At 55.5% G+C, this 57423-nt stretch carries 55 protein-coding genes and 1 pseudogene (2 of these 56 only partly in view); 40 read left to right on the plus strand and 16 right to left on the minus strand.

The features are described from left to right. The 9 genes from C4S74_RS16415 to C4S74_RS16455 form a co-directional block, all read left to right on the plus strand. A protein-coding gene (locus tag C4S74_RS16415) for an extracellular solute-binding protein (RefSeq protein WP_103996378.1) crosses the window boundary here: on the plus strand, positions 1-734 show its 3' portion. Its footprint begins 709 nt before the window's first position; only the last 734 of its 1443 coding nucleotides appear in the window; its start codon lies off the left edge, out of view; the stop codon is at positions 732-734. A 62-nt stretch (positions 735-796) separates the two neighbouring features. Next, on the plus strand, positions 797-1744 hold the full coding sequence (locus C4S74_RS16420; protein ID WP_103996379.1) for a carbohydrate ABC transporter permease: 948 nt from the start codon (positions 797-799) through the stop codon (positions 1742-1744). Positions 1745-1774: 30 nt separating this feature from the next. Continuing rightward, the gene (locus tag C4S74_RS16425; RefSeq protein ID WP_103996380.1) at positions 1775-2611 is read left to right on the plus strand and encodes a carbohydrate ABC transporter permease; all 837 of its coding nucleotides are present in this window, start codon (positions 1775-1777) and stop codon (positions 2609-2611) included. A 93-nt stretch (positions 2612-2704) separates the two neighbouring features. Beyond that, the gene (locus C4S74_RS16430; RefSeq protein WP_103996381.1) at positions 2705-3757 is read left to right on the plus strand and encodes a Gfo/Idh/MocA family protein; all 1053 of its coding nucleotides are present in this window, start codon (positions 2705-2707) and stop codon (positions 3755-3757) included. Next, positions 3744-4757: a Gfo/Idh/MocA family protein gene (locus C4S74_RS16435; RefSeq protein WP_103996382.1), complete on the plus strand. Its 1014-nt coding sequence runs from the start codon at positions 3744-3746 to the stop codon at positions 4755-4757. The genes C4S74_RS16430 and C4S74_RS16435 overlap by 14 nt, the downstream gene beginning before the upstream one ends. 12 nt (positions 4758-4769) lie before the next feature. Further along, positions 4770-5528 carry a Cof-type HAD-IIB family hydrolase gene (locus tag C4S74_RS16440; protein ID WP_103996383.1) on the plus strand — a complete coding sequence of 253 codons (759 nt, stop codon included), beginning with the start codon at positions 4770-4772 and terminating at the stop codon, positions 5526-5528. A 361-nt stretch (positions 5529-5889) separates the two neighbouring features. Then, a complete protein-coding gene (locus C4S74_RS16445; RefSeq protein WP_103996384.1) occupies positions 5890-6117 on the plus strand; it encodes a hypothetical protein in 228 nt (75 codons plus the stop codon). 29 nt (positions 6118-6146) lie between these two features. Beyond that, positions 6147-6638 carry a HEAT repeat domain-containing protein gene (locus tag C4S74_RS16450; protein ID WP_103996385.1) on the plus strand — a complete coding sequence of 164 codons (492 nt, stop codon included), beginning with the start codon at positions 6147-6149 and terminating at the stop codon, positions 6636-6638. 180 nt (positions 6639-6818) lie between these two features. Next, a complete protein-coding gene (locus C4S74_RS16455; RefSeq protein ID WP_103996386.1) occupies positions 6819-7679 on the plus strand; it encodes a DUF5643 domain-containing protein in 861 nt (286 codons plus the stop codon). A gap of 251 nt (positions 7680-7930) precedes the next feature. On the opposite strand, the gene C4S74_RS16460 is transcribed toward C4S74_RS16455, so the two are convergent. Continuing rightward, on the minus strand, positions 7931-8335 hold the full coding sequence (locus C4S74_RS16460) for a hypothetical protein (RefSeq protein WP_103996387.1): 405 nt from the start codon (positions 8333-8335) through the stop codon (positions 7931-7933). Positions 8336-8539: 204 nt separating this feature from the next. Between C4S74_RS16460 and C4S74_RS16465 the strand changes: the two genes are divergently transcribed. From C4S74_RS16465 to thrC, 8 genes are all read left to right on the plus strand, one after another. Continuing rightward, a complete protein-coding gene (locus C4S74_RS16465; RefSeq protein ID WP_103996388.1) occupies positions 8540-9313 on the plus strand; it encodes a hypothetical protein in 774 nt (257 codons plus the stop codon). A 4-nt stretch (positions 9314-9317) separates the two neighbouring features. Continuing rightward, complete coding sequence (locus C4S74_RS16470; protein WP_103996389.1) at positions 9318-9683, plus strand: GntR family transcriptional regulator; 366 nt, start codon at positions 9318-9320, stop codon at positions 9681-9683. A gap of 27 nt (positions 9684-9710) precedes the next feature. Further along, a complete protein-coding gene (locus tag C4S74_RS16475) occupies positions 9711-10430 on the plus strand; it encodes an ABC transporter ATP-binding protein (RefSeq protein WP_258042506.1) in 720 nt (239 codons plus the stop codon). A 69-nt stretch (positions 10431-10499) separates the two neighbouring features. After that, positions 10500-11174, plus strand: a complete 675-nt coding sequence (locus C4S74_RS16480; protein ID WP_103996521.1) for a GntR family transcriptional regulator — start codon at positions 10500-10502, stop codon at positions 11172-11174. A 6-nt stretch (positions 11175-11180) separates the two neighbouring features. Continuing rightward, on the plus strand, positions 11181-12158 hold the full coding sequence (locus tag C4S74_RS16485; protein WP_103996391.1) for a multidrug resistance efflux transporter family protein: 978 nt from the start codon (positions 11181-11183) through the stop codon (positions 12156-12158). Positions 12159-12483: 325 nt separating this feature from the next. Further along, positions 12484-12981, plus strand: coding sequence for a GNAT family N-acetyltransferase (locus tag C4S74_RS16490; protein WP_103996392.1), 498 nt, complete (start codon positions 12484-12486; stop codon positions 12979-12981). Between the two features lie 110 nt (positions 12982-13091). After that, entirely contained in the window at positions 13092-13727 is a 636-nt protein-coding gene (locus C4S74_RS16495; protein WP_103996393.1) for a histidine phosphatase family protein, read from the plus strand. Between the two features lie 186 nt (positions 13728-13913). Next, positions 13914-15167 carry a threonine synthase gene (gene thrC / locus C4S74_RS16500; RefSeq protein ID WP_103996394.1) on the plus strand — a complete coding sequence of 418 codons (1254 nt, stop codon included), beginning with the start codon at positions 13914-13916 and terminating at the stop codon, positions 15165-15167. Between the two features lie 140 nt (positions 15168-15307). On the opposite strand, the gene C4S74_RS16505 is transcribed toward thrC, so the two are convergent. From C4S74_RS16505 to C4S74_RS16525, 5 genes are all read right to left on the minus strand, one after another. Beyond that, positions 15308-15631, minus strand: coding sequence for a potassium channel family protein (locus C4S74_RS16505; protein WP_103996395.1), 324 nt, complete (start codon positions 15629-15631; stop codon positions 15308-15310). A gap of 176 nt (positions 15632-15807) precedes the next feature. After that, a complete protein-coding gene (locus tag C4S74_RS16510) occupies positions 15808-16428 on the minus strand; it encodes a GTP pyrophosphokinase family protein (RefSeq protein WP_181024459.1) in 621 nt (206 codons plus the stop codon). Between the two features lie 246 nt (positions 16429-16674). Then, the gene (locus tag C4S74_RS16515) at positions 16675-17292 is read right to left on the minus strand and encodes a nucleotidyltransferase domain-containing protein (RefSeq protein ID WP_103996397.1); all 618 of its coding nucleotides are present in this window, start codon (positions 17290-17292) and stop codon (positions 16675-16677) included. A gap of 225 nt (positions 17293-17517) precedes the next feature. Then, positions 17518-19260, minus strand: coding sequence for an ATP-binding protein (locus tag C4S74_RS16520; RefSeq protein WP_103996398.1), 1743 nt, complete (start codon positions 19258-19260; stop codon positions 17518-17520). Positions 19261-19293: 33 nt separating this feature from the next. Next, positions 19294-20376, minus strand: a complete 1083-nt coding sequence (locus C4S74_RS16525) for a B12-binding domain-containing protein (protein ID WP_103996399.1) — start codon at positions 20374-20376, stop codon at positions 19294-19296. Positions 20377-20596: 220 nt separating this feature from the next. Here C4S74_RS16525 and C4S74_RS16530 point away from each other — a divergent pair, with 220 nt between their 5' ends. From C4S74_RS16530 to C4S74_RS16605, 15 genes are all read left to right on the plus strand, one after another. Further along, a complete protein-coding gene (locus C4S74_RS16530) occupies positions 20597-22357 on the plus strand; it encodes a sensor histidine kinase (RefSeq protein WP_103996400.1) in 1761 nt (586 codons plus the stop codon). Next, positions 22354-23964 carry a response regulator gene (locus C4S74_RS16535; RefSeq protein ID WP_103996401.1) on the plus strand — a complete coding sequence of 537 codons (1611 nt, stop codon included), beginning with the start codon at positions 22354-22356 and terminating at the stop codon, positions 23962-23964. Before C4S74_RS16530 ends, C4S74_RS16535 begins: the two co-directional genes overlap by 4 nt. A gap of 347 nt (positions 23965-24311) precedes the next feature. Further along, positions 24312-25634, plus strand: a complete 1323-nt coding sequence (locus C4S74_RS16540) for an extracellular solute-binding protein (RefSeq protein ID WP_374755405.1) — start codon at positions 24312-24314, stop codon at positions 25632-25634. A 366-nt stretch (positions 25635-26000) separates the two neighbouring features. Then, positions 26001-26879 carry a carbohydrate ABC transporter permease gene (locus C4S74_RS16545; RefSeq protein WP_103996403.1) on the plus strand — a complete coding sequence of 293 codons (879 nt, stop codon included), beginning with the start codon at positions 26001-26003 and terminating at the stop codon, positions 26877-26879. A gap of 19 nt (positions 26880-26898) precedes the next feature. Next, positions 26899-27792: a carbohydrate ABC transporter permease gene (locus C4S74_RS16550; protein ID WP_103996404.1), complete on the plus strand. Its 894-nt coding sequence runs from the start codon at positions 26899-26901 to the stop codon at positions 27790-27792. A 1073-nt stretch (positions 27793-28865) separates the two neighbouring features. After that, a complete protein-coding gene (locus C4S74_RS16560) occupies positions 28866-29141 on the plus strand; it encodes an acyl carrier protein (RefSeq protein ID WP_103996406.1) in 276 nt (91 codons plus the stop codon). Between the two features lie 7 nt (positions 29142-29148). Beyond that, the gene (locus C4S74_RS16565; RefSeq protein ID WP_258042507.1) at positions 29149-30639 is read left to right on the plus strand and encodes a hypothetical protein; all 1491 of its coding nucleotides are present in this window, start codon (positions 29149-29151) and stop codon (positions 30637-30639) included. Between the two features lie 22 nt (positions 30640-30661). After that, positions 30662-31768 (plus strand): hypothetical protein, encoded by a 1107-nt coding sequence (locus C4S74_RS16570; RefSeq protein WP_103996408.1) that lies wholly within the window; start codon positions 30662-30664, stop codon positions 31766-31768. Then, a complete protein-coding gene (locus tag C4S74_RS16575) occupies positions 31740-32915 on the plus strand; it encodes a radical SAM protein (RefSeq protein ID WP_103996409.1) in 1176 nt (391 codons plus the stop codon). Before C4S74_RS16570 ends, C4S74_RS16575 begins: the two co-directional genes overlap by 29 nt. 60 nt (positions 32916-32975) lie before the next feature. Then, positions 32976-33959, plus strand: a complete 984-nt coding sequence (locus C4S74_RS16580; protein ID WP_103996410.1) for an ATP-binding cassette domain-containing protein — start codon at positions 32976-32978, stop codon at positions 33957-33959. Then, entirely contained in the window at positions 33956-34765 is an 810-nt protein-coding gene (locus C4S74_RS16585; protein ID WP_103996411.1) for an ABC-2 family transporter protein, read from the plus strand. The genes C4S74_RS16580 and C4S74_RS16585 overlap by 4 nt, the downstream gene beginning before the upstream one ends. A gap of 12 nt (positions 34766-34777) precedes the next feature. Continuing rightward, positions 34778-35581: an ABC transporter permease gene (locus C4S74_RS16590; RefSeq protein ID WP_103996412.1), complete on the plus strand. Its 804-nt coding sequence runs from the start codon at positions 34778-34780 to the stop codon at positions 35579-35581. Positions 35582-35905: 324 nt separating this feature from the next. Further along, positions 35906-36931: a zinc-binding alcohol dehydrogenase gene (locus tag C4S74_RS16595; RefSeq protein ID WP_103996413.1), complete on the plus strand. Its 1026-nt coding sequence runs from the start codon at positions 35906-35908 to the stop codon at positions 36929-36931. 19 nt (positions 36932-36950) lie between these two features. Next, positions 36951-38609, plus strand: coding sequence for a glycoside hydrolase family 3 protein (locus tag C4S74_RS16600; protein ID WP_103996414.1), 1659 nt, complete (start codon positions 36951-36953; stop codon positions 38607-38609). Further along, positions 38569-39612: a hypothetical protein gene (locus C4S74_RS16605; RefSeq protein ID WP_103996415.1), complete on the plus strand. Its 1044-nt coding sequence runs from the start codon at positions 38569-38571 to the stop codon at positions 39610-39612. Before C4S74_RS16600 ends, C4S74_RS16605 begins: the two co-directional genes overlap by 41 nt. A gap of 217 nt (positions 39613-39829) precedes the next feature. On the opposite strand, the gene C4S74_RS16610 is transcribed toward C4S74_RS16605, so the two are convergent. The 4 genes from C4S74_RS16610 to C4S74_RS16625 form a co-directional block, all read right to left on the minus strand. Continuing rightward, positions 39830-40393: a hypothetical protein gene (locus C4S74_RS16610; protein ID WP_103996416.1), complete on the minus strand. Its 564-nt coding sequence runs from the start codon at positions 40391-40393 to the stop codon at positions 39830-39832. A 397-nt stretch (positions 40394-40790) separates the two neighbouring features. Then, on the minus strand, positions 40791-41729 hold the full coding sequence (locus tag C4S74_RS26845; RefSeq protein WP_103996417.1) for a YwmB family TATA-box binding protein: 939 nt from the start codon (positions 41727-41729) through the stop codon (positions 40791-40793). Between the two features lie 252 nt (positions 41730-41981). After that, the gene (locus C4S74_RS16620) at positions 41982-42581 is read right to left on the minus strand and encodes a general stress protein (protein ID WP_103996418.1); all 600 of its coding nucleotides are present in this window, start codon (positions 42579-42581) and stop codon (positions 41982-41984) included. Between the two features lie 84 nt (positions 42582-42665). Continuing rightward, the gene (locus C4S74_RS16625) at positions 42666-45779 is read right to left on the minus strand and encodes a PAS domain S-box protein (RefSeq protein ID WP_103996419.1); all 3114 of its coding nucleotides are present in this window, start codon (positions 45777-45779) and stop codon (positions 42666-42668) included. Positions 45780-45984: 205 nt separating this feature from the next. Between C4S74_RS16625 and C4S74_RS16630 the strand changes: the two genes are divergently transcribed. From C4S74_RS16630 to C4S74_RS16665, 7 genes are all read left to right on the plus strand, one after another. Then, entirely contained in the window at positions 45985-46761 is a 777-nt protein-coding gene (locus C4S74_RS16630) for an ABC-2 family transporter protein (RefSeq protein ID WP_103996420.1), read from the plus strand. Next, positions 46758-47552, plus strand: a complete 795-nt coding sequence (locus C4S74_RS16635; RefSeq protein WP_103996421.1) for an ABC transporter permease — start codon at positions 46758-46760, stop codon at positions 47550-47552. Before C4S74_RS16630 ends, C4S74_RS16635 begins: the two co-directional genes overlap by 4 nt. 208 nt (positions 47553-47760) lie before the next feature. Next, positions 47761-48681 carry a D-alanyl-D-alanine carboxypeptidase family protein gene (locus tag C4S74_RS16645; RefSeq protein WP_103996423.1) on the plus strand — a complete coding sequence of 307 codons (921 nt, stop codon included), beginning with the start codon at positions 47761-47763 and terminating at the stop codon, positions 48679-48681. Between the two features lie 31 nt (positions 48682-48712). After that, positions 48713-49690, plus strand: coding sequence for an ATP-binding cassette domain-containing protein (locus tag C4S74_RS16650; RefSeq protein ID WP_103996424.1), 978 nt, complete (start codon positions 48713-48715; stop codon positions 49688-49690). A 119-nt stretch (positions 49691-49809) separates the two neighbouring features. After that, positions 49810-50550 (plus strand): VOC family protein, encoded by a 741-nt coding sequence (locus C4S74_RS16655; RefSeq protein ID WP_103996425.1) that lies wholly within the window; start codon positions 49810-49812, stop codon positions 50548-50550. Positions 50551-50772: 222 nt separating this feature from the next. Beyond that, positions 50773-52251: a cell wall metabolism sensor histidine kinase WalK gene (locus C4S74_RS16660; RefSeq protein ID WP_103996426.1), complete on the plus strand. Its 1479-nt coding sequence runs from the start codon at positions 50773-50775 to the stop codon at positions 52249-52251. After that, positions 52248-52946, plus strand: coding sequence for a response regulator transcription factor (locus C4S74_RS16665; RefSeq protein ID WP_103996427.1), 699 nt, complete (start codon positions 52248-52250; stop codon positions 52944-52946). Before C4S74_RS16660 ends, C4S74_RS16665 begins: the two co-directional genes overlap by 4 nt. On the opposite strand, the gene C4S74_RS16670 is transcribed toward C4S74_RS16665, so the two are convergent. The 5 genes and pseudogenes from C4S74_RS16670 to C4S74_RS16695 form a co-directional block, all read right to left on the minus strand. Next, entirely contained in the window at positions 52928-53413 is a 486-nt protein-coding gene (locus C4S74_RS16670) for a spore germination protein GerPE (RefSeq protein ID WP_103996428.1), read from the minus strand. The genes C4S74_RS16665 and C4S74_RS16670 overlap by 19 nt on opposite strands. A 3-nt stretch (positions 53414-53416) precedes the next feature. Next, a complete protein-coding gene (locus C4S74_RS16675) occupies positions 53417-53599 on the minus strand; it encodes a spore gernimation protein GerPD (protein ID WP_103996429.1) in 183 nt (60 codons plus the stop codon). Further along, the gene (gerPC, locus tag C4S74_RS16680) at positions 53596-54294 is read right to left on the minus strand and encodes a spore germination protein GerPC (protein ID WP_103996430.1); all 699 of its coding nucleotides are present in this window, start codon (positions 54292-54294) and stop codon (positions 53596-53598) included. The genes C4S74_RS16675 and gerPC overlap by 4 nt, the downstream gene beginning before the upstream one ends. 566 nt (positions 54295-54860) lie before the next feature. Next, positions 54861-55013, minus strand: a pseudogene (locus C4S74_RS27045) (spore germination protein GerPB); the annotation flags it as partial. Then, the gene (locus tag C4S74_RS16695) at positions 55010-55237 is read right to left on the minus strand and encodes a spore germination protein (RefSeq protein WP_103996433.1); all 228 of its coding nucleotides are present in this window, start codon (positions 55235-55237) and stop codon (positions 55010-55012) included. The gene C4S74_RS16695 and the pseudogene C4S74_RS27045, both read right to left, overlap by 4 nt. A gap of 154 nt (positions 55238-55391) precedes the next feature. Here C4S74_RS16695 and C4S74_RS16700 point away from each other — a divergent pair, with 154 nt between their 5' ends. Beyond that, a complete protein-coding gene (locus tag C4S74_RS16700) occupies positions 55392-55889 on the plus strand; it encodes an Hsp20/alpha crystallin family protein (protein WP_103996434.1) in 498 nt (165 codons plus the stop codon). Between the two features lie 346 nt (positions 55890-56235). Here the strand turns inward: C4S74_RS16700 and C4S74_RS16705 are convergent, their stop codons facing one another. Then, positions 56236-57423, minus strand: partial view of a HAMP domain-containing sensor histidine kinase gene (locus tag C4S74_RS16705; protein WP_103996435.1) — the 3' portion only. It continues 180 nt past the right edge of the window; the window shows 1188 of its 1368 coding nt (coding positions 181-1368); its start codon lies off the right edge, out of view; it ends in the stop codon at positions 56236-56238.

Genomic DNA, 57423 nt, shown 5'->3' on the forward strand with positions numbered 1-57423 from the left:
CAAAAATGTTTGAACTGGCCGATATGAAAGGCGGCGCGGACAAATTTATCGAGAACTACAAAACTTACACAGGCCCCCAATACTTGAGCGAAGAGAGCATTGAGCATTGGAACCGGCTCTACGAACTCGGCAAACAGGGTTACTTCCCGGAAGGGCTCCCGGCGCTTACGCATACCCAGTCCCAAATGCAGGTGATTCAAGGACAGGCCGCGATGGTGTCGACCGGCAGCCACGTGGAGAATGAAATGAAGAAAACGACTCCGGCCGATTTCAAATGGGGCTACATGGCCGTGCCGTTCCGTGACAAAGCGGATCAGAAGCTCTGGGTGCGAAGCGGAATCACCAACTTCCTCTATCTGTGGAGCGGCAAGCCCGATTTGAACAAGAAATGGTCCAAGGAATTCGCCCTCTGGCTGCTTACGCTGGAAAACCAGCAGTTTGCGGCGGAGAAATCCGGCGCGCTGCCGATGCGCAAAGACTTGACGGACGATTCGTCGAAGGTGCTCAAGCTTTCAAGCTCGGCGCAGGCGATTCTGAACTATATCAAGGAAAACGACGCGCGTGCCTATAAAGCGCACAGAACGGTCAGCATTTCGGACCCGAACCTCGCCAAAGCGGTCAAGATCGTCGAAGAAGCCACCGTCAAAATCGTGCTGGGCAAACAGGATCCGAAGCCGATTCTGGAGGAAGCGGAAGCTTTGCTTCAGAAAGCGGTCGCCGCACAGAAGAAATAAAAGCCAGGAAGCGGGGAGGAAACCCTCTTCGCTTCTATTTTCCTGAGAGGAGCTGACTTCCCTTGTCGGACCCAATAGCCGTGAAAGCGCCGCGAAGCTTTATCAGCCGGATAGGGCTGGATAAAGCGAAAACGCAGAAATGGATTTTTCTGATCCTTGCCATCGTGCCCCCGTTTGGAGGTTATCTGCTATTTACGTTGTTCCCCAACGTTCTGTCCGTGTATTATGCACTGCTGGACTGGGACGGGCTGAAAGAACCGGAGTTCGTCGGCTTGCAAAATTTCGTCACGGCCCTGCAGGATGAATACGTCTGGCGGGCGCTGCGCCACAATGTGATTTTCATGCTGACGGTGCCTGCTCTTGTCGTCCTCATTTCTCTGGTCCTTGCTTATCTGGTCACCTATAAGACTTACAGGGAAAATAAACTGCTGAAAATTTTATTTTTCTTTCCGAATGTCCTGTCCATTGTGGTCGTCGCTCTGCTGTGGGCGTTCATTTACGACGGAACGTACGGCCTTCTGAACGGCGCACTCGGGCTGCTCGGGATCGACTTGAAAAATTTCTACTGGCTGGGCAGCGAGAATACGGCCTTGTGGGCCCTTATCCCTCCGTGGGTCTGGGGCGGCGTCGGCCTCTACGTCATTATTTTCGTCAATGCGATGACCGCCATTCCGAAGTCTTTGTACGAGTCGGCTATTCTCGAAGGCGCCGGTCACATGACCCGCCTGTTTAAAATCACGCTGCCGCTCATTATGCCGGTGGTCCGGGTGAGCGTGCTTTTCCTGGTCGTCAGTACGCTGAAGACGTTCGAGCTTATTCTTATTATGACCAACGGGGGCCCTTCCGGATCGACGGATGTAATCGGCCTGTATATGTTCAACCTTGCTTTCGGCAAGGAGTATATCAACTACGGATACGCCTCGTCGGTAGGCATGATTCTCTTTGTGATCCTGGTGACGGCCAAGCTGCTGATGGACAAATTTTTGCCGAACCGGGGCGTCGAATACTAGTCATTACCTACGGACAGGGAGCGGATTGCAGTGAAAGAAAAACGAACGTTTATGGATGTGGTTTGGCGTCTCTGCTTGTACGCCTGGGCGCTGACGATTATTTTTCCGCTGTGCTGGGTGTTCTACGAGTCGCTTAAGAGCAATCCCGAGTTTTTTCAAGATATCTGGAGTCTTCCGGCCAAGCTGGAATGGTCGAATTACAAAACGGCCTGGACGGAATACGGCTTCGGCAAGTCTTTGCTGAACACGCTCTATTATGTCGGCGGAAGCCTGGTAGTCAGCCTTATTTTTACGACGCTTAACGCCTACGCGCTGACCCGGCTGGAATTTAAGGGCCGCCAGGTGATCTGGGGACTGATCATGCTGTCTTTGTTCCTGCCCGGCATCAATGCGCTCGTACCGCAATATGTCATCATGCGGGAGCTTCACCTGACCAACAGCCTGACGGGACTCATCCTGTTATCCGCTCTTGGGGAGAGCGTCTTCTACCTGATGCTGCTGGGCGGATTTATGAAATCGCTGCCCAAAGATCTGGAAGAAAGCGCGAATATGGACGGCGCTTCGATTTTTCAAGTGTTCCTGCGCATTATTGTGCCGCTGTCCACGCCGGGGATCGTGACGGTCGCGATCTTCAAGTTTCTCGGGTACTACAACAACTTTATGGGACCGTTCATTTACTTGAGCGATCCGGAAAAATATACGATCGCCGTACAAATGTACCAGGCGAACAAGATGATGGAATACACAGCCGACTGGGTAACCCTCTTCGCCGGGGTGACGATCGCGATGGTGCCTTCCGTGATTGTGTTCATTCTCTTCCAGAGACTTATTATGCAGGGAGCTACGCTCGGGGCGGTCAAAGGATAGCCCTGCGGCTGAAGACGGGGCTTGCCGGCTGAACAGACAGCAGAATATAGAAAGTATGTTTACGTGCGGAGTTCATGGAAACAGAGTGATCCGATGCGCGTGGAATTGGGGGAGTGTCAGGTGAAAGTCGCTGTAATAGGCTGCGGAACAATGGGACGTACTCATGCGGCCGAGTGGAAAAGAATGCCCGGTATCCGGCTAGCCGGCGTGTGCGACGCGCAGGAAGGGGCAGCGCGCAGTCTGGCCGGGAGACTGGAGACGGAGGCTTACGAAGATTTCGACCGGATGATCGGGGAGGCAGATCCGGATATCGTGGATATCTGCCTGCCTACCCATCTGCATAAAGAGTTTATTTTCAGAGCGGCTCGTTCCGGCAAACATGTGATCTGCGAGAAGCCGATCGCCCTGTCGGCGGACGAGGCGGAGGAAGCGGCTGCCGAATGCAGGAAGCACGGTGTCCGCTTGTTTATCGGCCACGTCGTCCGCTTCTTTCCGAGCTATGCCGATATCCGGCGCAAGGCCGCCGAAGGGACGATCGGCACTCCGGCGGTTCTGCACGCGAAGCGCATGGGAGCGAATCCCGGCTTGGCAAAGCCCTGGTACGCGAACAGCGACAGAAGCGGAGGCGTCATCCTTGATTTGATGATCCATGATATCGATTTCGCTCAGAGCCTTTTCGGCGGAGCCGTATCGGTGTATGCGATGAACCGGAGAGAGGGGAATACCGATTACGCGCTGGCGACGCTGCGTTTCGGCAGCGGGGAGATCGCCCACCTGGAAGCGTATTGGGGCTTCCCCGGTCCGTTTACGACGGGCGTGGAACTGGCGGGAACCGGCGGTGTGCTCCGCTTCAACAGCGAGGATGCCGTGTCGCTTCGCGTGTTTAAAGCGAAGGAAGCGGCGGCCGGGTCAGGGGTGGCGGCGGCTGTTCCGGTACCGAAAAGCCCGTCGACGTACAATCCGTATTACCTGGAGCTGGCCCATTTCGCCGATTGCGTACGGACCGGGCGGGAGCCTGAGGTGACCGCCGAAGACGCATGCAGCGCCCTGCGGACCAGCCTGGCCGTGATCGAATCCGCACGCACGGGGCGGCCGGTCAAGCTGCAAGATGCACGGGAGGGGGAGAATCGGCATGTCTACCGTTAACATCGGGATGATCAGCTTTGCGCACGGGCATGCGGCGGGAATTTATCGTCTGCTCCAAAACATACCGGGCGTACAAGTGACGGCTATAGCGGACGAGAACGAAGCGAGGGTCCGGGACTACCTGGAGGAAGCCCCCGCTATCCGCTATTACGCCGACTACCGGGAGCTGCTGGCGGACGACTGCGATGCCGTGGTCATCTGCTCGGAGAATATCCGTCATGCGGAGATGACCGTTGCGGCCGCCCGCGCGGGCAAGCACGTGCTTTGCGAGAAGCCGCTGGGCCTGAATGTGGACGAAATGGAGCGGATGATTCAAGCCTGCGAAGAAAGCGGCGTCCGCTTGATGACGGCCTTCCCGTGCCGGTTTCTTCCTGCGGTCATTCAGGCCAAAACGGCGCTGGAGCGCGGTGATATCGGCGAGATCGTGGCCGTCAAAGGAACCAACCGCGGCACGATGCCGGGCGGCTGGTTCGTCGACCCGGCGCTTTCCGGCGGCGGTGCGCTGCTGGATCACTCCGTCCATGTGCTGGACCTTCTGCACTGGATGCTGGGCAGCCGCGTGACGGAGGTTTATGCGGAAACGGCTACGCTGTTTCACGATATCCCCGTGGAAGACACGGGCTTCCTGCACGTGAAGTTCGAAAGCGGCGCCTTCGCGTCGATCGATACGAGCTGGTCCCGTACCCGCTCGTTTCCTTACTGGGGAGACGTCACCCTGGAAATCGTCGGCACAGAGGGCATGCTCTCCGTCGACGCTTTCGGCCAGAAGAACGAAGTGTACAGCGACGAAGCGGACAAAGCCCGGTGGAGCTACTGGGGCGAGAACATGAACCGTTCTCTCGTCGAGGCTTTTGTCGGCTCCGTCCGGGAGGGCAAAGAAGTGCCGGTTACCGGCAGGGACGGTCTCCGTTCCGCCGCCGTAGCCGCAGCGGCCTATGAATCCGTCCGCCGGGGCGGGCCGGTCGCATTAAACGAACACGGCAGATATTCCGTGGAATAGGGGGCTTGCGGCATGTCGGCATACAAACTGGTCGCGCTCGACCTGGACGGCACCACGCTGACCGATGACAAGCGCATATCCGAGGCGAACCGGACGTGGATCCGGCGAGCGGCGGAGGCGGGCGTCACCGTGATTTTCTCGACGGGACGGGGTATCCAGACCGCTAAATCATATTGGGACGACCTCCGGCTGGATGTGCCCATGGTGCTGCTCAACGGGGCCGAGATCTGGAAAGGGCCGGGCCGGTTGTGGGAGCGCCACTATTTGTCCCGGCAGCAAATCCGCGAGCTGCATAAGCTGGCGGCCGGGGCGGACGCCTGGTACTGGGGCTACAGCGTGGAGAGCTTGACGAACCGGGAAGAGTGGACGGAAGAAATGTTCGGTCGCGACTGGATGAAATTCGGCATGGGCCATCATGACCTCCGGGTCATTGCGGGGCTCCGTGAGCAGGTACGGCAGATGGGCATGCTTGAAGTGACCCGTTCTGCCGATACGAACATGGAGATCTCCGCCCTCGGAGTGACGAAAGAGTCCGGCGTCCGCAAAGTATGCGGGCTCCTCGGGATCGGCATGCACGAGGTTATGGCCATCGGCGATCATCATAACGACCGGATGCTCATTCAGGCCGCCGGCCTGGGCATCGCGATGGGCAACGCCGACGCGGAGCTGAAAGAGGTGGCGGATACCGTTACCGGCACGAACGGCGAGGACGGCGTGGCTCAGGCTATTCAGCGGTATATTTTCGGGCTGGATGGGGCTTTGGCGGATTGATTTTGGGAATGAAGCTGGTTATCCGGATGGGTAACCGGCTTTTTTCATTTTGGTGAAGGGACGTCTGAGAATCTTGGAAATGCTGGGACTTGCCATGAGTTCTGGCAGGATTAGGCGGGAGGCTTCTAGAAGGAGTAAGCGCTGGAGCAATTGAATTAAGGGCGTTCATGATAAAGGTGATGAAAGAAGATAGAACGAATGAACTGTAACCCAATCGGGATCACTTAGTGCCTGATACTGAACAACTTGAAAGCTTAGTAAGAAAGAGAAGTCAGTAGGATGGACAAAGCAGTTATTCGGAAGTATGCGATGATCGAGAGAATAAGAGTGAGAGAGCCCGGAAAAGAAGAGGAGAATAACCGTGAAAACAGTTTTTTTGCTGCAGCATAGTTATGAAGTAAACGAAATTGAGTATACCAAAGTAATTGGAATCTATTCTACAAGAGATAAAGCGCAGGACGTAATAAATACATATAAAGAATTGCCTGGTTTTAAAGAATACCCCGAAGATTTTTATATAGATGAATATCATATGGATAAAAATGAGTGGGAAGAAGGGTTTTTGGGTTCTGCAGGACTCGAAGGTTGATAAGTTAAACAGAAGAGGAGATATAGTGAGTGGAAATAATTCAATCCTTACAAGAAGAACTCTGTAAAAATAACATAGAGGAGGCAGAGTTGATTGTTGAAAAAATAGGCGACCTCAAAATGCTTGAAGCCGTACCTATGTTAATAACCAACTTACTCGATACCGATAGTAATCAGTTAAGAAACACGATTGCGATAACGCTATCTGATATTGGGTGTAATGATGCCGTCGCACCTATAGTTAGCTTACTTAAAAGTCCCAAAACGATAAATTCCAGGGGAACTTTGCTTTATGCGTTAGAAAGCTTTGATTGCTCCCGACACGGAGAATTATTCACGGATTTGTTAATCGAAGGAAATTATGAGGTCACAATGCAAGCATTATCTCTTCTAAAAATAAATGTTCGAAATATGTCGGAAGAAATGAAACGCAGTTGCAGAAACAAATTACAGGCAAGCCTAAAAAAACCGAATGAATACTACGAGGAAATGAATGAGGCACTCGAAATTTTCGATAATTGACTAAGATATACCTTAATTCTTTAAATCGTATTTTTTAATCTCTCGTGTCTATTTCATTCCCCAGACTTTGAACCACCTCCTCCCTTTTCACGCCTATAGATATGTAGGACGCAGCACGGCAGCGCAAACCCGGAAGCAGTGCAATTATCCCGTCCTGCTACAGAAAAGGAGGAAGAAATCATGAAAAAAACAACACTTGCCGTATTAAGCGCCGCAATCGTATTGGGAGGAACTCTGACATCAGCAGGGCCATATGCGTCCGCTCACCAAGCTAAAACACAGCCGGCGGTAACAGCCGCAGCTAATGACACAAACGCGGCATCCGCGTTCCAATTGACTCCTGCCTTGAAGAAACATTGGGGTGGAGTCGAGTTCACACTGGAATACCTCAACGCTTCCGAAACCGGCACAGAGTTTATGATTTCCAGCAAATTACCGGCTAACCCGGCGGATCTGGACCCGGAAATCGACCGTAAAATCACGGACATGGATTACCTGGTGGTAGACAGCAGCGGCTGGGTTTACGAGAGACAGAGCGGGAGCGGCGGGATGTTCTCATTCCCGGACGGTACTTTCGGCATGAGGCATGAGGAAGCTGTGGAAGCGTTGAAAGATCAGCCGCAGGAGCTGACGATCAAGCCATACATCGGCGGGTATTATGACGATGCAACGACGATGTTTGCGGACAAAGCGGATGTAAAAACGCCTCTGAAGGGAATATATCCGCTTCAAGTGGATCAGGGGAAAATCGGTAAAATATCCGTCACGGGCGTAGACTTCAGCGAGGACAAAACCGTTGTGCGGGTAGCGGCCGCGGGTGAAACGGCACCGATGCAAACGACAGGCATCTGGCTGGTCGAGAACGGTAAGAGACTGGACGAGTCCGGCAAGAAGCTGAAAAGCGTCGAGGACGGCGTCTACGAGTACGAGCTGGAATTCCCTGCGGTCAGCAAAAACGCTTCGCTGGAGCTGCTGACCAAACGGATGACGCCGGTCACTTTCCTGGACAACCTGGAAATGACCGTACAGCTTCCGCGCTAAGCGTAGGTAGATGGCGGCCCGATAGGGTTGACCACCGTCATGTGACGCCGAACACCGAGCACCGCGTGCCGGGAGCTTCGTGCGGTCCCGATTGAACCGTCGTCGGCATCTGAATTTTTTTCGCTAACGAAGTTGAAATTCATCCCGTGGGGGAAGCCGTCCCTTTGATTCAGGACGTATATGGTTTACGCGGTTAAAATTCATACCTGGCGAAAAACCAGCTCTACAAGCAGCCCGTTGCGGCTGCTTTTTTATTTTTTTTCACGCGGAAAACGGGTTGCCAGAACTATATCCACAGCAAAAAACAAAACGGCCGCCGCCAGACTGGCAGGGAAAAGAATCAGCCCGAACACTCCGTGCATGATTCCCGAAATGATAAGCCGCAGCTTGCTGTAAGGCAGGACGCAAAAGCCGATAAAGTCGCTCAGCAGAGACGTAAGGATGCCGTATACATAAATAACGGGAGCGGAGTAGACCAGGTAGATAAAACCGACCGACATAATCTGGGTAAAAGCCCCTGGAGCGGTTCCCGCGGACGCGCTATAAAAGAAAGGTTCATGCCGTGTGTACCAGGCGGAAAAGAACGCGAATAACAGTGAAGAAACGGTCGCGCTCAGCAGTTTTCTTTTCACAAGTCTCGTCAGGTGGAGTGTCATTCCGGATAGTCTCCTTTCTGATTTAAAAGGTCCATTCCCTACGATTTAGGGTAGCGGATGGAGGTTCCCGGTGTAAGTTCTAACTTTTATAGGTCCTCAATCAAGAAGCCGGCAAAGAAAAAATCCGGGTTGACACTCCCTTTGTACCAGTGTACTATTTAATTAATACAGTAACACAAAGAACTGACCGAGGAGGAATACACTTTGAACGCATGGTGGAATTTATTTAAGAAAGAAATCGGCTTACGGACAGCCGTGACCGGCTCTCAAAAGACCTGGGCAGCTTTTTCCGTCGGTATGATCGCTTTGATGACGTTTATGGCTTACCGATATCAGTCGGGAGTTGTCACCCCCGTGTGGCTGGGCATCATTTATCTGCATGTTTTTCTTCCAACCGTTTATCTGCTGATCAGTTTCAGTAAAGAACGGGAGCGGGCACCGCTCTGGTTCCAGCTGCCGCAACCGGGATGGAAGCTGATCGGAGCGAAATATGCGGCTGCTCTGACGGAAATGATCGGCGGCCTGCTCGTCTCGATTACGATGTTCCTGTGGATGTACAAGGTGGAGAAAACGACGCTCATCGAACGTTCGGGAGAAGATCCGTTTTATTTAGCGGGACACGTCAGTTATTTCAGGGGTCTGCTTCACGGCTCGGGGCTCAAAGAAGCTTTTCTCTTTTTCTTCATCGCATTTTCCCTCGCCGCTTTGGCGGTTCTGGTGTACTTCATGGCGTTGGCACTAAGCAACCGGGTCGGACGGCTGCGCTGGCTGGCGGCGATTATTCTGATCGGGGCGGCCATTTTCGTGGAATTTACGTTTGAAATGAGTCCGGTGTATCAATTTTTGTTCAAATGGGGCTACGCCTTTGATTTGGACGGCGATCCTTTTTATTCGGGAGAAATGATTTGGTCGCTGGCAACTCTGGCTGTCGTCGTGTATATACCGGCCTGGCTTTTGGATCGCAAAGTGGAGGTGTAAGTTCATGCCTGAACAGTTTTCGGGCTCGCAGCCGATTTACCTGCAGCTTGTCCAGCGGGTATGCCGGCAAATTATCCGCAAGGAATTTCCGCCGGGAGGCAAGCTGCCCTCGGTCCGGGAACTTGCCGTACAGTTCGGGGTTAATCCCAATACGGTCCAGAGAGTGAATATGGAGCTGGAGCGTATGGGCATAGTCGAAAGCCGGAGGGGACAGGGGATGTTTGTTACGGAAGACGAGTCGTTGTTAACGCGGCTCCGGGATGAGCTGAAAGAAGGAGAATTAAAAAGATTCGCGGAGGAAATGCATGATTTGGGCTATTCCAACGAGCAGATTATAGAGAATGTACAGAAATTTCTCAAACTGAATTAAGGGTCTTTCAGAGGAGAGGAAATGAAAATGGCAGAAACCGGGAACGGTACGGAGCCTATCGTTGTGTTCGATGGGGTAAGCAAGAGCTTTATCGGCAAAAGGGTGCTGAAGGACGTCAGCTTCCGTATACCAAAGGGACAGATTATCGGCATCATCGGCACGAACGGAAGCGGGAAATCGACCGTTTTGAAGCTGATGGCAGGTCTGCTGCAGCCTTCCAAAGGAAGGGTGGAGCTTGAAGGAAAGCGGGTATCGCGGATCAGTTCGCGGCGGATCGCGTTCCTGCCGGAGCAGGACGTATTTTACCCGGCTCACACCGTCGAGCGTACGCTGCGTTTTTACACGGCGATGTACCAGGACTTTGATATTGCGAAGGCGCTGGAGCTGGCCGGCTCTTTCGGGCTCGATTTGAAGACAAAAGTCAGCCGGTTGTCCAAAGGCAACCGCGCGCGCCTGAAAATCGTGCTCGTGCTCGCCAGACAGGTTCCGCTAATCGTGATGGACGAACCGCTGTCCGGCTTGGACCCGCTGGTGAGGGAATCGATCATCCGGACCGTGATTTCTTTCGTGGACATGGAGGAACAGACGCTTGTCCTGTCCACTCACGAAGTCGACGAGATCGAGCCTTTGCTGGACCGCGTTATTCTGATCCGGGACGGTGAGGTCGCCGGGGACGAGGCGGTTGAACAGATTCAAAGCGAATACGGGATCGGACTTGTGAACTGGATGAGGCAGGCGGGCGGATAACGCCCGGCTGCTTTTTCTGTGTCCGGAAAGGAGATTGACAATCAATCTATAAACCAATATATTGGTTTTATGAAAACGAAACCAACCATTCAACGAATCAAACGCCAATCGTTCCGAGACGAGATTTACGAGGCGCTGCGGCAGGCGATCGTTTCGCTGGAGCTTGAGCCGGGCGCCAAGCTCAGCGACCAGGAGCTGGCCGAGCAGTTCGGCGTAAGCCGGACGCCTGTCCGGGAGGCGCTCAAGCGCCTGGAGGACGAGGGGCTTGTCGAAGCGGTTCCCGGCTCCGCGACACGCGTCACGCCGCTGAAGCCCGAGGAAGGCAGGCACGCCTTCACCGTAGTGGCGGCGCTCCATGCCTTGGCCGCCCGTCTGGCCGTGCCCTGTCTGGGCCCGGAAGACTACGAAGCGCTGGAACAGTCCAACCGTGCGCTGGAGGAGGCTCTCGGCCGGAACGACATTCCGGCGGCCATCGAGGCGGACGGCGCTTTCCACGCGGTGTTTCTGCGGGTGGCAGGTAACCCGGAAATTATGTCCGCGCTGAAAGGCATCCTGCCTAAAGTGCAGCGGCTGGAAATTTCCCGGTTCGCTTCCGTTCACGGGCTTCAATCCGTCGAGCAGCACCGCGAAATCACCGAAGCCTGCCGGAAGGGCGATGCGGCGGCCGTCTCCCGTCTGGTCGAAGAGAACTGGCTCACCTTAGGGGAGCGGCTCGCCGGGAGCAATCAAGCAGAGAAAGGCTGAACATCTATGAAACCGATACTGCTGGGCATTTTATCCGCCTTTTTCTTTGCCATTACGTTCGTGCTTAACCGCAAAATGGAGCTGGGAGGAGGGAGCTGGCTCTGGAGCGGGTCCCTGCGCTACCTGTTCATGGTCCCGTTCCTGCTCCTGATCGTAGCGGGGCGCCGCAACCTGCAGCCTCTCTTCAGGATCATGCGGCTGCATCCGTGGAAATGGCTCCTGTGGAGCACGGTCGGCTTCGGGCTGTTCTACGCGCCCATGTGCTTCGCCGCGGCCTATTCCCCCGGCTGGCTGACCGCCGGAACGTGGCAGCTCACCATCATTTCGGGCTCGCTGCTCGCCCCGCTCTTCTGGGAGACGGCCGCGACTCCGACCGGGCCCGTGAAAGTCCGCAGCCGGATTCCGCTGCGCGGACTCGCGATGTCGCTCGTCATTCTGGCCGGCATCTTCCTGCTCCAGCTTGAGCAGGCCGGATCGCTGACGGCGAAGGACCTGCTGCTCGGCGTCCTGCCGATCGTGGTCGCATCCTTCGCCTATCCGCTCGGCAACCGCAAGATGATGGAGCTGTGCGGCGGCGAATTGGACGTGTTCCAGCGCGTGCTCGGCATGACGCTGGCCAGCCTGCCGTTCTGGCTGCTCCTCGCGGGCTGGGCTTACGCAAGCGCGGGGCTGCCGAGCACGGAGCAGACCTTCCAGTCGCTCATCGTCGCGCTGTCCTCCGGCGTCATCGCCACGATTCTCTTCTTCCGGGCCACGGACATGGTGCGGGAAGACGTGTCCAAGCTGGCCGCCGTGGAAGCGACGCAGTCGGGCGAAGTGCTTTTTGCCCTGGCGGGCGAGGTGCTGCTGCTGTCCGCCGATCTTCCTTCGGCGTTGTCCTGGCTTGGCATCGGGATTATTGTGGCCGGTATGGTGCTTCACAGCCATGTGTCTCATCAGCGGCCCGCAGCCCGCTCCCAGGCAGAGCTTTCGATGGAAAAGTAACCGCGAATTTCCGGTTATCCCCAGAAACCGCACTCCCAAAAAGAGATTTTTCTCTGCACGGGAGGCGGTTTTTTTCGGTTCAGCAGAAGTTATCAACAAAGTTATCCCCATAATCTACATATTTAAAAGCCTATCTGTGCATAGAATGAACTTTCATTATTAACATATCCACAATGGAGTTTGTCCACAGGAATATCCCCATTGTATACTTAGAACCGGGAAAAGGAGATGGGCAGGCAAAATCGAATGTATGTAGATACACTTAAACGGGATACATGTAAAAACTTGCAGGAAACCCGGCGGAGAAAGAAAAGGAGTGCGCATGATGGAGAGTCTTACTTTAAAACACGTGGACGCCAAACATCCACATCTATGGCTGCTGATTGATAAACTGGACGAGGAGCTGCTTCAGCGCTATCCCGCCGAGGATATTTTCGGCCTTGACCGGGAAGATCCCCGTTTGGATCAGTCTGTTTTTGTGGTCGCTTATGACGGAGACCGGCCGGTCGGCTGCGGGGGAATACGACCGCTTGATGCGGAGAGCACGGAGCTTAAGCGTTTTTTTGTGGAACGGGATTATCGCAAAAGAGGAGCCGCGGGGCGCATGCTCGCGTTTCTGGAAGAACGGGCAAGGGAGCGGAATTTCGCTTCGGTCAAACTGGAAACGGGCCCGGAACAGCCGGAATCCCTCCATTTCTATAAGAAGCACGGCTATGCGGAAATCGACAGGTACGGCGAATATATCGGCAGTGAAGCGAGTATCTGTTTCGAGAAACGTCTGGCGGACGGACCTGCCCAATCTGCCCAAGCTCCGGCGGGGTAGAAGCTGAAGCAATTGGGGCTGGTTCGGCAAAGCTTCCGATTAAAGACGGCAAGCTAGAGATAAAGGCGGCAGATTACAAAGGATGAAAACAATAACGGGAGGGACACAAAATGGCAGTAACGACATTATATTTGACCCGTCACGGGCAGACCGAATGGAACGTGCTCCGAAAAATGCAGGGGCATCAGGATTCTCCGCTGACCTCTCTCGGCGAAACCCAAGCGGTCTGGCTGGGCGAAGCGCTGGCGGAGGTGCCGCTGGACCGCATCTATTCCAGTTCAAGCCCAAGGGCTGTCCGGACAGCCGAGATTATACGGGGAGCGCGTAAGCTGGACATTGCGCAGCGGGACAGCCTCAGAGAGATGAACCTCGGGGAGTGGGAAGGGCAGAGTTTATCGGATATCGAGCAGCGCGAGCCCGAGCGTCATCATGCTTTCTGGAAAGCGCCTCATGAATTTCGCGCGGGTGAAGGCGAATCGTATGAGGACGTAAGGGAGAGAGCGGTCGGAGAGATTTTGAGAATCACGAAAGAGAATCCCGGCAAAAGCATTTTGATCGTGACTCATACGGTTGCCCTCAAGCTGATCATGGCGCATTTCGAAGGCCGCGATCTTCGCGATTTGTGGGAGCTTCCTTATATCCATCCGACCTGCCTATGCAAGGTGGAGCTGGAGGACGGTGTTCCGCGGATCGTTCTGCACGCCGATATCTCTCATTACAAAAATGAAATCGGAGGCGCGTTCTGAGCGGAAATGATTGATTTTTTTCATAGAGTATGCAAAAATACCACAAAAGATCGCATTGGTTAATCATTCCGGTCTAGATCTGACGTAGAACTAAAAGCTGACCCGTCCTGGTATGTCCGCCACTCTTATGAGGCGATAAATCTAATCTTGTGAGGAGGAAGATAGGCGCTAGTCTATCGAACCGCGATGAAATTTGTCTGCGTTGAGTGCAACAAGGTGTTTGCCGAATTCCGTTATACCTGTACGTGCAATGGAATGCTTGATATCTCTCAGGACTTTACCGGTCTGGACGCCGAGGAGCTGAAGCAGCGTTTCCACAATCGGCTTTCCGACAGACTTTCCCCTTATGCAAGCGGAGTATGGCGCTATAAAGAACTGATTTTCCCGGAAGTGGAAGATTCGGCGATCGTGACCAAATACGAAGGAAACACGGGGCTGTACCGGAGCGATGCGGTTGCCTCTTACGCGGGGACAAGAAGCGTCTGGCTTAAAGCTCAGAGCGAGAATCCGAGCGGTTCCTTCAAGGACAACGGTATGACCGTTGCGGTTACGCATGGCCGTTCCCTGGGCTACGACCGGTTTACCTGCACCTCCACAGGCAACACGTCGTCTTCTCTTGCGATGTATGCCTCTCTGGCGGGCCGCAAATCTTACGTGTTCGTGCCGAACAAAAACATTTCCCTGAACAAAGTGCTGCAAACGTTAGCTTACGGCGCTAATATTTTCTCTATTGAAGGAACCTATGACCACGGCATCAAGTTTCTGGAGGAAAGCAGCGAGAAGCTTGGTTTATATATTTGCAACTCGATCAACCCGTTCCGCATCGAAGGCCAGAAGAGCATCGTGTACGAGCTGGCGCAGGTGATGAGCTGGAAGCTGCCGGACTGGATCTTCGTGCCCGGCGGCGCGCTGAGCAATGTTTCCGCTCTCGGCAAAGGGCTCTCCGATCTTTATGCGCTCGGTCTGATCGATAAGCTGCCGCGCGTGGCGCTCGTGCAGGCGGAGGGCGCGAGTCCTTTCTACAAGATGGTCGCGGAGGGCAAAACGGCGCTGGAAGCGGAGCCGAATCCGTACACGAGAGCCTCGGCCCTCAACATCGGCGATCCGCCAAGCTGGCGCAAAGCGCAGCGCACCCTCCAGGAGACGAACGGCGTTGCCGTATCCGTCACGGACGAGGAGATTCTAAACGCGAAAGCCGTTATCGACGCGTCCGGTATCGGCTGCGAGCCTGCTTCCGCGGCGACGGTAGCGGGTCTGCGCAAGCTGGTTTCCCAGCAGATTGTGGACAAGGACGAGACCGTGGCCTGCATTCTGACGGGTAACATGCTGAAAGATACCGATGCGCTCCGCGAGTACCACCTGGAGGATAACAAACCGTTCTCCAACAAAATCATTCCGTCCAGTCTGACCTATGAAGATATTTTTGCCATGATTAAATAAATGAAGTGCCAAGCCCCGTTTTCCCGCAAGGGAGGACGGGGTTTTTCTTTATTACGGGCGGGCCGTATAGCAAAAAGCCGCCTTCTCGCGAAAGCGGCTTTTACCTACGGTATTTTTCACCGCACGGGTAGGAACGGGTTTTATTTTTTGCTCGTCATAATACCGTAGGCGACCCGCAGAATCAGCCCCAGGAATAGACCGGTACCGGCAATGATGTAAATGATCGTGAAGATTTTACCCAGCTCGGTATGGGGAACGAACTCCGGATGTCCGACCGTGCTCAGCGTCGCCACGCAGAAATAAAGGGCATCCAGGACGGAGAGCCCCTCCACCTGCGTGTAGAAAATCGTGCCGGACATAAGAATCAACAGAATCAGCACGAACAGAACTTGAAAATCTTTTTCTTTAAAAGCGTGCCATAAACCGCTGACGAGTCTTTTAAGGGTGAGTATAAACGATACCATGGTTTCACTCCTGCTTCAGATGAAAGTGCGGGCTGTCGATACCGGCAAAGTGTCCGTTGTCCGTGTTCCTTATTCCGTGATCCGAGCTCGTTCAGAAAGCGGTGGCGGCCGCCGTACACAGGTCCGAATCTCACTAAAGCACCGCTTGGCCCGGAAACCTCGGAACGGGTCGGCGGTCAGGCTTCCGGTTTAACGAGCGCCTTCTGACTCTGCACCTCGTTGTTCAGCGCAAGCATCCGGGCATCCAGCGAGGCGATCAGATCGGCAGTGTCCTTAAGCTCTTGACGAATTTCGGCCGGCACGCCTTCGTTGTATTTGTAGTAGATTTTGTGCTCCAGGCTTGCCCAGAAATCCATGGCCACCGTGCGGATCTGGATCTCCACGGGCACATGCTCGATCCGGTTGGTGAGAAAGACGGGAATCTCAATAATAAGATGAAGGCTTTGATAGCCGTTGGGCTTCGGATGCTTGATATAGTCTTTCGTCTGGACAACCCGCACATCGTTCTGGCCGCAGATCATGTCATGAATCCGGTAGATGTCGGTCGAGAACGAGCAGATGATGCGGATGCCGGCAATGTCACGGATATAGGCGCGGGTGTTGTCCATCGTGATTTCGAGATTTTTGCGTTTGAGCTTGGCGGCGATACTCTCGGCCGCTTTGATTCTCGTTTTCATATGCTCGATAGGGTTGTAATCGTGAATGAACTGGAACTCTTCGTTCAGGATTTGCAGCTTGGTGCCGACCTCATCCAGAGCAAATTTGTAGGTGAGCAGAAAATGCGCCCAGCTTTTCATGTTTTTTATATCCACAATCAAAATAAATCCTCCTAACCGGCCGGAAAGTCTGCCGGGTTTTCGAAAGGTACGGTTGGTATAAATTTTACAGGCTGCGGACCGGGAACACAAATTCCTCCGTATTTCGGCTTAAACGCAGCCGTTCCGAATACTTATCCTTGCCCTGAAAAGCGGAGACATATCCCTGCTTTACGCCGGATATCCGAAACAAGGACGTTCTGCCGAACGCCCTTGTCAGGTTTCAGGTCAGCTCTCGACGATATGCCCGATAAGTTTCGAGATATCCTGTTGCCCGGCGAGCGGGGAGAGAGCTTTTTTGAAAAGCAGATAAGTGCCGGGTTCATGCTGTTCCAGCCATCTCAGAGACTTTTTGGGTCCCCAATACCAGCGGCCTTTGAGCTTAAAGTAAATTTCCAGGCTGTCCGTGAGCATCCAGTGATACCTGAAATCGCCCTCGGTGTCGCCTTTTCCAGCCCGTTTCAGCATTTTTTGAAGCCAAGCCTTCTGAAAATCGGCCTCTTCCGGACTTAATTTTTCCGGTCCTTCCGCGAATATGGTTTGAATCTTCTCCAGAAAAGGAGCAGCCAGCCCGCGGCTGTCGGTCACAATTACACCATCATGAATATGCAGAAAACGGACAGGATCGTCCATGGACGATGTGGGATGAATCCAGGCATCGAGCAGCAGGCCGTCTAGCCGGGAGGTGTCGTTTCTCATGAAGTTAAAATCCGAGAAGATCATGAGATCCAGATCGCTTTCGTCTGTATAATCCCCGTTCGCATAGGAGCCATAGAGGATAACCGAATGGCCTTCGTACTTGTCCGACAAATAGTCCGCCGCTTTTTGTATGTGTTCGTTTTTCAATGATATCCCCCGCTATCTATAATATTGCGTTATTCCGCTATCTGTTAATGAAGCGGGGAGATAATCAAATGGGTGATATTCCGTATCTCATGGGCAATCCTCCTTCGGCAAAATGAAAATGGCGTTCAAACTTTGGGAAGTTTAAACGCCATTCAGGGTAGGTTCATTTGTTTTCGACATTTCATATCGTTCTCCGCCAGCCTTTAGACAGCTATTTTAGGAAATTTAGAGAAGTGCTTTGAGTTCCCGGCAAGCTTTATCGTACGCCTGCCACAGCTCTTTAAAGATGGTGCCCGATAGATGAACGTTTCCGTTCTTGGCCTGAGTTTCGATTTTCTCGATGAGTTTCGAAAATTGATCGATTCCAAGGCTAAGACTTGTCGATTTAAGGTCGTGCGAAATATATTGGACGGCGGTCAGATCGCCCGCCCGCATTTTTTCTTCAAGCTGATTCAATTTGGAAGGCGTCTGTTCCTGGTACATGCCGAGCAGCATAGCCAGCACGCCGGGAGAGCCGGGCTCATCCAGCCCGTTAAGCTCCCGGATTACCTCCGGGATAAGCACATGCTCGCTCAGGGGCTCGGGCGGACCGGCGGGAAGCCATCTGCGGATGACGGACTGGAGCTTCGAGAGCTGGATCGGCTTCGTCAGGAAGTCGTCCATCCCGGCCTCCAGGCAGCGTAACCGGTCGCTCTGCATGGCGCTTGCCGTCAGGGCGACGATGGCGCTCCGCGGATGCCGGCGGGCATTCTCCCATTCGCGGATGAGCTGAGTCGCCTGGAGTCCGTCCATGACCGGCATCTGCGAATCCATCAGCACGAGCGCGTAATCTTTGCGGGAGCGCGCTTCCAGAGCTTCTTCGCCATTGCTCGCCGTGTCGATGTGCATAAAGCCCAGCTTCTGAAGCTGGAGGAGGGCGACCTGCCGGTTGATGGCGTTGTCTTCGACGAGCAGGAGCGGCTGACTCCGCTCTTCGTCCGTGAAGGCGGGGCCTATGCCGTTTCCGGACGTCTGCAGAGCGGCCGCCGCTTCCTGCCGGTATTCCGCTTCGGACGGAATCGCGAGCTGCAGCTCGAACCAGAAGGAGGAGCCGATGCCCACCTTGCTCGTCACATCGATGCGTCCTTCCATCCATTCGACAAGCCGCTTGCAGATCGACAGTCCGAGGCCCGTGCTCTTCTGGGCGTCCTCACGCTGGGTATGAGCCTGGTAAAACGGTTCAAACACGCGATTAACGTGTTCTTCCGGGATACCGACACCCGTATCCGTTACTTCAAAGCGCAAAGTCTGAGAGCCGGCCGAGCTTTGCAGCAGGCGGATCCGGATGTGAACCTCGCCGCCGTCGGTGAATTTTATGGCATTTCCCGCTAAATTAATCAGAATTTGTCGGATTCTTCCTGCATCTCCGGTCAGAAATTGGCCTACGGATTCATCGACGGTCCCCCTCAGCTTATTTCGCTTACGGGAAGCGTTCGGTTCCAGAAGTCTCAGAGCGTGATTCAGGAGTTTCCGGACCTCAAAGGTTTCCGGTTCCGGCTGCATATGGCCGGCCTCGATTTTGGAAAGATCAAGTATATCGTTAATGATCGTCAGAAGAAGCGATGCGGATTCTTCAATAATGGCTATGGATTGTTTCTGCTCTTCGGTCTGCAGAGTGTCGGCGAGGAGCTCGGCCATACCGAGAATGCCGTTCATGGGTGTGCGGATTTCATGGCTCATGGTGGCGAGAAACATGCTTTTCGCCTCGTTGGCTCTTTCGGCCTCCGCTTTGGACTGGACCAGCTCTACATTTGTTTTGGAAAGCTGTCTCTGCAGCGTAACCAGTTCGTTGTTCAGGGAGCTGAATTGGGTAAGGGCTTGTTCTTCGCGCTGTCTTGCCTGAATGACCTGCTGGGAAAGCTTCTCGATCGTTTGGCGATAATGGGCGATTTCCAGGCGTTCATCCTCTGTTTTCATATTGGGATCCACGTAGAATCCTCCTTCCTCGGTAAACGAACGGTCTCAGTTGGACCGGGCTAGTTCGTTTCCGATACGGTGGTGTTTCCAGTGGTCCGCCAGCCGAATGGCTTCCTGCGCGTCGTTCGCATAACCGTCCGCTCCGACTTTGCGCCAGAGATCGCGGTCAATATTGAACGGCAGTCCGCCCACCAGAATGTGCACATATTGTCCTGCTTCACTGCTGCGGATTTCGGCAATTAGCTCTTCCACCAGATGCACGTGAAACGTCATCGTCGCCGAGATGGCGACTAGCTGTGCTTTCTTCTCGACAAGGGTGCGGATCAAACTGCGCGTAGGGACATTGGCGCCCAGATAGTAGGTGTCCCAACCGTTCAGTTCGAAGAGATCGGCGACCATGCGTAATCCGATTTCATGCAGCTCCTGTCCCACGCAGGCGGCCACCATCGTGTTACCGCTGCGCTCGGTTGCAAACAAGTGCGGATACAAGTGCGACATTATCATTTGTGTGGCAGCCGTGCACAAGTGTTCCTGCGCGACGGTAATCTGATTGGTCTGCCACAGCCGGCCGATTTCTCGTTGAGACGGTTGAAAGACATGGAGGTACAGGTCGGCTATAGCCATGCCTTCCTCCAGCTTCGTTAAAATGAGCTTCAACGCCTCGCGGCGGTCCGCCCGCAGGATAGCCTCGGTATAAGCGATCGCCGTTTCCGAGAAAGGCCCTTCTTCGGGCAGGAAAGTTTCCGAAGTCTGGGCGCATTGAATCTGATGAAGTCCGATTTCGAGGTACTCGCCGATCAGTGCGCGATCCGCTTCCCCGAAATGAGCGTTAATCGCTTGTTCGATCATCTGGAAATTCAGCGCCAAATCTTCCCTGGACACTTGGTAGCCGGACAGCAGCTCCGTCATCCAGGATGTGTAGTGATTGAACAAGTCGGGACTTCTCATATATACGCTCTCGGCCAAGTACTTGATGCTGTAACCGGAGTCTTGAATCGTCAGCAAACGTCCGCGCTCGCCGAACCGTTCCACAAGATCCGGCTGCTGCTTGTATTGAAGCTGAGTCACATACTCCGCTAAATTCTCCGCCATTTGAAAAAGGCGTCTGCCCGTTTCCTCATGATTCATGATAGGGTGACCTCCTTTATAGGCATCGCCGATACCACATTTTTAGTAGACGAAAAACTCGGACGTTTCTACCATTATACCCTTTTTCGGCATAATTGGAAATTGTCTGGCTCGCGGAAAGGCTTAAAAAGTTAAGATAATGGACCGAAATGTATGTTAGGATGGTGCTATCTGTATGTTTCGACATGATCTGAACAACTTATCAAGCGGGGGATAGACAATGAGGCGCTGGCTGGATCGTTCGCTGAAGCGGAAACTATCATTTCTGATGCTGGTATCCATAGGGATTCCGCTGTTGTCTTTCGGAATATTTTCTTATCAAATCGCTTCGTCGGTAACGGAAGAGAAGGCGAAGCAGTCCGGTTTCGGGCTTCTGACCCAGATGAGGACCAACATGGAGCTTATGGTCCAGGACGTAGAAAATATGTCCATCTTTCTGATCGGGCAGCGGGACGTGCAGCAGTATTTGTCCGATACCCAATGGGATGCGCTAAGGCCCACCATTATTATAGGGTTTCTGACCAACCTGGCGTTCTCGAAACCTTATATTGCCGAAATTACGATAGAGTCGGCGAGAGACCTGCCTTCTTTATCCAATACCAGCATCGTCAGTTCCGGCATGCCCGACTGGCCGGGACCCAAAGACGCCGAACCCGGAAACCGTCCGAAATGGTGGACGCCGATGTATAAGAACCAGACGACGATCGGCGAGAAAACGGTGATTTCCCTCGTGCGGCCCATCCGCAGCGTGAATACGTTCGCCCATCTGGGCAGCCTCACGATCAGCCTGGATCAGAAAGTGATTGCCGACACCTTGCAAAAATCGAACATCAGCGAAGGCGGCAGCGTCCTGCTTGTGAACGAACAGGGCAAGATCATCGCCGGTGCCGGCATGGAATGGCTGAACCGCCCCTTGTCCGAATGGATGCCGGGAATGCCCGCGATAACAGGGACCTCGGGTTCCTTTAATGTGGGAGAGGGCGCCGACAGGAACACGGTTCTGTACGATACGGTGCCCGGCGTGGACTGGAAGCTGGTCGGTACTATGCCGTACAAAAACTTCCGCGAGCAGAACCGTTACGTGCTGCTCTTAACGGCGGCGGCCGTTGCGATCGCGGTAGTTCTCGTCGCTTCACTCGTCATTTTCTTCGTCCAGCGCGTGACGAAGCCGCTGCTTATGCTGACCCGCTTCCTCAAGGATACCGATCCGGAGGAACCTATGAAAGCTCTTCCGGTCACGTCGGCCGACGAGGTCGGACAGCTGATGCGGAGCTATAACCGGCTAAGCGACCGGATAGAGCGGCTGACCGAGCAGGTGAAGCTGAACGAAGCGCGGAAGAAGGAGACCGACATGCTCGCTCTTCAAGCGCAGATTCATCCGCATTTTCTGTACAATACGCTCTCTTCGGTCCACTGGATGGCTCTGATGAGCCAGGATATGAAAATTGCCGAGATGGTCGGCCACCTCAGTGATTTTCTGCGGTTCAGCCTGAACAAGGGGGCGGAATACTGCGAGGTGCAGCAGGAAGTTTCCCACGCGGAGCACTATGCCGCCATCCAGGCCGTCCGCTATCCGGACAAATTCGATATCGAGTTTGTCGTGGACCCGGATATCCGCCAGAAGCCGGTCTTGAAGCTGCTGCTTCAGCCGCTCATTGAGAACGCGCTCATACACGGCATTCAGAAGCGGCGCGAAAAAGGCAGCATCCGCGTCTACGCGCAGCGGATGGGCACGGAGCTGACTTTTATGGTGGAAGATACCGGAGTCGGAATCGAGCCCGATAAGTTGAACGAAATCCGGGCGGCCTTGTCGGCCGCGGACGAGCCTGTCGTGCCGGGCAGCTACGGTTTGCGCAACGTTCACCGCAGACTCCAGCTTCATTACGGCAGCGAGGCGGGGCTGCATATCCGCAGTATCGTGGGAGAAGGCACGGTGATCACATTTATGATACCGATTGTGGAGAGGGCGGGGACAATATGAATATTCTGATTGTCGATGACGAAGTCATTATCCGCACCGGCTTAAGCACGGTCATTCAGTGGGAGGAGCTGGGCTTCCGCCTGCTTCCGGCCGCGGAGTCGGCGGAAGAAGCGCTGGAACGCGCAGCCGCCGAGCATCCCCATATCGTGCTGACGGACATCCGGATGGGCGGCATGGACGGAATCACGATGTCCGAGAAGATAAAACAAATGCTCCCGGACAGTGAAATTATCGTGCTGACGGGCTACGACGATTTTGCTTATGTCCAGCAGGCTATCCGCGGCGGCATCGGCGATTATTTGCTGAAATCGAGCCGGCCGGAAGAAATTATCCGGGCCGTGATGAAAGCGAAGCAACGGATTGTGAGCAAGTGGGACGCCCGCAAGGCGGACAACATGCAGCGCGGCGCCTTCCGCAGCAGGCTGCTGGAGCGTCTGGTGACCGAAGGCATCGACGACGCCGATTCGCTGGAGCAGGTGCCCCAGGTGCTGACCAAGCTCGGCCTTCCTCATCTGCCGGAAGCGTCCGCGGGCGTGTGCCTGCAGGTCATCCTGATCAGCGTGCAGGGCTGGGGCGACAGCCGCGCGGCGGGAAGCCTGCTCCAGTTCGCCGTCGACAACATGCTCGGCGAGCTGCTGCCCTGCGAGACCCTGCGGCGCAGAGACGACATCGTCGTTCTGCTCCGGGCGGACGGCAGAGACGCGGATGCGCTGCGGGGCAGGCTCGGCCGCGTCTCGGACAAGCTCAAGTGCGTGCTGTTCACCGCCGCAGGCTCGCGGGTAACCGGGCTGGGGCAGGTGCCCCGCTCCTACCGGGAAGCGGTCTATACCGCATCGTTCCGCGGCTTCGCGCGAGCGGAAACGCTGCTTGCCTACGAAGCGGTGAAGGGCCGGAAGGGCGGGCGCACGGTCTGCTCGAAGGAGGAAGAATCCAGCCTGACGATTCTCCTCAAGAACGGCAACCCGATCGAGCTGCGCAGCTTCGTGCAGAAGGCGCTGGACGGCGAGATCGCCGATGCCGGGGCAACGCCCGCTTCGCTGAAAGCCTACTCGGATTCGCTAGTCGTCGCGGCCCACCGCTGGCTGGAGCGGACGGCCGCGGCGCTCGGCATGCCGCAGCTTCCCCGCTTGCCCGAGAAGGACCCGGCCATACGCGTTCAGGGAGATCCGCTTGCGGGAGACGGAGCGGGTACCGAAGGGCAGGGCGATCTCCAGGAGAACCTGTACCTGCGGCTGCGCGTCATTATGGAAACCTATTATCAATACGTGTCGGAAGACGGCGTTCTTTATATCAAGAAGGCGATAGGCTACATCCAGGATAATCTCGACCGGACTCTGACTCTTCAGCAGGTGGCGGGACACGTTCATGTTCATCCGAATCATTTCAGTGAAGTTTTTAAACGGGAAACGGGCGTAAACTACATTGAATTCGTCATGAGGGAGCGTATCCGCCGTGCCGCCGAAATATTAAGCGAGACCCCCGTCAAGGTCAGCGAGGTGGCCAAGAAGGTCGGTTACGAGGATATTAAATATTTCAGCCAGCTCTTCAAAAAATATACGGGACAGACGCCGACGGAATTCCGTGCGGGACGCGAAGGCAAGCAGTAAGCGCGGGGCCCGGTCCCGGCGGCTGGCCGGATTGTGCTTTGAAGCGCGGATAACGCAACGCCGGAAGCCGGGACATTCAGGCCTTCGAATGCAGTGGATCGATGCGCTCGTGGAGTCCGGTTCATGGCAGGCGGCCCGGATGCACACGGTCTTGCCGGTGTTTAAAATAAAGGCTCCGTGATGCTTGCCGGCATCGCCGGGGTCTTTCTATTTTCCAGGTATAGGATGGGGGTAATGTATAAAAGGGCTGAATTTACCCCACCCTATCCCCGAAATCAACCCCCTTTTGACAATGGCTGTCCCCTTTTATACTAAAAAAGAATAGAGATAAGGAGGGGTTACACATGATGAAAAAAACGGCAAAAACAGGTATTGCGTTGATTCTGTCACTCTCATTGTTATCCGCATGCAGCAAAGAGCCGGCAGCAACGGGCACGGGCGACGCCGCTAAAGGAACCGAGAAAGTAAAGCTTTCCCTGTGGCACAACTTTACGGGTGAAGACGCGCGCGCCAAAACGATGCGGGCTATCATCGAAGAATACAAAAAGGCGAACCCGAATGTAGAACTTGAAGTACAGGCCATTCCGCCGGACGGTTATAAAACGCGTTTGAAAACGGTTGCAGCGGCAAACGAAATGCCGGATCTGTTCCAAATGTGGCCGGGCGCTATGACCAAAGAATTTGTAAGCGGTAACTTGCTTCAGCCTGTGGGCGATCTGCTCGACAAAAATCCGGAATGGAAGAACGGTTTCCTTCCGAACTCCTTCGACGATTTTACGGTAGACGGCAAAGTGTACAGCATTCCGATGTCGTTGTCCCCGACCTCTATCCTTTACTACAACAAGAAAATTTTTGACGATAACGGCTTAACGGTACCTAAAACTTGGGATGAAATGATGAAAGCCGTCGAAACGTTCAAATCCAAGAAAATTACCCCGATCGCTCTGGGCAATAAAGCGGCATGGCTGGCGCAGTCCAGTATCCTCAGCTCTCTGGCCGACCGTTACACAGGTACGGAATGGTTTATGAAAGCGGCGGCGCAGGACGGCGCGAAGTTCACGGATCCCGAATTCGTAGCCGCTCTGAAAGCGCTGCAGGATCTCGGCAAGGCGGGAGCTTTCCAGGAAGGCTTCAACTCCATCGACAACACGCAAATGGAGCAAATGTTTGCACAAGGCAAAGCGGCTATGATGATCGACGGCGGATGGGCGTTGACCAACCTGACCAACGGCGCGCAGCCGGAAGCGTTGAACAACATCGAAGTCACGGTGCTGCCTTCCGTTCCTAACGGCAAAGGCGATCCGCAATCCCTCTCCGGCGTTGTAGGCATAGGCCTGGGCCTCAACAAGAAAGTGGAGGGCGCGAAGAAAGAAGCGGCTGACAAGCTGATCCAGGCGATGGCCGGACCGGAAGCGCAGAAGCGCACGCTGGAGTCCAACCAGTTGGTCGCCTATAAAGTCGAGCTCGATAAGAGCAAAGTTTCCACTCTTTTCGCGAAAGTGAACGACCTTGTCGGCCAAGTAAAACGTACGCCGGTTTATGATTCCCAGCTTTCCTCGGCGGCTTCCGAAGTGATCAACAACGGCATTCAGGAGCTTCTGATGGGCGGCAAGCCGGAAGAAGTAGCGAAGAAACTGCAGGACGCACAGGCAAAATCCCTCGGTAAATAAAAGGATTCCGGAAGTAGAAGAAGCGGGGCGCTGGTCGCCCCGTTTTTAACAAAGAGAATCGGAGAGAGCCTGAACGGCGGAGAAAGACCCGACGGAACAACGGACGGCCCGATGTCGGCGCCTCCGGGAAGCCGGAAAAGTTTTCGAAGGATTATACCCATACAAAGAAGGATCCCGGTGAAAAGCCGGGCACCAAAATTCCCGGTAGGAAAGCACGGCGGAAACGGACCCGCAGCCTGCCTCGCATTACGCAGTCTGCCGCTGTTTCCGTACGCTGCTTCGCCGGTGAATAACCATGCTTCCTGATAGGTTTAGTAGATATCGTGAACCGCCTAGAAGGTACACCAACAGGAGGGGAGAGACGCCATGATTTCCACGTCAAGAAGGACCAACTTTATCGTACTTGGTCTCCTGCCTGCGCTGCTTATTTACAGCGTATTTGTCATTATCCCGATTTTCTGGTCGGCGTATTACGGATTTTTCGACTGGAAAGGGATTGGAGAAGCCAAGTTCAACGGATTTGATAACTATGTCGAAGCTTTGAAGGATCCGATCTTCTGGCTCGCGTTAAAAAATAACCTGATCGTGGTAGCGGCCTCCGTCTTCGGACAAGTGCCGATCGCGCTCGTACTGGCCCTGGTGCTGCGCAAGAGCAACTTTTTCCAGCGTTTCATCCGTTCGGCGGTATTTATGCCGATGGTGCTTTCGTCGGTCGTTGTCGGAATTATTTGGAGCTATATTTATCACCCGCAAATCGGGATTCTGAATTTCTTGCTGGATGCGGTGGGGCTGGAATCGTGGAAGAAAGCCTGGCTTTCCGACAAATCGGTATCCATGCTCGCGCTGACCGTTCCGATTATCTGGAACTATATCGGGCCTTATCTGATTATGTTTATCGCGGCGCTTCAAAATATTCCGTCGGATATTGACGATGCCGCCATGATCGATGGGGCGACGGGAAGCCGCAAGCTGTTCTCCGTTACGCTGCCGATGATCTGGGATACCGTGAAGGTCACGATCGTGCTCTGTATTTCGGGAAGCTTGAAAGCTTTCGACCTGATCTATGTCATGACCGGGGGCGGTCCTGCGCATTCAACGGAACTGCTCGCCTCCTATATGTACAACAACACGTTCTCCGTCTACCGCTTCGGTTACGGCAGCGCCATTTCCACGCTGATCATTATTATCAGCCTGGTGCTGATCGCCGGAAGCCAGCGTCTCATGAGACGGAATCAGGCTGTATGACGAAAGGAGGAGGGCTAGTATGCCACAGATGACCGGAACCGCCGTTCCTCCCGTGAAAGGGACGGAACCCGCCCGCAGAGAGAGCGTTTTTGGCAAGTTTGCCAAAAGCTCGATTTTGAATATTTTGCTCGCGATATATGCGCTCGTTACGCTGTACCCGCTGATCTGGCTGTTTATCAGCGCATTCAAGACCAACGACGAATTTTTCGCTAGGCCGTTCGGCCTTCCGGCGGAATGGAAATGGGACAACTTCGTGCAGGCCTGGAAAGTGGCCGACATCGAGACGGCCGTCATCAACTCGGCGATCGTCACGCTGGTCGCGCTGGTGCTTACCCTGGCGATCGGCGCACTTACCGCGTTCGTGCTATCCCGCTTCTCGTTCCGCATGCGCGGACCGCTGATGGGCTACTTCCTGCTCGGCATGCTCATTCCCGTGCACAGTACGCTTGTGCCGCTGTTCATCATGCTGAAGAAAATCGGCATGCTCGATACGTACGGCGCGCTGATCCTGCCGTACGTCGCCTTCGAGCTGCCGGTAGCCATCTTCATCATCGCGGCTTACATGACGTCGGTGCCGAAGGAAATCGAGGAAGCGGCGCTGATCGACGGTACGGGCTACTGGGGCATTTTCACCAAAATGCTGCTGCCCCTGTCCGTTCCCGCGCTGTCCACCGTCGGAATTCTCGCGTTCCTGCGCTACTGGAACGATTTTGCGTTCGCGCTCGTGTTTATTAACAAGCCGTCTCTCAAGACGCTTCCGCTCAGTTTGTCGCAGTTCGCTACCGGCTTTGGCACGGACTACAGTCTGACAATGGCGGCCATGGCCATCTCGGTCATCCCGACCATTCTGATCTACCTGGCGTTCCAGGAGCAGATCATGAAGGGCATGGTTGCCGGGGCGGTCAAGGGGTAAGGAATACACGTACGCACAGCAATAAATATCAAAAAGCCTCCGTAAAGCGGACACATCCGAGTGTTCCGCGAGGAGGCTTTTTGTGCTGGGTAGGTAGGAACAGCAGCAGGCCGTGCACCTAAAGACTCGCTGCCACATATGCGAAAATCACGATGAAAATCAAATACGTTATCCCGGCGTTTTTCATGTAAGAGTTAAAGCCGTTGTTTCTTTTGTAATCCAGGTACGCACACAGGAAGGCGGCAGCGATAAGCAAGCAGGACATAGTAAGTGTAAACAGGGGACTGAAATTCAGGAATTTTACGATAAGCAGCACGGCAATACTTAACAACGAATAGAGAAGAGCAGTCAAATCATCACCTCCAAGCCATCGAACTACGCCAAAATTACGATTTTATTTGTATATTTTACCATAAATTCTATCTGGGAGAGCGCTTTATCCGCACGCGTAAATACAGGAAAAAATCCCTTCCAAGCAAACGATGTTTACTCGGCAAGGGATTTTTCCCGCTTTCTTCTATGCGAACGTTCCGGCCTTGTACAGCGCGCCTGACAGGCAGGAACGGTGTGAGGGAATCAGCTGCCCGGAGGCAGGCAGGGCCGTGGTCCGTTACTGGACGCGGCTCTGTTTTTTGTTTCTCATTTTTTCGAAGGCCATGTCAACGAGTTTCGGGAGCACCGCCACTAAAACTCCTGTCGCAACCTTTTGCATCAAGGAAGATTTCATGACTCATTCTCCTCTCTTGTTCTGTTGTATCTCTTCTTAACCGGAGGGGAAAAGGATGAAACGGAAACAAAACTTTTAACACAAAATTCCATAAATGACTATTCTCCCATGGCTCTATAAAAGGGTGAAAAATGTCAGAATAAGCCCCTTTTTTAATATTTCTGTAAACAAAACTTAATAAATATACAGGTTTGTAAACATTGACAGCTTTTAACAGTGGGAGGATAATAATTGTAACTTATGGAAAAAGGAGGGGTGACAGCGAGCAGGTTATCGTTGTATTGGAGTTTGTGAACGCAAGAATCGGTTGTACCCACACACATTAACCCTTTAAAGGAGTGTAGACATGTACGATAAAATCGTAGATATTTTGTGCGCTATCAAAGAAGATCAACCGGAACTCCGTCATTCCCTGTCCCCCGAAACGGACCTTAATAACGATATAGGCCTCGATTCTCTGCAAATGATCCAGTTTATGCTGAAAGTCGAGGATCAGCTGAACGTGGCCATCGACTACGACCAATTCGATTACGAGCATCTCCAGTCGATCGAAGCGTTTATCTCTTTTTTGAAAAGCTGCCAGTCTCAGGCGCAGCCGCTGTACGAAGATGTCAAGCAGTGAGGCGGGCGTGATTCCGAAAACCGTTATGGGAACCTTCGATCCCGAAACGCGCTGGAGGGATCCGGAGCTGGCCCGGCTGCCGGCTATGCCCGATAAGGACCGCGAATCGATCGTCCTGTGTATGGACGACCTGTTGTTTCCGTTCTGCGGACCGGACGATATTTTATACAGCCGATGCAAAATCGACCCGGAGCTGCACGAGTACCTGGACGGGTTAGGCTTCTCCTTCCGGAACCGTTATCTCTACGATTTGAACGACGAGAGGGAGCCCGTGCCCGGACCGGAAGACTTCAGGCGGTGCGTGTTCCGGATCGCAGCCGATAAGGCCGCGCCCGGCGCTCCGGATAACCGGGTGCTGCAGGCCGCCGGTTCCGGTTATTCCGCCGGAGCGTCGCAGCCGCCGGAATCCCCCGCAGCTTTAGCGGGAGCTTCCCGGCAAGCGCAGCCGGCCGAAGAAACCGCGGGCGCCGGTGCCGCCGGAATCTTGTCTCCGTACGCCATTACGGCGGAGACGGAAGAATACGTGCGGGCTGCCGGACCGCTGGGGTCCCTGCCGGACCTGGAGACGGTCGTGCGCGTCAATTCGAAGATGTACTCCAACCGTCTCCTGGCCGCAATCGGCGAGAAGTGCTACGGCACGGAAGCGGGCAGCGCAGCGGAAGTGGAGGCCGCCGGGAACGAGCTTCTGAAGCAGGGGCCCTACCTGCTGAAAGATCCCTTCGGCGTTTCGGGCAAAGGCAATCTGCTCATCGACAGCGAAGCGATGCAGCGAAGGATCGCGGAGCATCTGCACAAACAGGAGAGAAGCGGACTGCGCTCTCATTTCCTGCTGGAGCCCCTGCTGAATAAAGCGGTGGATTTCAGCTCTCACTGGCTCATCCGGGAGAGCGGTGAAACGGAATTCATCTCCGTTCAGCGGATGATTAACCACCAGCAAAATTACGGCGGGTCGATCAAAGCGGATGAACCGTTTATTTCCCTGCTGGAAACCGCCGGCTATTTCGGTAGCATGCAGAAGGCTCTCCGGCTGCTGGCGGAGGACGGCTATCACGGCTTCGTCTGCTTTGATTCCATGATACTGGAAAACGGAGAAGTCGTATCCATCGTGGAAATCAACGCCCGCAAGTCGATGGGCCTCATTAACGCTTATCTCGATAAATGCTGGGAAAAGCAGGGCCGTACGGGCTGGCTTACGTTCCTTTCCCTCGGGCTTCCGGAAGGCTTCGCGTTCGGCAGTCTGCTGCACGCTCTGCGGGCATCCGGTCTGCTGCTGGCGGACTCCGGCGGGTACGGGATCGTTCCTCTCTCATCCAACACGGTGATGGTCAACGAGGTTCTGACCCGCCGCCGCATGGCCGAGGGAACGCTGAGCAAGCGGGGGATGCCGAAGGGGCGGCTGTACGTATCGGTAGTCGGCCGTGACGACGAACACCGCAGCGGGCTGATCGAAGGCCTGCGGCACGTTCTCGCCGACTTGTCCGTTAAAGTATATAACTAAATCTGCAACTCGGGAGCTGCGCATGAACTCATCTTCGGTAACCTTGCTGGCGTCGGGGAATTCACTCGGCGCATACATTCCGGCTATGCATCTGCACACGTATCTGCAGGGCAGGGGAGTCGGATCGGACGTTCAAGTTCTGGAGAACTTGTATCACGAAGAAGTCAGGAACAAGATCCGGGCTACCAAAAAAGCGTTTCATGCGGACTTCTCCGTAGCCCGTATGGGGCATAAGCTGGCCAGACCCGTCGACACTTCCCTGAACGAAGAAGCGGTCCGGAGGCTGCTGGAGGACTGGATGCGGGCCGGCATTACGCGGTTTGCGGTGTTCACCGGCTTCTGGCTGCCGATTCTGGAGCGTTACAAGGCGGCCGCCGGCCGGTCCCTGGATATCCGGCTGATCCGGCTTGACGCTTGGGATACGCCGTCGTTCAAGGTGCACAAGCAGCTTTATCCCGGCTACGACAACGTCTGGTTCTATGAGCCCTCGGGCTTGTCCCCCAGCGGCTACATCGCTTCGGACGAAGCGGAGCCCCTGCCTTACGGGCAGCGCGCCGGACGCATCCTGATCCACGGAGGAGGCTGGGGGATCGGCACTTACGCCGAGACGATCCGCGAACTCCGCGCGCTGGGACGCCGGCTTGATGTGATCGTCTACGACCCCTCCGAAGTGGAGGAGGACGACGGGATTACGCGTTACTTCGGAACGGATGCCTCCTGGGACCCGTGGAGCCGGGACGCGCAGGGGCGGCACACGTTTCCGCCGATGGTCCGCTATGTCCGCGAGCAGGGGGTTCTCCGGGAGTATCCGCTCCGGGATTACTCCGTTTACACGGACTTGATGCGAGACTGCGCAGCAATCATCAGCAAGCCCGGGGGAGCTACCTTGAACGACTCGCTTTCGTTCGGAATCCCTTTTGTCATGCTGGAGCCGTTCGGCGACCACGAGCTTCATAATTCGGCCTACTGGGAATCATGCGGTTTCGGTATCCGGTTTGCGGAGTGGCAAGCCCGGAATTTTTCGGAGCATCTGCTGGAAGGGATTTGCACGCGATTGCTGGAACAGCGGTCGAAAATCAACCATTTTGGGAGGAATACTTATGCAGCCGAAAACAGCAGTTACGTTTGACCAACTTACGTTCCGTAATATGAAAAGAACCCTGGTTCCCTTGGCGGAAACGGGAAGGAAGCGCAGGGAAGATCCGGCTTATGCGGCGCCTGTGCCTTACGAGATCGGAATCAAGCTTAATAACGGCTGTAACCTGCGCTGCAAGCACTGCTTCGAATGGAACCCGGAAGGCTTTCACCACGGCTTCGCCAAAGAAGTGAAGAACGACGAAATCGAAATTCCCGTCGTGGAGAAGCTGCTGGCCGAAACGAGAGAACGCAAATCGCGCGTGTTCCTGTGGGGCGGCGAGCCGCTTTTCTACTCCAAGTTCGATGAACTGGCGGAACTGCTGGCCAAAGAAGACCGGTACACGACCATTTGTACGAATGCGATTCTTATCGAGCAGAAACTGGATTCCATTCTGAAAATGTCGGAGAACCTGGTCATGCTGGTCAGCCTGGAAGGCTTCGAGAAGGAGAACGACGCGATCCGGGGCAAAGGCACCTTCAAGAAAGTGATTCATGCCGTCAAGCTGCTGCTGGATCTGCAAAAGCAGGGTATCTACAAAGGCAAGGTGTCCGTAGCCTTGACCGTAAACGACCAGATGGTCGGGCAGCTTTACGATTTTATGGAATACTTCGAAGAGATGGGCGTCGATTCCGTTTACTTCTGCTTTCCTTGGTACATCCCCAACGACACGGCCGAGAAAATGGACACCTACTTCGATGCCCATTTCCCGCACCTGGCCGCCCGTTTCGAGGAAGGGCACAAAAACAGCTGGCATTCGTTCACGTTCCACATCTCTCCCGACAATTTCGACACGCTGATCGAAGATCTGAACCGTGTCAATTCCCGGGTATGGAATGTGCGCGTCCGCTACCAGCCTGCTCTGGAGCCTGAGGAAGTGGAAGGCTTTATTCGGGGCAGCGAGAAGCCGGCCATGAAACGGACGAAATGCTTCTCAATCTCCAACCGGATGGACGTTATGCCGGACGGCAAAGTGAATCCGTGCAAATTTTTCCCGGAATTCAGCGTCGGCAACCTGAATGAAGATAGCGTGGCGGATATTTTCCACGGCGAGGATCTCCGCAAACAGCGTGAAGTACTGGCCTGCGGTCTGATGCCGATTTGTTCCAAATGCGTGCTGCTTTACAACAACGGAATTTAAACGTTTAAACTTTATGCCGCCCAATCAGGCAAAACAGGCAATCGTTCAGGAGGAGCAGGGATGGACTTCATCCGTGTGCGGGAGCTGCACAAATCGTTCGTATATTACCGGAAAGAAGCCGGGCTTAAAAATTCGCTGAAAAATTTATTCGCCCGCAAGTCGCTGGTGAAGGAAGCGGTTAAATCCGTTTCCTTCGACATCGGTCCCGGCGAGTGCGTCGGATTTCTCGGCCCCAACGGGGCGGGAAAAACCACGACGCTCAAAATGCTGTCGGGCATTCTGTATCCCACGGGAGGGGAAGCCGATGTGCTCGGGTATGTGCCGTGGGAGCGGAAAAATGAGTTCAAACGGCTTTTTTCCATTGTGATGGGCCAGAAAAACCAGCTTTGGTGGGATCTTCCCGCAAGCGAATCGATTTATCTGAACAAATGCATTTATGACGTGGACGACGATCTCTACCGCAAGAGCCTCGCCGAATTATCGGAAATGCTGGATGTTCAGGAGCTTCTGAATGTGCAGGTGCGCCGGTTATCTCTGGGTGAACGGATGAAAATGGAGCTGATCGCCGCTCTTATCCACCGGCCACGGCTGCTTTATCTCGACGAGCCGACGATCGGCCTCGATTTTCCTTCCCAGAAGAAGGTCAGGGAGTTTTTGAAATATTACAATGAGCAGTTTGGCGCTACGATTCTGCTGACGAGCCACTACATGAAGGATGTGGAGGATCTGTGCAAGCGGACGATCATCATTAACGAAGGAAGTCTGCTGTATGACGGGGACCTCCATAAGATCAACGATCTTTTCGGCGAGCAGAAAATTATCCGGCTGCAGTTTTCCGAGCCCGTTGCGGAGCAGCGGTTGGCCAAATTCGGCAAAATCGTCAGCGGAGACGGCTACAATGCCGTTCTGGAGCTGCCGAAGCACCGCCTGAAGGAAGTATCGCGCTCCGTACTCGACGCGTTTCCGATCGTGGACTGGACGATAGAAGACGTGCCGATCGAGGAAAGCATTTCGATGCTTTACCGCAAGGAATCCGCCGGATGAACAGACGCAAATTGTATACGGCGATTTTTTCGATGGGCGTTCAGCATTCGATGGAATACCGGTTTCACTTCTTTCTCGGTCTGCTCGGGGCCGCATTTCCGATCATGGTCCAGTATTTTATATGGACGGCGGTCTACCGGCATTCCGGACAGGCGGCGCTTTTCTCGTATTCGTACGGCCAAATTATTTTGTATACGATTTTGGCGGGGCTGGTTTCCAAGCTGATCGCCACGCAGTTCGAGCACCAGATTGCCGACGATATCAAAAACGGCGGCCTTAACAAATATTTGATCAAACCGGTGAGTTACTTCGGTTACCGGCTGGTGTCCTTCTTCGGACAGAAGGCGATCTATTACGGAATTACGACGCTGCTGCTTATCGGGATTATCTGGATTTCGGCGGCGAGGAATGTGCTGGATGTCCAGGCCGTACGTCTGGTCTTGTTCGCCGTCACGCTGTGGGGGGCGCTCCTGCTCAATTTCCTGATTGCCTACTGCATTTGCGCCAGCGCGTTTTATTTGCACGAAATCTCATATTTTTTCGTCATTACAAGTCTGCTCGTCAATATTTTGAGCGGAGGCATGTTTCCTTTGGAAATTTTCGGGGACACGGTTGTGAAGGCGCTTCAGTACACGCCGTTTCCGTATACGATTTATTTTCCGGTCAACGTCCTCAGCGGCAAGACGGAAGCGGCGGCCATGTACCAGGGGCTGCTGATACAATGCGGATGGATTCTGCTGTTCTTCTGGCTTTCCCGCCTGACGTGGCGCGTATCCATGAAGAAATATTCGGCGGTTGGGGGGTAGCGGACGTTCCATATGGTTAAAATCGCGAGAAAATACGCGCTCCTGTACGGTATGTTCATCAAAAACTGCCTCATCGCCCAGATGGAATTCCGGGGCAACTTTGTGATGAGCCTATTGGTCGAATCCGTCTATCTGCTGGCCAAGCTGTTGTATGTGCTCGTCGTGTTCCGTACCGATCTTCACGTAGACGGGATACCGCCCGAGGGGCTGCTTCTTTTTATCGGAATGCATACCGTGGCGACCGGTATTTATGTCGGTCTGTTTTTTACAAATTTCATGAAAATTCCGGAATATATCAAGGACGGTTCGCTTGATCTCATGCTGACGAAGCCGGTCTCCCTCCAGTTCATGGCTTCCCTGCGTTATGTGGATCTGGCGCTTCCGATTCCCGATATTCTGGTCGGGTTCGTCATGGTCGGCATCGGCTGGCATGCGATGGACATTCCGCTGTCGTTCATGCAGCTCGCGGGATTTGCCCTGCTGCTTGTCGTCTCGGTCGTCATCACGTACTGCATAATGATTATTCCGGCGCTGTTGTCGTTCTGGTTCGTCCAGACGGGCTCGGTGTCGGAGATCGCCCATTCGGTCTGGGATGCCAACAATTTTCCGATGGCCATCTACCCGGCCTGGGTTCGCCGGATCGGCACGTTCGTTATTCCCCTGTTCCTGATTACCAATTTCGGGCCGATGTTCCTGCTGGGACAGCTCAGCTGGCTTTATGCGGGACTGGCGCTGGCCGGATCGCTGCTGCTTTTCGCTGCCGTCCGGCTGCTTTGGAAGCAGGCCGTAAGGGGCTACAGCAGCGCCAGCAGTTAGAGCGGCTCTAGGGCCGATAAACGCCGGGACAGGCAGTTGGCTTAAGAAATCCCGCTGAAACCGATGCCCCGGGGCTTCCGCTCTCTACTTGAGCTGATGTCCGGCGGGGAGCTTCCGCTCTATATTTGAGCTGACGCTCGGCGTCGGGTGCCCGGTGATCCGCTTCGTGTCGGAGCGGCTGCCCTTGCAGCTTCGCGGCCGGTTTGTGCTTGCAGGATCAGTGATCACCACGAGCATGCCCGGTCTACAGGAAGGTCTCATCGGCAGTGTCTTCAGGTTTTTTCCGGATTTTCATCCTACACTTAGAAAAGGAAGTGCCAAAGCATGCCGGATGTTGCGACAAGCGAGGGAATCATTTCGTTAAACTGCGTATTTCAGGAACCGGACCGGATTGAGCTGCTGGAGGAGAAGGTGCCCGAGCCGGGACCGGGACAAATTTTATGTGCGGCCAGAAAGTCGCTGATCAGTACCGGAACGGAATTGGCCTGTCTGAGAGGGCGCTTCGACGAGGGAACGGTCTGGTCCTCTTGGGTCCGCTATCCGTTCTATCCGGGCTATTCCATGGCGGCGGAAGTGCTGCGGATTGGCAGCGGGGTTGAAGGAATCCGGGCCGGAGACAGGATTATCTGCCCTGCCGGACACCGGCAGTACTTCGTGGCGGATTCCCGGGAAGCGGCGCTTATTCCCGATACGGTTAGCGACGAAGAGGCGGTTTTTACGCAGATCGCTAAGGTCGCCCTGCTGGGTGTCCTGCGCGCGGAACCCGCATTCGGAGAAAGAGTCGGCGTCGTGGGGCTCGGCCTCATCGGCCAGCTTGTGGTCCAGTATCTGAATTCGAGCGGTGCGCGCCAGATTATCGCGATTGCGCCGGAGAACTCCCGTCTGGATCAAGCCCGCCGGAACGGGGCGACGGATCTGCTGAATCTTCCGGTGGCCGAAGCGTTCGGATCCGTGGAAGAGCTCACCGGAGGCAGAATGCTGGACACGGTGTACGACGTCACGGGCTCCTACGCCGTACTGCCGCATTGCACGCAGCTGACCCGGGACCTCGGCAAAGTGATCCTGCTGGGCGATTCGACGGAGCCCTCGAAGCAGACGATCGGGCCGAAGGTCGTCTTTAATTCGGTCAGCATACTGGGGATTCACGGGCGGATGATGGAAGGCTTTAAAGGCTGGACGGAAGCGGACATGAACGAATTCATCTTCGAATACATCCGTTGCGGAAAACTGGACGTCGCAAGCCTCATCAGCGAAAAAGTAAGCCCGCTCGAAGCGGTATCGGTGTATACCCGGCTCGCCGGTCGGAAATCCGATGCCATGGGCGTGGTGTTCGATTGGACGCAAATGTAAACGGCAGAGGGGGATACGAATGAAAGCGTGTAACGAACTTACGCTGAAGGAAAAAATCGGCCAGCTTCTGATGGTAGGTTTCGAAGGACTTGTGCCGGACGCGAATATCCGGGATCTTCTGCAGAACCATTTCGCCGGCGGGATTGTGTTTTTTTCCCGCAATCTGGACAATCCGGAACAAGCTTTCGCTTTAGCGGAAGAACTGCAGCGGATGGCTGTGTCGACGACGGGCATACCGCTGTGGCTCGGGACGGACCAGGAGGGAGGCATGGTGGTCCGGGTAAGGCAGGGGATCGCGCAGCTTCCCGCGGCAATGGCGCTGGGAGCGGCACGCAATCCCGGGCTGCTTTACGAGGCCGCCAAGGGAACGGCCGAAGAGCTGAAGGCGCTGGGCATTAATATGAATTTCGCGCCGGTGGTGGACATCAACATCAACCCGCGAAATCCGATTATTGATGTCCGCTCGTTCGGAGACGGCGCCGAGCTTGTCTCCGAGCTGGGGATCGCCGCCATGACGGGTTTTCAGGACGGAGGAATCGCCTCCGTCATCAAGCATTTTCCCGGGCACGGAGATACGGAGACGGATTCCCACGCGGAGCTGCCGGTCGTGAGGCATTCCCTCGAACGTCTGCGGTCGGTGGAGCTCGTGCCGTTCCGGCGGGCAGCCCTGACCGGGGCCGAAGCCGTCATGACGGCGCACGTCGGAATCCCGCTGCTCAGCGGCGGCGAGCCCGTTCCCGCGACGCTCTCCAGGGAAGTCCTGACGGGACTGCTGCGGGAGGAGCTGGGCTTCGACGGGCTCATCGTGACCGACTGTATGGAGATGGACGCGGTAACGCAGGGAATCGGCGTGGGCGAGGCGGTCGTCCGGGCCGTGCTGGCCGGGGCGGATCTCCTGCTCGTGAGCCACACGTACGACAGCCAATTGGAGGCGGTAGCCGCCCTGGAGCGTGCGGTGGCGGACGGACGCCTGCCGGAGGAGCGGATCGACGCTTCCGTGGAGCGGATTCTTCGCCTGAAGGAGCGCCGCATCGGAGAGCTGCGGGAGCGCAGCTGGGAAGAAGCGAAGCATCTGCTGGAAAATCCGCAAACACTGCGGACGATAGAGAGGCTCCGTGAAGAAAGCATCACGGCCGTCAACCGTGAACCGGATTTCTGCAGGCTGTCTCCAGGCGCCGACACGCTGGTGCTCTGGCCGCACATCACGGCTGCCTGCAAATCCGAAGACGAGCCTGTACACGATGCTACCCTGGCCGCCTTCCTGCGCCCTCTTATCGGGGCGAAGCTCACGGAGCGCGTGTACGGGACCAGCCCGGGGCCGGATGAGATTGCGGCCTTGGCATCCGAAGCGCAGCGATATGGACAGATCGTCGCGGGCATTTTTCATACGGCTTCCAATCCGGGACAAACCGCACTGGTCCGCAAGCTGCTGGAGGGCGGCGCCAAAGTCATCCCGGTCTCCCTGCGCAATCCCGTCGATCTTGCGGCATTTCCGGAGGCCAAAGGCTTCCTGGCCTGCTACGAGCATCATCCGTATACCCTGCAGGCTTTGGCCCGTGTTCTGACGGGCACGGCGGAGCCTGTCGGAACTCTGCCGGTCACCATTCCGGCTTACATCTCAGAAAGGGGAGAATCAGATGAACGCCGTTCAGCTTCCGTTATCGAATCCGCCACTTAAAGGTTTTTTGCGGTGGGGCTATACACTTTCCATTACGAGCGGACACGAAGAAACGATTCCCTGGTTTTACAGCAATTTTATCCAGTTGTCCTGCACGAAGAAATTTTTGGAGGACGGCAGGCAGTGCTACGTCGACTTTTTCCGGGGCGAGCCCAATGAACTGAATTTCAACAATCCGTTCTTGCTCACATGCACCGTCAATTATACGTTTATGGAAAATCTGGCGCTGGATGATTGGCCGAAATTTTTTGCGGATCAGATCCGTAACGAGTATTACTGTATCGTTTTTTTGGACGAATCCAGACTGTCGCCGGCGGCTTGCTATCAGCAGGAACCGTTTCCCCATCACCTTTTTCTGTACGGATTCAATTGGGAAGAACGGGTCTTTTATGCCTCCATGTTCGACCATACGGGGGTATATCGCAATCTGGAAATTACTTTCGAAGAGTTTCTCGATGCCGTAAATTCCATGAAAAAGCTGCTGAAGGAAGGACAAACGTCTGATCACCATACGTATTTTTACAAATACGAGGCGGAATTCCACTATCCTTTTGACAAAATAGCCGCGATCGACCAATTGCGCGACTATCTGAACGGGGAGACCCGCTTAAACCGGATCAATTACAACCCCGACGAGAATGAAGCTTTCGGGATCAGGGTATACGACTATTTGCAGATGTACTATGACGCCGTGGAGCAAAACGATCCCCGGCTGGGAATGCGCAACGATGTGAGGCACCTTCATCTCCTGTGGGAGCATAAAAAAATGATGAGCGACCGGATCGAATATCTGGTGAATGAAGGGATCATTCCGTATGACGAGGAGCTTGTGGAAGGCTATAAAGATCTGGCTAAGAGAGCAATGAAGCTGAGGGACCAGTATATCCGCCATGAAATCCGCGAGGATAAGGAAGTGTTTGAACGGTTAAGGCTCCGGTTCAACCAATTCCGGGATGAAGAGCCTGCACTTCTGCAAAAGCTGATTGCACTGCTCGGAGGTTGAAAAAAGCCCCGGGGAGAGAACCGTCGGAGCCGGATGCGGCGCATACCGGAAAGCCGGGTTTCTTCATGGGGCCGGATAGATGCGGGATATGAAAAATTACGGCGGGCAGGAAAGTACCCGGGCGAGGAGCATAGGACAAGTTCTCCGATGGTGGCCCGCCGTCATGGGATGCCGGGCGTCGCGCGCGGTGCGGAAAGCCTGACACCGATGCGAAGTTTCAGCCCGCTGCTCCCGCAGCCTGTACCGGTGCCGAACTTTTGATCTGCTCAGCCAGCCGGGCGACAGCCGCATCGGGTTCGGTTACGTAATACAGGTAGGACGAGCGCCCGGTATCCAGCTTCCACCAGAGCCAGTGGAGCCTTGATTCATTGCGGAGCTCCGCTTTGGATACCGGCGTATAAATCCGTCCGTCCGCGTCGACGAGAATAATCCGGCCTTTGGAATTTTCATAAGAAAGCCGGAGAGGCTCTTTGCCGGGAATAAAGGCGGAGGTTGCTTCTTCTTTCCGCAAAGCTTGCTTGGTAAGGGCCAGGCTGGTAAACGATTCAATGACACTCCGGTCACGGTAAGTGAAATCCTCATCAGGCAGATAAAAAGAAGCGGGCTGCGAGCGGGTCATCAGGTCGCCATAACTCATGGAACCCGGCACGAGCCTGTTCAGCAGCGCGCTTAACACTAACGAGACCAGGACAACCGTGATGATCAGTCCTGCCGCTACTCTACGCCCGAAACCTTCCGGAAAACTCCATCTACCGAACCATTGAAAGAAACGCAGTGTCATTGTACCGCCTCCCGGATTGTAATTGTAAGCGATTTCAATTAATTTTGAATGTAAACCGTGGATGCTCCGATGTTGAAGCAGGTGCCTTTGAAAAGATGGTGTAAATTGACGATCTTTTCGTGCATAAATGTTGATTAGGATTCATAGGGGGCCGCCGCGCATTCGCCGCTTGCCTCTTACTACTCATATTCACCATTTACCACATCACCTGCCGGTAAGTTTATTTAAACGGATTCCGCTGGTTAGACACCGGTTTTAGGAAAAAAGTTTCTTCCGGTTTTGGATTCAAAGCACCGGTGAGTAAAAGGAGCCGTACGGTACACGGACGCCGGGGCCCGCTAAAAGGCAAGCCGCATTTTATGCAGCTTGCCTGGCTTTCGTGGCGAAGGACAGAATTTCAGTATTCGGTCGTTATGACTGGGGTGCCGATTGTGATACGCTGCAGCCCGCTCTCGGTTAACGTATGAACCGCGGCCTGCAGGTTAACGCGTTTTCCGCCGCTGATTACGGAAGCGTGAAGCTTGGGCGCGCTCATCGTTATGCTGACGGTCTCTCCGTCGGCATAACGCTCAAGCGGAGCGGCGCCGAGCCGCTTCGCGAGCAGCGCCTGGAGCCCATCGGCCTGAGCTGCGGCCCCTGCCGAAGGCCGGGCGGCGGCGCCCTGCAGGACGACGTTGCAGTCCGCCTGCACGCCCGCCGCTTGCAGGGCGGCCTCCAGGCTTTCACGGCGCGCTTCCAGCGCCGGGAGGCCGTCGGCTGTGCGCGCCTCCAGCCGGGCGATGACGAACGCGCTGCCGTCGTCAAGGCGGGCGAGCTGCAGCGACAGCCCGCCGCCGCCCGCCGCAGAGCCGCCGCCCGCCGCAGAGCCGCCGCCCGCCGCAGAGCCGCCGCCCGCCGCAGAGCCGCCGCCCGCCGCATACACGGCGTGGCCGGAAGCGCGGCTGACGGCTCCTGCCGGCAGCGACAGCCGCGCCGCCAGCGCGTCGCCCGCTGCGGCGAGTGCGTCGTCGCCTGCCGCGGCAGGCAGCGGAGCCGCGTAGCGCAGCGTGACGGCTGCGTCCGGCGCGAGCACGCCGTCCGCGGCAGCCAGCAGCGCGGCGAGGTCGGAGCGGCCTGCGTCCGCGGGCGTCGGCTTTGCGGCGGCGGACCAGCCGGCGAGCAGCAGCGCGGCCAGCAGCGCGATGCTCCAGAGCAGCCCGCGCGCCGGTCTGCGGAGCCGCGGCTGCGCTGCGGCGGGATGCCCCGCGGCGCCGGTGCCGTTCAGCGTCAGCTCTTTCCGTGCCTGCGTCAGGGGACACTTTTGCAGGGTGCTCTTCGTCATCGCGCTTTTCATCATCTCTATCGCTCCGTTTCCGTTCGAATCTAGCAATCTAGTAACAGCTTTGCCGGAGCGGGCAGCTTTTATACGTTCTCCTTAGTGAATGCGGCAATTCTCCTTATCACTCCCGTGCAATCCCTCTTATGAACAAAAAAAGCAGGGTTGGCCCCCAAGCGGCAAAACACGCTTGAGAACCAGCCCTGCTGCGCCCGCGAAATGACCGCCGCGGGCTGCCGGATTTTTGAGCATCCGGTATAGATTTACGTTCCGCTACCGGCGGAAGTTTACATCTTCCTGATTGCTCAGAAGATCGGGATTGTCGTGAGCTGCATGGGGAGTGACTTCGTATACGTCACTCTTCGTTTGCCCGTCGACGGCGGGATTCTCGTCACGGTTTTCACGAAGAATCTCGTTGACCAGCTCCCACTTGTCTTCCGGAGTATCAACCACAATGAGAATATCTCCGCGTTCCACGCGGTTGTGATAATTCTCGATTTCTTCCTCCGGTATGCCCGCACCGACCAGAGCGCCCGTTACCCCGCCCGCTCCGGCTCCGATCGCCGCGCCGGATAGAGCGGCGGCCAGCGGTCCCGCGGCAAGAATAGGGCCGATGCCGGGCACGGCCATCAGGCCGATTCCCGCGATGAGCCCCGCGGCACTGCCGATAGCGGCCCCGCCGATAGCGCCTTTTTCCGCCTTCGTATCTTCTTTGCCCGGAATCTCCTGTCTTTCCGTATAAGGTCCGAATTCTTCTCTATGTTTGGCGAGAACGGATATATCCTCGTCTCTGTAGCCATGTTCTTTTAACGCCTCGATAGCGCGAAGGGCATCCCCGCTCGAATGAAAAACACCTCTTGCTTTTCGTGTCATTACAGGCAACCTCCCTTAAAAGTGGATTACCCATCGTTACCCGGCAGAGCCCCGAATGAATCGGAATGCCGGAGGAGAGCGGGATTATTGATCCGGGCTTTCCCGGTTCTTACGGCCCCACTCTCGGAATACCCGTTTCACTTCGTCGAAGAGAATCGGCTTGGAGATGAAATCCTGCATGCCGCTCTCCAGACACTTTTCTTTATCGGCCGGACGCACGGATGCGGTAACGGCGATAATGGCGGGATACCGGCCGGCGGGCAGCAGCTGGCGGATCAGCCGGGTGGCCTGCAGGCCGTCCATGACAGGCATCTGCATGTCCATAAAAACAAGGTCATACTCCGTCCTTGTGACGGCCTCAACGGCTTCCATCCCGTTCTCCGCGATATCCGCCCCGTAGCCGAGCTTTTCGAGGAATTTGATGAACAACTGACGGTTTACGGGGTGATCTTCCACCACGAGAATTTTGAGCGGAGCGGGACGGGAGTTAAGCCGGGAGATCATCCAATCCTGCTGCTCCTCGCCGAGCGCCTGTTCTTCTTCGGTTTCTTCCTTTTTTATTTGCGCGTTCGGAAGGGTGAAGCGGAACACGGACCCGGCTCCCTCCGTGCTTTCCACGGATATCGTGCCGCCCATGAGCTCGACAAGCCGTTTGCAGATTGACAGACCGAGCCCCGTACCTCCATATTTGCGGTTCAGCACCGGATGCAGCTGGGAGAAAGACTGGAACAGGTGGTCCAGCTTGCCGGCAGGAATTCCGACTCCCGTATCGGCGACGGAAAACCCGAGCAGAACGGGCTTGGAGTTCACGGCGGCCAGACTTTCCACGGAGACCGTGACAGAGCCGCTGTCCGTAAATTTCAGCGCGTTCCCGACGAGGTTAACGAGCACTTGTCTCACCCTGGAGGCATCCCCCATATACAGATGCGGAACATCGGGCTCTATTTTGGAGATAAGCTCCAGTTTTTTCTCGGCGGCTTTCGGAGCGAAGAGCTCCAGCGTGCTTTTCACGACAGCGTGAAGATCGAACGGCTCCGTGATGAGCGTCATTTTGCCGGCATCGATTTTGCTGAAATCCAGGATGTCATTCAAAATCTGAAGCAGGGCGTCGCTGCTTTCGCGGATGATGTCGGCATAATCCCGCTGTTCATCGTCTAACCTTGTATCCAGAAGAAGGTCGGTCATCCCCATGATGCCGTTCATCGGTGTACGGATTTCATGGCTCATCATCGCGAGAAATTCCGATTTCGCCCGGGCGGCCTGCTCGGCGATTTCTTTGGCGCGGATAATTTCTCTTTCATTGGTGATGTCCGTAAAAACGACGACCGCTCCCATAATTTCCCCTTTGTCGTAGAGGGGGTTGACCCGGTATTCGACAAGGAAGCTCGATCCGTCCTTCCTCCAGAAAACCTCTTCCTGGACAAGCCGGGAAAGCCCGTCCAGCATCGTGGCGTGGATCGGACAATCTTCGTCGGGATAATCGCTTCCGTCCGCTTTCGTATGATGGATGCTGTCGTGGATATTGACCCCGATCAATTCTTCCTGCGAGTAAGCGAGCATCGACGCTCCCGCGGGATTAACGAACATGACGTTGCCGTCCCGGTCCAGGCCGTAAATGCCTTCCGACACGGACCCGAGAATCAGGGAATGCTGATAGCTCAGGTGCTCGATTTCTTTGACATACTTTTTGCTTTCCGTAATATCGCTGGCAATTCCGTAAACGCCCACGATCTGATCGTCAACGACAATGGGGACGTTCGTGACGCTGATATCGATGAGCGACCCGTCTTTTCGGATCAGCGTGGTTTCGTAGTTTTGCGGAATACCGCGTTTCGCGTTATGGAAATGGGTTAGGGTTTTCTCCAGCAGAGACGGTTCGATCAAGGAAGTAAACGAATGATGGAGCAGCTCTTTGCGGCTGAATCCGGTCATCCTCGCCAAGTTGGCGTTTAAGGAAACATAGTTGCCTTCGAGGTCGAACGAGTAGACGCTGGACGGATTATAGTCGAAGAGGGACTTGTATCTCTGCTCGCTTACTTTCAGTTTGTTCTCCGCTATCTTGCGTTCGGTAATATCCCGGGAAATGGCGATGATTTCCTGCATGGCCCCGCTGTTCTCGTCATAGGTGTACCGGCCGCTGCTCTCGAACCAGATATACTCCCCGTTCTTGCACCGGATGCGGTAGGAGACGGTATACATGCCGACTTCGGCGAGATTGGCCTGTAAATATTCGGTGACGAGAAACACGTCGTCAGGGTGAAAAAAGTCGTATGCGCTCATGCCGATCAATTCTTCCGGCTCGTACCCTAGCAGAGAACGGCAGGCGGGGGAGGCATACAGATAGACGGCCTGATCGTCGGCGGAGTGCCGCGAAATGAAATCCAGTGAATTTTCGGAAATGAGCCGGTACTGCTTCTCGCTGGCCCGTATCCTTTCTTCCATTTTTTTACGTTCGGTAATATCGCGGCCGATGCCGAGAATCTTCTCTACCTGTCCTTCGGCGTTGCGGACGGCTTTTACGGTCGTTTCGAACCAGAGGTAATGTCCCTCCTTGTGCCGGAAGCGTCCCGTCAGCAGGTCGGCGTCTTCGCTCGGATTTTCGGAGCAGCCGGGTTTGACTTCTTCGGGAATGTAATAATCGCCGATGGGGGTGCCTACGACTTCCCGGGGCTCATACCCGAGCAGTTTATAAATAGAGGGGGACACATACTCGCAAATCCCCTGTGGATTCGTAAACGTAATAATGTCGCCCGCGTTTTCGGAAATCAGGTTGTACAGCGCTTCGCACTCCAGCAGCTTGCCGCGGACGGTCTTCTGCTCCGTGATATCCCGGCCCATTCCGTAGACGCCGACTATTTCACCGTCCGCGACGATCGGAATATAAGTAATTTCCACATGGAATACGGCATCGTCTTTCCGGCAAAATTCTACCTCGAAATTCGGCGTTTCGCCCCGAAGCGCCCGCTCGAAGTAGGCCCTGCCTTGTTCGGCGTGCTCGCTAAAAAGGGTTTCCCGGCCAAGCCGTATGAATTCTTCCTTAGAGTAGCCGCTGATCCGCTCCGCGGCAGGGTTGGCGTCCAGATAACGTCCCTGCGTATCCATGACGTAGATAGCATCGGGATGATGCTGAAATAACGATTTATAAATGCCGCCTTCCGAGATCGCTTTTTTAAGCTTAGCGTTTTTGGTTATTTCCACGGTGACAGCTTCCTTTCTTACCTTCAAAATCTTTCGGCCGCGGAATCCGGCTTCCTGTTTATCATCCTACATTTCTTTACTGTCGGAAAGGGTAAATTGAATCTAATTCGGGGTTGATTTTTATTGGCGGCATTTGGTAAGATGAAATCCCTCTACACGCATTTCACGCTGAAACGATCGTCTACTGATGAACCGGAGGTGTTGGATGCTTTTTTCTGTCTTGGCGCGTAAAGCTTACGCGCGGAATTTGCAGTACCGGGGCGCGCACATGATTCATAACGTGTCCAGTTTTATGTTCGGTTTTGTGTACGTGTCCTTGTGGGCAGGTATAGGCGAAAGTCATTCGCTGGGCGAATACGGAGTCCAAGGAATGACCGCTTATATCGCCTTTAACCAGGCCTCTTTATGGCTGGTGCTCTTTATCACGAACGGTCTCGGCATGGAGCAGTCCGTACGTACCGGACAAATTGCCCTGGACCTGATGCGCCCCGTCCCCCTGTTTCTGCATAAGATGTACCGGGAGTGGGGGCAGATCGCTTATCAGTTCGTGTACAAATTTCTTCCGATCTACATCCTCTATTTTTTCCTGTTCTCGATCCCGGTTCCCGGGAAGCTCTCCGTTTACGGCTGGACCGCTTTATCGCTTCTGCTCGCCGCTTATATTTCCATCTGCATGAATTACCTGATCGGCGCCGCCGCCATGTGGACGACCGAATCCCGCTGGCTTTACTGGGTGAACTATGCGTTCTCCATGCTGCTTTCCGGCTTTTTTATCCCGCTGGAGTGGCTTCCCGCCTGGCTTCGCCAGCTTAGCTGGCTGACTCCGTATCCCTATCTGCTGTACGTTCCGGTGTCGCTGTTCACGGAAAGAACGACGCCTGCCGCTCTGCCGGCAGCGCTGTTTTGGTGCGTTCTTTTTACGGGGCTATGCTTGCTGGCGACAGGCGGAATGCGCAGGAAGCTGGAGGTGCAGGGAGGATGAGAAGCGGACTGCGGATGTATGTGCTGCTGATCCGGGCATCTTTGAGGAGCCGGATGCAGTACAAATTCAATTTTATTTTTTCTTCACTGATGGCGGCTCTCGTCAATGCGGCCGAATTTCTGATGGTGGCGCTCGTGCTGGACCGCTTCGGAAGCGTAAAGGGCTGGTCGCTGTATGAGGTGGCTTATTTGTACGCGGTTATCATGCTGTCCAAAGCGATCTACCGGTCTCTGGCTTCGGATGTCCATCATCTGGAAAAGTATCTGGTGAGCGGGGATATGGACGCTCTTCTGATCCGGCCTCTGCCGGTGCTTTTCGTACTGATGACTCAAAATTTCCGCCTGCTCGTCGGAGAATTCGGGCAGGGCCTGCTAATTCTCGCGTATGCGATGAACCATCTGATGCGGGAAGGCCAGATCGGATGGCAGGCCGTTCCGCTGACCGTCGTCGCCATCGGCTCCGGAGCCCTTATCCTGTTCGCCATAGGTCTGGCCACGGCTTCGGCCGGTTTCTGGCTGACCCGGATCGAGGAGCTGCAGAACGTAACGGAGGACGCGGCAAGATCCGCCGCCCAGTATCCGCTGGACGTGTATCCCGGCTGGCTCCGCTACATTCTGCTGACGTTCCTCCCGGTCGGACTGGCCAACTATGTGCCGGCTTCCGTCATCATCCGGCATGAGTACGGCACATGGGCGCTGGCAGCGGTAGCGGTCATGTCCTTCGTCTTCGTCCTGCTGGCCGGAAGGCTGTGGAAGCTGGGCATTTCACGTTACCAGAGTACGGGAACGTAGGAGAAGCCGCGATGCCGCTTGCCGCGGATCGTGCGCTCCGCCGCTCAGACAGACTTGCCGTGCGGCTGCGGCTGGGTGTCGGGGGAGCCTCCCGCCCTTCCACAACGCATTCGTGTGAACGAAGGAGGGCGAGTCTTTTCGAGGGCTTGGTTCGTCTTCTCTACATAGAGAGACAAATAGACAAGAACCGAAGGAGCGGAGTGACGACGTGAAACGGATCAAACGAGGAGCCCTGCTGATGGCTGTCCTTGCGGCGGCCGGTGTCTGGTTGTGGAACGAAAGAAAGAATGCGGTACCCGATATTGAGGCCAGGTCCGCCTTGCTGATGGAAGCGGAGAGCGGACGCGTGATTTACGAGCGGAACGCGGAGGAGAGCCTGCCTCCGGCTTCCATGTCCAAAATGATGACGGAACTTATCGTTTACGAGGAAGTGAAGGCGGGCCGTGCTTCCTGGGAGGACCGGGTGACAACGAGCCGGTATGCCAGCGAGGTGACGGGAGCCCAGATCGGGCTTGAAGCCGGAGAGAAGCTTGCCCTTAAAGATATGCTGGCCGCGATGGCCATCGTGTCCGCCAACGATGCCGCCGTGGCGGTGGCCGAGCACCTCGGCGGAACCGAGGATGATTTTGTCTTGAAAATGAACGCGAAGGCGAAAGAAATCGGACTGTCCGGCAAAACGGTATTCGCCAACGCGAGCGGGCTGACACGAGCCGACCTGGGACCTTACGCTCCCAGGAAAAATTCGGATGAGACGCTCATGACGGCTAAAGACGCGGCCAAGCTCGCGGCTTATCTCATCCGGGAGCATCCCGGCATCCTGGAGCTGACCGCCAAAGCGGACTATGCCATGCCGGGCAGGTTCGGGACGCTGAAAACGACCAACCGTATGCTTCCGAATACGAAAGATTCCTTTTCCTATACGGGGACCGACGGGCTGAAGACCGGGTTTACCGACCAGGCCGGTTACTGCTTTACGGGAACGGCGGTCCGGGACGGCAAAAGGCTCGTCTCTGTCGTAATGGGAACGGAGACGGCGGAGAAGCGGTTCGAAGAAACACGCAAGCTGTTCAATTACGGTTACGGCACAAGCCGGACTCTGACGGAATGGATCAAAGACATGATGCGCTGAGTGAGAGCGCGAACAGAAGGAGGGGAGATGTTTGATTACCGCGACGAATTTAAACAAAACGTTCCGTACGCCGGTCGTCCGTCAAGGGCGGCTTGCCGGTCTGCGGAGCCTGGTATCCAGGGAATACCTTTCCAAAACGGCGGTGAACGACGTTAACTTCACGATCGGCCGGGGAGACTTCGTAGGGTTTATCGGTCCTAACGGAGCCGGGAAATCCACGACGATCAAAATGCTCACGGGCATTCTGCATCCGACTTCGGGGGAGGTGCGGATTTCCGGCCTCAGCCCGCAGCGCGACCGCAGGAAGGTGGTCGCCAAGCTCGGCGTGGTATTCGGCCAGCGAAGCCAGCTCTGGTGGGACCTTCCGGTCCGGGATTCATACGAGATTCTGGGGGCTATGTACCGGGTCCGGGACGAGAACCTGAAGCGCAAGCTTGCGGAGCTCGGAGAGCTTCTCGGCCTCGGCGAATTTATGGATACGCCGGTCCGCAAGCTTTCGCTCGGTCAGAGGATGAGAGCGGATCTGGCGGCAGCCATGCTGCACGATCCCGACATCCTCTTCCTCGACGAGCCGACTATCGGCCTGGATGTGGCGGCCAAGCAGAGCATCCGCGGCTTTCTGCATAAGCTGAACAAGGAAGCGGGCAAAACGATCCTGCTCACCACGCACGATATGGACGATATCGAGCAGCTGTGCGAGAGGGTGATCGTTATCAACGGCGGAACCATCGGATACGACGGCACCGTGGATGGCATGCGGCAGCGGATCGGACTGCCGACGATCATGACGATCCGGTACCGGGGAGCGTGCGGTTTTGGCAGCGGAGAGGCGGAGAAGGCGTATCCGTTCATCATCAATACGGCCGGAAAAGAGAAGCTGGTGCTGGAATTTAACCGCACGGATATCGGCCCGATGGAGGTTCTGCAGCTTGCGGGGAGATGGGGCGAAATTGCCGACGTACATATGCAGGAGCCGGATTTCGAAGATATTGTACATCGTGTGTATTAGTACAAAACAAGGTACAATAGACGAAGGAATCTAGAGAAATTCCGGGCGTTCGGGACAGGTTGGAGGGCGCAGCGAGACAAGGGCGCCCGGAGTTCCATCAACGCTCAGGAGGAATTACAATGACTTTTACCAAACTGGTGGATGTATTCGTGCCCGTCACCGATTTGAAGCGGTCGGTGCCCTGGTACGAACAGGTGCTGGGCCTTCGTTTACTGGGCCGGGACGAGCGGCATGCCAGACTCTCCTTCCTCGAAGGGACCTGTCTCACCCTGGTTGAGCAGGCGGAGCTTAACAAATACGACGAGGCTCCCTTTAACGTGAACGTCTACGACGCGGAGAAGGCATACGGGGCTATGACCGGAAGCGGGGTGGAGATCGTGGAAGCGCTCGCTGCTTTTCACCATATGCAGTGCTTCAAAATCAGCGATCCGGACGGCAATCCCATCGGCATAGTGGGCTGGAGAGAAGAAGCTCATGCCGGGAGCGAAGGAGCCATCCGGCTTGGCGGGGCGTTCCTGCCCGTCCGGGATTTGCAGCGTTCCGTGGAGTGGTATGAGAGCAAGCTGGACGCCGTGGTACTGCACCGGTTCACTTACAAGCCGCCTGCCCTGGATCAGGAAGTGGAAGCGGTTTCCTTTGAGAATATAAACGTGTGTCTGTTTGAGACTCCGCGATTCTCCGCCTTGTCTCATATGGCGTTTACAATCGGATCGACGGATCCCCGGAACGACTTCGAAACGCTGCGGGCCGGCGGAATAAAGCTGTCCGAGCTCATCAGAGAATTTAACCGGGACCGGTTCGGTCTGCTGGATCCGGACGAGAACGAAATAGGCGTCATTGGCATTTTACAGGTAAATTGAGCGTTATCTTACGTCTTTACAAAAGGGTGTACTGTTCGGCGCAAGGGTCTGTTCCGGTTGAGCCGGCGGGCCCTTTTTTCTTTGCTCGTTGGGGGAACGAGCTTCCCGCACGGCCTGCGGCGTAGTATATTGAGGACATAAGCTTTTACGGCGGCGCCGGCTGCATCCGGTTAAACGACCGGCCGGCTCACAAACGAAAATCAAAGCAAGGGAGATACGTTCATGTCCATCCGTACCCGGCTGCTGCTTTCTTACATAGCCATGCTGGTTATCCCGCTTATTCTGGTCGGACTGACGGTAACCGGGCTGTATTTTATGGTCATCCAGGACCTCAAAAGGGAATACCACATCGACATTACCCACGGCAATCCGCTTAAGGAAGTCGCCCAGATGGAAGATCACAATTACAACAAGATCCGCAGCGCCATCGCGGCGGATCCCGGAAGCGCGAGCGATCCGGGGCAGTGGAAGCAGTGGGAGGCTCTTGTGGAACGCGTGAACATGGGGCTCATTGTCCGCAAGGACGAGCAGATCCTGTATATTTCACCCACGATGAATCACCCGGACGTGCTCAATTCGCTGCCGGCGTTCAGTTACTACTCGGGCTTGACGGATTCCCAGCTCGATAACAACTATTACCTGCTGAGGCATCACGATTTTGCTTTTCCCGACGGGGGAAAAGGCAGCATTTTTATCGGGACGCACGATACGATCGGCAAAAAATATTTTATCAAATACGGTCTTATTTTTCTCGCTGTGCTGATCGCCGTGCTCGTGCTGACGAACGGGATGATGACGTATCTGATGTCGAGAAGCCTGATTACACCGATCCGTGCCCTGCAGCGTTCCGCGGAGCATATCAAGGAAGGGAGGCTGGATATTGAAGTGCGTCCGGCTTCCAGCGACGAGATCGGCGAACTGGCCGTATCTTTCGAAGAAATGCGCCGCAGGCTCAAAGAGTCCATCGAGCTTCAGACGCAGTATGAGGAAAACCGGAAGCAGCTGATTTCGAACATTTCCCACGATCTGAAAACGCCGGTGACGGCCATCAAAGGCTACGTCGAAGGAATTATGGACGGCGTTACGAACTCCCAGGCGAAATTTGACCGCTATCTCCAGACCGTCTATTCCAAAACGGTCGATATCGACCGGATGATCGACGAGCTGTTTTTGTACTCCAAGCTGGATTTACGGAAACTGCCTTTTCAGTTCGAGGAGGCAGATTTAACGGCTTATTTGAAGGATTGCGTCGAAGACATGCAGTTCGATATGGAGAAAAAGGGGATCCGGCTTACGCTTGAACTCTCCTCGGAGGCACCCCTTCCAGTCGTAATGGACAGGGAAAAACTGAGGAGGGTGCTCACGAATATTACGGAAAATGCCCAGAAGTACCGGGATAAACCGGAAGGGCATATCCGTATCTTCGTTCTGGAGCGGCCTGAATTCGTGGTAATCGGCATTCACGACAACGGGCAGGGCATCCCGTCCGATGTGCTGCCGCATATTTTCGACCGGTTTTACCGGGGGGACCCGTCGCGTAGCTCGCAAACCGGAGGGAGCGGACTGGGGCTCGCCATCGCGAAACAAATCGTGGAAGAGCACGGAGGCACGATCTGGGCCAACAGCCGGTTCGGGGAAGGGACGACCATTCAATTTACCGTGTGCAAAAACCGGAAAGAGAAAGGAAGGATGGCAACATGAAAGAAGGCGGACGCATTCTGATCGTCGAGGACGATGTAAGCATTGCCGAGCTGGAGCGTGATTATCTGGAGCTGGACGGATTTACGGTCGATATGGAGCATCACGGCGAAACGGGCCTGAAGCGGGCTCTCGTCGAACGCTACGATCTCATTTTGCTGGATGTGATGCTGCCGGGCACCGACGGCTTTGCCATCTGCGAGCGGATCCGGGTGGAGCGGGATATTCCGATTCTTATGGTTTCCGCCAAAAAAGAGGACCTGGATAAAATACGCGGCTTCAGTCTGGGAGCCGACGATTATATCATCAAGCCGTTCAGCCCGGGAGAACTGGTAGCGCGCGTAAAGGCTCACCTGTCCCGGTATGAGAGGCTGAAAGGCCAGCAGGACCAGGACAAGGACGAAATCCGTATCCGCGGTCTCGTCATTAACCGGGCTTCCAGAAGGGTCTATGTCAACGGCAAAGAAATACCTTTCACAACCAAGGAATTCGATCTGCTGACCCATCTGGCGATGAATCCCAACCGCGTATTCAGCAAAGATCAGCTGTTCGACCATCTGTGGGGCATGGACGCGATCGGCGATATTTCGACCGTCACGGTTCATATCCGCAAGCTGCGTGAGAAAATCGAGCCGAACCCGTCGGACCCCGCCTATATCGAGACGATTTGGGGAGCGGGCTACCGGTTCAAGCCGTAAGGGTTCGAAGGGGAAGCGCCGGATTCCGGCGGCCCGCTCTCGGCCTCGAGGTTTTCTCCCGAACCGGTGTAGGCGATCGTGCCGGTCGGATTGGTGTAAGGGCCGATCGGCCGGAATTGGCGGATATGCTTGATCCGCGCCTGCAGGCTGACCGGTCCGCTGCCACCCACCTGCATCACCGAAGAGGCGGACACGCCGAGCACCTTGACGGAGCCTACCCGGATAGGGCCGAGATTGCAGGTTGTTTTAACCGCTTCCGGCGGGAACCGCACTTGGGGATACGGCCGGGAGAAGAGGGAATACGCTTCGAACGCGCCTTCATCATCCAGATAAACGGGGATTTCCCGCTGAAGGGCGAGCGCTCTGAACCGGCTGTTTATCCCGCCGTTGTCGCCGACCTGGAAAACGGAAGCGCTGGAGACCGACAGCACCTTCGCCTGAGTGAGCCAAACGAGTCTTCTGGCCATGGCTCAGGTATGTGGCAGCGGAACGAGCGGCCCCACAATGACCGATTCCGGAGGGGTGTCGAACATGGACGATGCGGTGATCGAATCGGTGTCCCCGATAAGGAAGGTCGAGGAACTGGATACCCCGATGATATAGACGGAGCCTACCTGCAGACATTTATTTTCCACATACAAATCTACCTTCACGGATGTTCATCTCCTTTTCCCTTCTGATAATGAGCCAAATAATTGAGGATGCCGGCGCGTATGTCGGCTTTTGTTTTTTCGATAAGTTTCCACGTTGCGCTTCCCGGCGGCTCCTGCCCGCCCCCATGCAAGAGATCCGGGGAAGAAGCATACTGCCGGACTCTCGCTTCGATCTGCCGCCGCAAATCTTCCATAACCCGTCTGCTCTCATCCGCCCCTATATTCAAGTGCCGCTTGGCCGCCAGCTCAATCAGCTCTTCCATGGCTTCGCGGTCTAGAAAATCGTGAAGGTGCCCGTTGGCGGCTCCTTCGTCAGCGGACGTCCGGGCTTCGCCGGTCGGTGCAGGTTCCCGATTCTCATGCGGAGAGAAGCCGGCGGAAGACGGAGCTTCGTTATCCGGTGAATCGGCGTCCATTCCGTTTACGGCGAAATCCTCGATCTCGTCCACGGCCGCGGGCGAGACGCCGATCGTCAGTGTGCCGTCCAGCTGTTCTACTTTCAGTTGATCGAATTTGTATTCGATGCGGTCGATATGTATGCCGCGCTGCCGCTTCAGTTCCTCGATCTCTCCGCGCATCGCGGCGGCGGTTTCTTCGAGCTTGGCGATGCGGGCTTCCTGCCGCTGAATGTGCGTCCACATTTGCTGAAGCTGGTAGGCATACAGATTGGGATCGCCGGGCCCGTAGCCGTACATAAGCTCACCTCTCTTTCGCTTTCGCAAAAATGCCGCCGGAGCTTACCTCCGGCGGATGTGTGATGCGGCCGGGTAAACGGCGGATCGCCTGAGGCTCGCTCGCACCTTGCAGCGGTTGTGCAGGGCGCGCCGGGAAGGAGCGCTGGCCGCGCCTCGCGCGAAGCGCCAGCGACGCCCCGCGTGAGGGTCGGACCGCCTGCTGCCGTGCCGGCTGCGGGCCTCGCGGCAGGCTCCGGCCCATGAGGCGCCCGGGCAGCGCCGGGCCTCCCCGCTCCGCGAGCCGCCTCCGCGCGTCAGCTGCGGCGCCCGGGCCCCCGGCCTTGCGGCGGCCGCCACGGCATCCACGGCGGGAACGGCGGCTGCAGGTGGGGGCCCGGCCCGAGCAGGCCGCCGGCTCCGGCGCCCGCCGCCGCGCCTGCCCCGGCGGAGCCGGGTCCCGCCGCCGGATCGCCGGGCGCGCCCTGCCCGGCAGGACCGGCTGTGCCGGAAGGCTCGCCCCCCGGGGCCGCCCCGGGAGGGCCGCCGCCGGCCGCGCCGCCGAAGCCGGCCAGGCTGCCCTTGCCCACTTCCGGAGCGGGAGCGGTGAAGCCGCCCGTGTTGTACTGGTTGGATAGCGCACGGATGCTGCCCGCGCTCCCGACCTGCAGGACGGAAGAATTGGACACGGCGTCGACCCGGAGCTGATGGATCGTAATCGTCTGATGGATGGTCCAGCTCATGCCGTTGCCGTTTTATTTGCCTCGGCTTCGATGGCATCACTGTCGTTTGTATTTGTGGCGCTGACAGCATTATATACATGCGGTAAATCACCGGTATTAAAAGAACCTGCTCCTGCATACGTCTTTGATGTGCTGTTGGGAGATATGACCAGGCAGTCCCCGAATTGAACGACAGAGCTGGGGCCTACAGTCAGTATCTTTACGTTTCCGACGATGGCCGGCATAGGCGTTCTCCTTTGCTGCGTCTTCTTTTATAGCTTATGTGGGGGAGCGCCCAGATGTTCATACTGCTTTCCGCGATTTAACGGTTTCTGCAAAGAATGTTCACCTCAGGGCGGGCAGCGTTCATATAATGCAGAAGAAGCGGGGGGAGCTGCGATGAATCAGCCTGACATGAATAAATGGCTTAAATGGGAGCATGTCGAAAAATTTCTCGATCAGCCCCAGAAATATATTGAGAACATCAAATGGATCGAAGGGTTTGTGCGTGACGTTTTCGACCGTACACTGCCACCGCCGCCCCAGATGAACGCGGATGTTCAGCAGACGCAGTCCAAATCTCAGCAGAAGGCCCAAAGGACACCGCCCCAGCAGGGCAGAGAACCCGTAAATGGCGATACGTTCGAAACGCATACGGACGTTTTCGTCCGCCTTAAAATTCCGAAACGCGAAGATCCGCGTTCGCTGCAGGTATTGGTGAAAACGAGCCATGTCAAAATTCTCGGACTGACGGACGAACCGAGGAAAATCATTAAGCTGCCCAGCCCGGTTCTTCCGAAGACGGCGAAGGCCACTTACAAGGAAGGCGTTCTGCAGATACAGGTGCGCAGGCGGAGGTATAAAGACGGTTATCATGAAGCGTATATCGAGTATTAAAATGAAAAAGAAACCGGCCTGCGGAGGCCGGTTTCTTTTGCTGTGCCGAAGGGAGACTTTAGGCCGTGGCTTTTCGTTCCGGCGGAGGCAGCGGAACGAAAAATACGGAAACGGCAATCATTCGGACAGCAGATTTTATAAGCTTACATCGTTGAGGCGGATGGTAACGAACGAAAGACGCGGAGTGCGGTCAACCAGGCGGGCCTTGCGGAAAGCGTGCCATTGGCGGTCGGAGCCGGCCGAAAAGCGCACCGCTTGCGATTCGGTAGTGAGAAGGCGCCGTTCCCCGTGTAAGCCGTCTCTTGCTTGCAGTTCAATGAGGCCGTCCCGTCAGGGCCAGGCCATCCTAATCCTTCGGAAGCCGGACATGAACCTCTGTGCCGATATCCGGCTCGCTCTGGATCTTGAGAGTTCCGGCATGGAGCTTGACGATGTTCTCGGCGATGGCGAGCCCCAGTCCGACGCCTCCGTTCTTGCGGCTGCGCGCTTTATCGACGCGGTAAAAGCGGTTGAACAGCTGCGGGATGTCTTCCTGCTCAATGCCGATCCCTTTGTCGATAACGGAGATCTGCAGGTGACGGGGCTGCTCCCGGACGATGATGTCAATCGGCAATTGACTGTACTTGATCGCGTTGTCGAGCAGAATGATCAGCAGCTGGCGGATCTTCTCGGGGTCGCCTTTCATCTTCAGAGGCGTGTCCTCTTCCGGCAGATCCAGACGGACCTCGCGGTCGAACGTCAGCTGTATGGACGCCGCCGTGGCCTGAACCAGAGGACGCAGCTCGAATTCCTGCCACTCGGTCCGCTGTCTTTCGTCCGAATCCGCAAGGGTGAGCAGGCTCTTCGTCATTTCCCGCAGCCGGACGGATTCGCTTAGAATGGCTTCAATCGCTTCCTCGCGGATTTGGGGATCGTTGCTGGCCCAGCGCTTGAGCAGCCTGGCGTAGCTCTCGATAATCGTGAGCGGGGTGCGAAGTTCGTGGGAAGCGTCCGCGAGGAACTGTTTCTGCTGCTCGAAATGCTGCTCCAGACGGCCGATCATTTCATTGAACGTCTGGCCGAGCTGAGCGATTTCGTCTTTTTTGCGCGTCGATTTGATTTCAAGCCGCCTGAATGTTCCGCTCCGTTCAATGCTTTCCATCGTCTGGGCAAGCCTGTGGATGGGGTTAAACACCAGACTGGCGTAGATATATCCGATGATAACGGATAAGACAAGCGCGCCGAGCGTCGTATAAAAAAGAGCGAGAAACAGCACCTGCACGTTATCGTTCAGGGTGACCAGCTTGCGGGCGATTTCCAGTGAAGCGATCTGGCGCTCGTTTTCCATGACCGGCACCTGCACATACAGGCAAAAACCGTTGTCCGTGGAGACCAGCTTGGAGATTGAGCCCGTAGACGTTATAAACTTGGCGGGACGCTGGAGGAGCGTTTCGTCCGTGTATATTTCTTTTTGCACCGTGGAGTCCGGTCCGATAAGCCGGATCAGTTCGTTGGCGACGAGAAAATCTTTGAGCAGAAAAGGATTTTCCCAATA

The organism is Paenibacillus sp. UNC499MF (assembly GCF_900107975.1).
Lineage (GTDB): Bacteria > Bacillota > Bacilli > Paenibacillales > NBRC-103111 > Paenibacillus_F.

What these genes read in the sequence shown, in the direction of transcription:
- C4S74_RS16430 (WP_103996381.1), top strand. Translation starts at nt 2,705, where the DNA reads ATGCGCGTGGAATTGGGGGAGTGTCAGGTGAAAGTCGCTGTAATAGGC.
- C4S74_RS16435 (WP_103996382.1), top strand. Translation starts at nt 3,744, where the DNA reads ATGTCTACCGTTAACATCGGGATGATCAGCTTTGCGCACGGGCATGCG.
- C4S74_RS16440 (WP_103996383.1), top strand. Translation starts at nt 4,770, where the DNA reads ATGTCGGCATACAAACTGGTCGCGCTCGACCTGGACGGCACCACGCTG.
- C4S74_RS16455 (WP_103996386.1), top strand. Translation starts at nt 6,819, where the DNA reads ATGAAAAAAACAACACTTGCCGTATTAAGCGCCGCAATCGTATTGGGA.
- C4S74_RS16460 (WP_103996387.1), bottom strand. Translation starts at nt 8,335, where the DNA reads ATGACACTCCACCTGACGAGACTTGTGAAAAGAAAACTGCTGAGCGCG.
- C4S74_RS16470 (WP_103996389.1), top strand. Translation starts at nt 9,318, where the DNA reads ATGCCTGAACAGTTTTCGGGCTCGCAGCCGATTTACCTGCAGCTTGTC.
- C4S74_RS16475 (WP_258042506.1), top strand. Translation starts at nt 9,711, where the DNA reads ATGGCAGAAACCGGGAACGGTACGGAGCCTATCGTTGTGTTCGATGGG.
- C4S74_RS16480 (WP_103996521.1), top strand. Translation starts at nt 10,500, where the DNA reads ATGAAAACGAAACCAACCATTCAACGAATCAAACGCCAATCGTTCCGA.
- C4S74_RS16485 (WP_103996391.1), top strand. Translation starts at nt 11,181, where the DNA reads ATGAAACCGATACTGCTGGGCATTTTATCCGCCTTTTTCTTTGCCATT.
- C4S74_RS16490 (WP_103996392.1), top strand. Translation starts at nt 12,484, where the DNA reads ATGGAGAGTCTTACTTTAAAACACGTGGACGCCAAACATCCACATCTA.
- C4S74_RS16495 (WP_103996393.1), top strand. Translation starts at nt 13,092, where the DNA reads ATGGCAGTAACGACATTATATTTGACCCGTCACGGGCAGACCGAATGG.
- thrC (WP_103996394.1), top strand. Translation starts at nt 13,914, where the DNA reads ATGAAATTTGTCTGCGTTGAGTGCAACAAGGTGTTTGCCGAATTCCGT.
- C4S74_RS16505 (WP_103996395.1), bottom strand. Translation starts at nt 15,631, where the DNA reads ATGGTATCGTTTATACTCACCCTTAAAAGACTCGTCAGCGGTTTATGG.
- C4S74_RS16510 (WP_181024459.1), bottom strand. Translation starts at nt 16,428, where the DNA reads ATGAAAAGCTGGGCGCATTTTCTGCTCACCTACAAATTTGCTCTGGAT.
- C4S74_RS16525 (WP_103996399.1), bottom strand. Translation starts at nt 20,376, where the DNA reads ATGAATCATGAGGAAACGGGCAGACGCCTTTTTCAAATGGCGGAGAAT.
- C4S74_RS16530 (WP_103996400.1), top strand. Translation starts at nt 20,597, where the DNA reads ATGAGGCGCTGGCTGGATCGTTCGCTGAAGCGGAAACTATCATTTCTG.
- C4S74_RS16535 (WP_103996401.1), top strand. Translation starts at nt 22,354, where the DNA reads ATGAATATTCTGATTGTCGATGACGAAGTCATTATCCGCACCGGCTTA.
- C4S74_RS16540 (WP_374755405.1), top strand. Translation starts at nt 24,312, where the DNA reads ATGAAAAAAACGGCAAAAACAGGTATTGCGTTGATTCTGTCACTCTCA.
- C4S74_RS16545 (WP_103996403.1), top strand. Translation starts at nt 26,001, where the DNA reads ATGATTTCCACGTCAAGAAGGACCAACTTTATCGTACTTGGTCTCCTG.
- C4S74_RS16550 (WP_103996404.1), top strand. Translation starts at nt 26,899, where the DNA reads ATGCCACAGATGACCGGAACCGCCGTTCCTCCCGTGAAAGGGACGGAA.
- C4S74_RS16560 (WP_103996406.1), top strand. Translation starts at nt 28,866, where the DNA reads ATGTACGATAAAATCGTAGATATTTTGTGCGCTATCAAAGAAGATCAA.
- C4S74_RS16570 (WP_103996408.1), top strand. Translation starts at nt 30,662, where the DNA reads ATGAACTCATCTTCGGTAACCTTGCTGGCGTCGGGGAATTCACTCGGC.
- C4S74_RS16575 (WP_103996409.1), top strand. Translation starts at nt 31,740, where the DNA reads ATGCAGCCGAAAACAGCAGTTACGTTTGACCAACTTACGTTCCGTAAT.
- C4S74_RS16580 (WP_103996410.1), top strand. Translation starts at nt 32,976, where the DNA reads ATGGACTTCATCCGTGTGCGGGAGCTGCACAAATCGTTCGTATATTAC.
- C4S74_RS16585 (WP_103996411.1), top strand. Translation starts at nt 33,956, where the DNA reads ATGAACAGACGCAAATTGTATACGGCGATTTTTTCGATGGGCGTTCAG.
- C4S74_RS16590 (WP_103996412.1), top strand. Translation starts at nt 34,778, where the DNA reads ATGGTTAAAATCGCGAGAAAATACGCGCTCCTGTACGGTATGTTCATC.
- C4S74_RS16595 (WP_103996413.1), top strand. Translation starts at nt 35,906, where the DNA reads ATGCCGGATGTTGCGACAAGCGAGGGAATCATTTCGTTAAACTGCGTA.
- C4S74_RS16600 (WP_103996414.1), top strand. Translation starts at nt 36,951, where the DNA reads ATGAAAGCGTGTAACGAACTTACGCTGAAGGAAAAAATCGGCCAGCTT.
- C4S74_RS16605 (WP_103996415.1), top strand. Translation starts at nt 38,569, where the DNA reads ATGAACGCCGTTCAGCTTCCGTTATCGAATCCGCCACTTAAAGGTTTT.
- C4S74_RS16610 (WP_103996416.1), bottom strand. Translation starts at nt 40,393, where the DNA reads ATGACACTGCGTTTCTTTCAATGGTTCGGTAGATGGAGTTTTCCGGAA.
- C4S74_RS26845 (WP_103996417.1), bottom strand. Translation starts at nt 41,729, where the DNA reads ATGATGAAAAGCGCGATGACGAAGAGCACCCTGCAAAAGTGTCCCCTG.
- C4S74_RS16620 (WP_103996418.1), bottom strand. Translation starts at nt 42,581, where the DNA reads ATGACACGAAAAGCAAGAGGTGTTTTTCATTCGAGCGGGGATGCCCTT.
- C4S74_RS16630 (WP_103996420.1), top strand. Translation starts at nt 45,985, where the DNA reads ATGCTTTTTTCTGTCTTGGCGCGTAAAGCTTACGCGCGGAATTTGCAG.
- C4S74_RS16635 (WP_103996421.1), top strand. Translation starts at nt 46,758, where the DNA reads ATGAGAAGCGGACTGCGGATGTATGTGCTGCTGATCCGGGCATCTTTG.
- C4S74_RS16655 (WP_103996425.1), top strand. Translation starts at nt 49,810, where the DNA reads ATGACTTTTACCAAACTGGTGGATGTATTCGTGCCCGTCACCGATTTG.
- C4S74_RS16660 (WP_103996426.1), top strand. Translation starts at nt 50,773, where the DNA reads ATGTCCATCCGTACCCGGCTGCTGCTTTCTTACATAGCCATGCTGGTT.
- C4S74_RS16665 (WP_103996427.1), top strand. Translation starts at nt 52,248, where the DNA reads ATGAAAGAAGGCGGACGCATTCTGATCGTCGAGGACGATGTAAGCATT.
- C4S74_RS16670 (WP_103996428.1), bottom strand. Translation starts at nt 53,413, where the DNA reads ATGGCCAGAAGACTCGTTTGGCTCACTCAGGCGAAGGTGCTGTCGGTC.
- gerPC (WP_103996430.1), bottom strand. Translation starts at nt 54,294, where the DNA reads ATGTACGGCTACGGGCCCGGCGATCCCAATCTGTATGCCTACCAGCTT.
- C4S74_RS16695 (WP_103996433.1), bottom strand. Translation starts at nt 55,237, where the DNA reads ATGCCGGCCATCGTCGGAAACGTAAAGATACTGACTGTAGGCCCCAGC.
- C4S74_RS16700 (WP_103996434.1), top strand. Translation starts at nt 55,392, where the DNA reads ATGAATCAGCCTGACATGAATAAATGGCTTAAATGGGAGCATGTCGAA.